At 69.7% G+C, this 54477-nt stretch carries 59 protein-coding genes and 1 riboswitch (1 of these 60 cut by a window edge); of the genes, 27 read left to right on the plus strand and 32 right to left on the minus strand.

The window, feature by feature from the left end:
- Positions 1–3: 3 nt before the first annotated feature.
- Complete coding sequence (locus ACVTJA_RS03625; RefSeq protein WP_465833796.1) at positions 4–828, minus strand: hypothetical protein; 825 nt, start codon at positions 826–828, stop codon at positions 4–6.
- A gap of 354 nt (positions 829–1182) precedes the next feature.
- Between ACVTJA_RS03625 and ACVTJA_RS03630 the strand changes: the two genes are divergently transcribed.
- Entirely contained in the window at positions 1183–2109 is a 927-nt protein-coding gene (locus tag ACVTJA_RS03630) for an NAD(P)/FAD-dependent oxidoreductase (protein WP_465833798.1), read from the plus strand.
- A 40-nt stretch (positions 2110–2149) separates the two neighbouring features.
- Positions 2150–3028, plus strand: coding sequence for a helix-turn-helix domain-containing protein (locus ACVTJA_RS03635; protein WP_465833800.1), 879 nt, complete (start codon positions 2150–2152; stop codon positions 3026–3028).
- Between the two features lie 114 nt (positions 3029–3142).
- On the opposite strand, the gene ACVTJA_RS03640 is transcribed toward ACVTJA_RS03635, so the two are convergent.
- From ACVTJA_RS03640 to ACVTJA_RS03685, 10 genes are all read right to left on the minus strand, one after another.
- Positions 3143–4342, minus strand: coding sequence for a hypothetical protein (locus tag ACVTJA_RS03640; protein ID WP_465833801.1), 1200 nt, complete (start codon positions 4340–4342; stop codon positions 3143–3145).
- Entirely contained in the window at positions 4333–4941 is a 609-nt protein-coding gene (locus ACVTJA_RS03645; RefSeq protein ID WP_465833803.1) for a CDP-alcohol phosphatidyltransferase family protein, read from the minus strand. Before ACVTJA_RS03645 ends, ACVTJA_RS03640 begins: the two co-directional genes overlap by 10 nt.
- The gene (locus ACVTJA_RS03650) at positions 4938–5936 is read right to left on the minus strand and encodes a fatty acid desaturase family protein (protein WP_465833805.1); all 999 of its coding nucleotides are present in this window, start codon (positions 5934–5936) and stop codon (positions 4938–4940) included. Before ACVTJA_RS03650 ends, ACVTJA_RS03645 begins: the two co-directional genes overlap by 4 nt.
- Positions 5924–6853, minus strand: a complete 930-nt coding sequence (locus ACVTJA_RS03655; RefSeq protein WP_465833807.1) for a phosphatidate cytidylyltransferase — start codon at positions 6851–6853, stop codon at positions 5924–5926. The genes ACVTJA_RS03650 and ACVTJA_RS03655 overlap by 13 nt, the downstream gene beginning before the upstream one ends.
- A gap of 208 nt (positions 6854–7061) precedes the next feature.
- Positions 7062–7643, minus strand: a complete 582-nt coding sequence (locus ACVTJA_RS03660) for a protein-tyrosine phosphatase family protein (protein ID WP_465833809.1) — start codon at positions 7641–7643, stop codon at positions 7062–7064.
- On the minus strand, positions 7640–8635 hold the full coding sequence (locus ACVTJA_RS03665) for a hypothetical protein (RefSeq protein WP_465833811.1): 996 nt from the start codon (positions 8633–8635) through the stop codon (positions 7640–7642). The genes ACVTJA_RS03660 and ACVTJA_RS03665 overlap by 4 nt, the downstream gene beginning before the upstream one ends.
- On the minus strand, positions 8625–9869 hold the full coding sequence (locus tag ACVTJA_RS03670; protein WP_465833813.1) for a GtrA family protein: 1245 nt from the start codon (positions 9867–9869) through the stop codon (positions 8625–8627). The genes ACVTJA_RS03665 and ACVTJA_RS03670 overlap by 11 nt, the downstream gene beginning before the upstream one ends.
- A complete protein-coding gene (locus tag ACVTJA_RS03675) occupies positions 9862–10794 on the minus strand; it encodes a phosphatase PAP2 family protein (RefSeq protein WP_465833814.1) in 933 nt (310 codons plus the stop codon). Before ACVTJA_RS03675 ends, ACVTJA_RS03670 begins: the two co-directional genes overlap by 8 nt.
- The gene (locus ACVTJA_RS03680) at positions 10772–12106 is read right to left on the minus strand and encodes an inositol-3-phosphate synthase (protein ID WP_465833816.1); all 1335 of its coding nucleotides are present in this window, start codon (positions 12104–12106) and stop codon (positions 10772–10774) included. The genes ACVTJA_RS03675 and ACVTJA_RS03680 overlap by 23 nt, the downstream gene beginning before the upstream one ends.
- 523 nt (positions 12107–12629) lie before the next feature.
- Positions 12630–13154 carry a pyridoxamine 5'-phosphate oxidase family protein gene (locus tag ACVTJA_RS03685; RefSeq protein WP_465833818.1) on the minus strand — a complete coding sequence of 175 codons (525 nt, stop codon included), beginning with the start codon at positions 13152–13154 and terminating at the stop codon, positions 12630–12632.
- Positions 13155–13316: 162 nt separating this feature from the next.
- Between ACVTJA_RS03685 and ACVTJA_RS03690 the strand changes: the two genes are divergently transcribed.
- Entirely contained in the window at positions 13317–13811 is a 495-nt protein-coding gene (locus ACVTJA_RS03690) for a hypothetical protein (RefSeq protein WP_465833819.1), read from the plus strand.
- A 4-nt stretch (positions 13812–13815) separates the two neighbouring features.
- Here ACVTJA_RS03690 and ACVTJA_RS03695 read toward each other — a convergent pair whose 3' ends face one another.
- Positions 13816–14856 carry an aldo/keto reductase gene (locus ACVTJA_RS03695; protein ID WP_465833821.1) on the minus strand — a complete coding sequence of 347 codons (1041 nt, stop codon included), beginning with the start codon at positions 14854–14856 and terminating at the stop codon, positions 13816–13818.
- Positions 14857–15096: 240 nt separating this feature from the next.
- Here ACVTJA_RS03695 and ACVTJA_RS03700 point away from each other — a divergent pair, with 240 nt between their 5' ends.
- From ACVTJA_RS03700 to ACVTJA_RS03745, 10 genes are all read left to right on the plus strand, one after another.
- Positions 15097–16578: a hypothetical protein gene (locus tag ACVTJA_RS03700; protein ID WP_465833823.1), complete on the plus strand. Its 1482-nt coding sequence runs from the start codon at positions 15097–15099 to the stop codon at positions 16576–16578.
- A gap of 189 nt (positions 16579–16767) precedes the next feature.
- Complete coding sequence (locus ACVTJA_RS03705) at positions 16768–17775, plus strand: zinc-dependent alcohol dehydrogenase family protein (protein WP_465833824.1); 1008 nt, start codon at positions 16768–16770, stop codon at positions 17773–17775.
- Between the two features lie 99 nt (positions 17776–17874).
- A complete protein-coding gene (locus tag ACVTJA_RS03710) occupies positions 17875–18501 on the plus strand; it encodes a DUF1360 domain-containing protein (protein ID WP_465833826.1) in 627 nt (208 codons plus the stop codon).
- 204 nt (positions 18502–18705) lie between these two features.
- A complete protein-coding gene (locus ACVTJA_RS03715; protein WP_465833828.1) occupies positions 18706–19041 on the plus strand; it encodes an HPF/RaiA family ribosome-associated protein in 336 nt (111 codons plus the stop codon).
- Between the two features lie 191 nt (positions 19042–19232).
- On the plus strand, positions 19233–19670 hold the full coding sequence (locus ACVTJA_RS03720; RefSeq protein ID WP_465833829.1) for a response regulator: 438 nt from the start codon (positions 19233–19235) through the stop codon (positions 19668–19670).
- Positions 19671–19926: 256 nt separating this feature from the next.
- Positions 19927–21318 carry a sensor histidine kinase gene (locus ACVTJA_RS03725; RefSeq protein WP_465840763.1) on the plus strand — a complete coding sequence of 464 codons (1392 nt, stop codon included), beginning with the start codon at positions 19927–19929 and terminating at the stop codon, positions 21316–21318.
- Entirely contained in the window at positions 21315–22079 is a 765-nt protein-coding gene (locus tag ACVTJA_RS03730) for a response regulator (RefSeq protein ID WP_465833831.1), read from the plus strand. Before ACVTJA_RS03725 ends, ACVTJA_RS03730 begins: the two co-directional genes overlap by 4 nt.
- Before the next feature lie 6 nt (positions 22080–22085).
- Positions 22086–22829 (plus strand): ATP-binding protein, encoded by a 744-nt coding sequence (locus ACVTJA_RS03735; protein WP_465833833.1) that lies wholly within the window; start codon positions 22086–22088, stop codon positions 22827–22829.
- Positions 22829–23209 carry a response regulator gene (locus ACVTJA_RS03740; protein WP_206722448.1) on the plus strand — a complete coding sequence of 127 codons (381 nt, stop codon included), beginning with the start codon at positions 22829–22831 and terminating at the stop codon, positions 23207–23209. Before ACVTJA_RS03735 ends, ACVTJA_RS03740 begins: the two co-directional genes overlap by 1 nt.
- Before the next feature lie 18 nt (positions 23210–23227).
- Positions 23228–24607, plus strand: a complete 1380-nt coding sequence (locus tag ACVTJA_RS03745; RefSeq protein ID WP_465833835.1) for an aminopeptidase P family protein — start codon at positions 23228–23230, stop codon at positions 24605–24607.
- A 2-nt stretch (positions 24608–24609) separates the two neighbouring features.
- On the opposite strand, the gene ACVTJA_RS03750 is transcribed toward ACVTJA_RS03745, so the two are convergent.
- The 3 genes from ACVTJA_RS03750 to ACVTJA_RS03760 form a co-directional block, all read right to left on the minus strand.
- Complete coding sequence (locus ACVTJA_RS03750; protein WP_465833837.1) at positions 24610–24957, minus strand: helix-turn-helix transcriptional regulator; 348 nt, start codon at positions 24955–24957, stop codon at positions 24610–24612.
- Positions 24958–24992: 35 nt separating this feature from the next.
- Positions 24993–25478, minus strand: coding sequence for a carboxypeptidase regulatory-like domain-containing protein (locus ACVTJA_RS03755; RefSeq protein ID WP_465833839.1), 486 nt, complete (start codon positions 25476–25478; stop codon positions 24993–24995).
- A 382-nt stretch (positions 25479–25860) separates the two neighbouring features.
- Positions 25861–26259: a nuclear transport factor 2 family protein gene (locus ACVTJA_RS03760; protein WP_465833841.1), complete on the minus strand. Its 399-nt coding sequence runs from the start codon at positions 26257–26259 to the stop codon at positions 25861–25863.
- A 222-nt stretch (positions 26260–26481) separates the two neighbouring features.
- Here ACVTJA_RS03760 and ACVTJA_RS03765 point away from each other — a divergent pair, with 222 nt between their 5' ends.
- From ACVTJA_RS03765 to ACVTJA_RS03775, 3 genes are all read left to right on the plus strand, one after another.
- A complete protein-coding gene (locus ACVTJA_RS03765) occupies positions 26482–27567 on the plus strand; it encodes an aldo/keto reductase (protein WP_465833842.1) in 1086 nt (361 codons plus the stop codon).
- Positions 27568–27913: 346 nt separating this feature from the next.
- A complete protein-coding gene (locus ACVTJA_RS03770; RefSeq protein ID WP_465833844.1) occupies positions 27914–29617 on the plus strand; it encodes an AgmX/PglI C-terminal domain-containing protein in 1704 nt (567 codons plus the stop codon).
- 68 nt (positions 29618–29685) lie between these two features.
- Positions 29686–30003 carry a hypothetical protein gene (locus ACVTJA_RS03775; RefSeq protein WP_465833846.1) on the plus strand — a complete coding sequence of 106 codons (318 nt, stop codon included), beginning with the start codon at positions 29686–29688 and terminating at the stop codon, positions 30001–30003.
- On the opposite strand, the gene pdxA is transcribed toward ACVTJA_RS03775, so the two are convergent.
- The 5 genes from pdxA to ACVTJA_RS03800 form a co-directional block, all read right to left on the minus strand.
- Positions 29927–30949: a 4-hydroxythreonine-4-phosphate dehydrogenase PdxA gene (pdxA, locus tag ACVTJA_RS03780; RefSeq protein ID WP_465840764.1), complete on the minus strand. Its 1023-nt coding sequence runs from the start codon at positions 30947–30949 to the stop codon at positions 29927–29929. The two genes, ACVTJA_RS03775 and pdxA, sit on opposite strands and share 77 nt — an antisense overlap.
- A gap of 12 nt (positions 30950–30961) precedes the next feature.
- Entirely contained in the window at positions 30962–31930 is a 969-nt protein-coding gene (locus tag ACVTJA_RS03785) for a peptidylprolyl isomerase (RefSeq protein WP_465840766.1), read from the minus strand.
- A 61-nt stretch (positions 31931–31991) separates the two neighbouring features.
- Positions 31992–32972: a peptidylprolyl isomerase gene (locus ACVTJA_RS03790; protein ID WP_465833847.1), complete on the minus strand. Its 981-nt coding sequence runs from the start codon at positions 32970–32972 to the stop codon at positions 31992–31994.
- 74 nt (positions 32973–33046) lie between these two features.
- Positions 33047–34045, minus strand: coding sequence for a peptidylprolyl isomerase (locus tag ACVTJA_RS03795; RefSeq protein ID WP_465833848.1), 999 nt, complete (start codon positions 34043–34045; stop codon positions 33047–33049).
- Positions 34046–34116: 71 nt separating this feature from the next.
- On the minus strand, positions 34117–35136 hold the full coding sequence (locus tag ACVTJA_RS03800; protein ID WP_465840767.1) for an alpha/beta fold hydrolase: 1020 nt from the start codon (positions 35134–35136) through the stop codon (positions 34117–34119).
- Between the two features lie 234 nt (positions 35137–35370).
- On the opposite strand from ACVTJA_RS03800, the gene ACVTJA_RS03805 reads away from it, so the two are divergent.
- The 3 genes from ACVTJA_RS03805 (at position 35371) to ACVTJA_RS03815 (ending at position 36512) form a co-directional block, all read left to right on the plus strand.
- Positions 35371–35613 (plus strand): CBS domain-containing protein, encoded by a 243-nt coding sequence (locus tag ACVTJA_RS03805; RefSeq protein WP_465833849.1) that lies wholly within the window; start codon positions 35371–35373, stop codon positions 35611–35613.
- 70 nt (positions 35614–35683) lie between these two features.
- The gene (locus ACVTJA_RS03810; RefSeq protein WP_465840769.1) at positions 35684–35968 is read left to right on the plus strand and encodes a GIY-YIG nuclease family protein; all 285 of its coding nucleotides are present in this window, start codon (positions 35684–35686) and stop codon (positions 35966–35968) included.
- A 175-nt stretch (positions 35969–36143) separates the two neighbouring features.
- The gene (locus tag ACVTJA_RS03815; protein WP_465833851.1) at positions 36144–36512 is read left to right on the plus strand and encodes a hypothetical protein; all 369 of its coding nucleotides are present in this window, start codon (positions 36144–36146) and stop codon (positions 36510–36512) included.
- Positions 36513–36515: 3 nt separating this feature from the next.
- Here ACVTJA_RS03815 and ACVTJA_RS03820 read toward each other — a convergent pair whose 3' ends face one another.
- Entirely contained in the window at positions 36516–36830 is a 315-nt protein-coding gene (locus ACVTJA_RS03820; RefSeq protein ID WP_465833853.1) for a hypothetical protein, read from the minus strand.
- A gap of 86 nt (positions 36831–36916) precedes the next feature.
- Here ACVTJA_RS03820 and ACVTJA_RS03825 point away from each other — a divergent pair, with 86 nt between their 5' ends.
- Entirely contained in the window at positions 36917–37198 is a 282-nt protein-coding gene (locus ACVTJA_RS03825; protein WP_465833854.1) for a hypothetical protein, read from the plus strand.
- 11 nt (positions 37199–37209) lie between these two features.
- Positions 37210–37629, plus strand: a complete 420-nt coding sequence (locus ACVTJA_RS03830; protein ID WP_465833856.1) for a hypothetical protein — start codon at positions 37210–37212, stop codon at positions 37627–37629.
- 18 nt (positions 37630–37647) lie between these two features.
- Here ACVTJA_RS03830 and ACVTJA_RS03835 read toward each other — a convergent pair whose 3' ends face one another.
- The 4 genes from ACVTJA_RS03835 to ACVTJA_RS03850 all read right to left on the minus strand — a co-directional run bounded on the left by ACVTJA_RS03835 (position 37648) and on the right by ACVTJA_RS03850 (position 40870).
- Positions 37648–38340: a radical SAM protein gene (locus tag ACVTJA_RS03835; RefSeq protein WP_465833858.1), complete on the minus strand. Its 693-nt coding sequence runs from the start codon at positions 38338–38340 to the stop codon at positions 37648–37650.
- Positions 38341–38503: 163 nt separating this feature from the next.
- On the minus strand, positions 38504–39340 hold the full coding sequence (gene nudC / locus ACVTJA_RS03840) for an NAD(+) diphosphatase (RefSeq protein ID WP_465833859.1): 837 nt from the start codon (positions 39338–39340) through the stop codon (positions 38504–38506).
- 49 nt (positions 39341–39389) lie between these two features.
- Complete coding sequence (locus ACVTJA_RS03845; RefSeq protein ID WP_465833861.1) at positions 39390–40370, minus strand: polysaccharide deacetylase family protein; 981 nt, start codon at positions 40368–40370, stop codon at positions 39390–39392.
- Positions 40371–40402: 32 nt separating this feature from the next.
- A complete protein-coding gene (locus tag ACVTJA_RS03850; RefSeq protein ID WP_465833863.1) occupies positions 40403–40870 on the minus strand; it encodes a DoxX family membrane protein in 468 nt (155 codons plus the stop codon).
- A gap of 115 nt (positions 40871–40985) precedes the next feature.
- Here ACVTJA_RS03850 and ACVTJA_RS03855 point away from each other — a divergent pair, with 115 nt between their 5' ends.
- Positions 40986–41915 carry a LysR family transcriptional regulator gene (locus ACVTJA_RS03855; RefSeq protein WP_465833864.1) on the plus strand — a complete coding sequence of 310 codons (930 nt, stop codon included), beginning with the start codon at positions 40986–40988 and terminating at the stop codon, positions 41913–41915.
- A gap of 35 nt (positions 41916–41950) precedes the next feature.
- Positions 41951–42147: riboswitch (cobalamin riboswitch) on the plus strand.
- 662 nt (positions 42148–42809) lie between these two features.
- The gene (locus ACVTJA_RS03860) at positions 42810–44732 is read left to right on the plus strand and encodes a TonB-dependent receptor (RefSeq protein ID WP_465833865.1); all 1923 of its coding nucleotides are present in this window, start codon (positions 42810–42812) and stop codon (positions 44730–44732) included.
- A gap of 56 nt (positions 44733–44788) precedes the next feature.
- Here the strand turns inward: ACVTJA_RS03860 and ACVTJA_RS03865 are convergent, their stop codons facing one another.
- The 7 genes from ACVTJA_RS03865 to ACVTJA_RS03895 form a co-directional block, all read right to left on the minus strand.
- Positions 44789–46114 carry a hypothetical protein gene (locus ACVTJA_RS03865; RefSeq protein ID WP_465833867.1) on the minus strand — a complete coding sequence of 442 codons (1326 nt, stop codon included), beginning with the start codon at positions 46112–46114 and terminating at the stop codon, positions 44789–44791.
- A gap of 16 nt (positions 46115–46130) precedes the next feature.
- Positions 46131–46418, minus strand: coding sequence for a putative quinol monooxygenase (locus ACVTJA_RS03870; protein WP_465833868.1), 288 nt, complete (start codon positions 46416–46418; stop codon positions 46131–46133).
- A gap of 83 nt (positions 46419–46501) precedes the next feature.
- The gene (locus ACVTJA_RS03875; RefSeq protein ID WP_465833869.1) at positions 46502–47509 is read right to left on the minus strand and encodes an aldo/keto reductase; all 1008 of its coding nucleotides are present in this window, start codon (positions 47507–47509) and stop codon (positions 46502–46504) included.
- Positions 47506–48738 carry an MFS transporter gene (locus ACVTJA_RS03880; protein WP_465833870.1) on the minus strand — a complete coding sequence of 411 codons (1233 nt, stop codon included), beginning with the start codon at positions 48736–48738 and terminating at the stop codon, positions 47506–47508. Before ACVTJA_RS03880 ends, ACVTJA_RS03875 begins: the two co-directional genes overlap by 4 nt.
- A 7-nt stretch (positions 48739–48745) precedes the next feature.
- Positions 48746–49564, minus strand: a complete 819-nt coding sequence (locus ACVTJA_RS03885) for a hypothetical protein (RefSeq protein ID WP_465833871.1) — start codon at positions 49562–49564, stop codon at positions 48746–48748.
- A gap of 8 nt (positions 49565–49572) precedes the next feature.
- The gene (locus ACVTJA_RS03890) at positions 49573–50247 is read right to left on the minus strand and encodes an HAD family hydrolase (RefSeq protein WP_465833873.1); all 675 of its coding nucleotides are present in this window, start codon (positions 50245–50247) and stop codon (positions 49573–49575) included.
- Between the two features lie 17 nt (positions 50248–50264).
- Positions 50265–51011 (minus strand): AfsA-related hotdog domain-containing protein, encoded by a 747-nt coding sequence (locus ACVTJA_RS03895; RefSeq protein ID WP_465833874.1) that lies wholly within the window; start codon positions 51009–51011, stop codon positions 50265–50267.
- A gap of 498 nt (positions 51012–51509) precedes the next feature.
- Here ACVTJA_RS03895 and ACVTJA_RS03900 point away from each other — a divergent pair, with 498 nt between their 5' ends.
- The 4 genes in view from ACVTJA_RS03900 to ACVTJA_RS03915 are tightly spaced (at most 55 nt apart) and all read left to right on the plus strand, a layout consistent with a single transcriptional unit that may run on beyond the window.
- Entirely contained in the window at positions 51510–52775 is a 1266-nt protein-coding gene (locus tag ACVTJA_RS03900; protein ID WP_465833876.1) for an ANL family adenylate-forming protein, read from the plus strand.
- A 23-nt stretch (positions 52776–52798) separates the two neighbouring features.
- The gene (locus tag ACVTJA_RS03905; protein WP_465833877.1) at positions 52799–53551 is read left to right on the plus strand and encodes an SDR family NAD(P)-dependent oxidoreductase; all 753 of its coding nucleotides are present in this window, start codon (positions 52799–52801) and stop codon (positions 53549–53551) included.
- Positions 53545–53907, plus strand: coding sequence for an acyl carrier protein (locus ACVTJA_RS03910; RefSeq protein WP_465833879.1), 363 nt, complete (start codon positions 53545–53547; stop codon positions 53905–53907). Before ACVTJA_RS03905 ends, ACVTJA_RS03910 begins: the two co-directional genes overlap by 7 nt.
- A 55-nt stretch (positions 53908–53962) precedes the next feature.
- Positions 53963–54477 carry the 5' end (the start) of a type I polyketide synthase gene (locus ACVTJA_RS03915; RefSeq protein ID WP_465833880.1) on the plus strand. The gene runs 4906 nt beyond the window's last position, so the window shows 515 of its 5421 coding nt (coding positions 1–515); its start codon is at positions 53963–53965; its stop codon lies off the right edge, out of view.

Below are 54477 nucleotides of genomic sequence, written 5' to 3' on the forward strand. Positions count from 1 at the left end.
CGCTCAGCAGAGGAGCGAGTAGTCCGCCGGGCGGACGAGCAGCCGCCACCGGCCACCCTCCTGGAACAACAACCCGGTGACGACCTGGGCCTTCAGCCCCACCCGGACGAGATACAGCTCCTGCCCACCGGCCTGGAGGGTGGCGACCCATTCGGTGCTGGGCTTGCCGTAGTCGTCGACGCTGGTGATGAGGAGCTGCTGCTTCGCGTACAGGAGCGAGGCGGACGGGCAGACGAGACGGGTGAAGGGGGGCTGTCGCTCCTGGCGGCACTGCGCGAGCTCGATGGGAGGTGCGTAGAAGTCCGCGCCGAACTCGCGCTCCTCCAGCACGGCGGCCCCTTGCGTGCGAGGCGTCCACCGGAAGGCCTGTGGAGGCGGATTGTCGGCACTGGCGGGCTGCCGTTCGCCGACGGGCGTCTGGTACTCCTTCGAGGCCCACTGCCCCGCGGTGGGCGCGGGCTCGGGCGAGATGGCGGCCGGAGCGAGCAGCTTCCCCTCGATGCGGCCCGGCAGGGCGGCGAGCCCCTCACCGACGTCCCCGGTGCCGGGCTCCTGCTTGTAGACGCCCACGGCGTGGCACACAGACACCTCACAGAGGTTGACGCAGACGGGCTCGACCTTCTGGAGCCGGGCCGTGGCGAGCCCCTTCTTCCCGACGAGCGTCATCACGCCGAGCCGCGACTTCACGTCCTTCGGCGCCTTCTCGCCGAAGACGACGCGGAACGTGCGGCCGTGCTGGTCCTCCAGGGAATAGGGGGCGGTCCATTGCTCGGAAGCAGAGGCCCCGAGCGAGGCGAGCATGAGTCCGAGCATCAGGGCGTTGCGCATGGCTTCCTCCTGCCGTCTGTCCCCGGATGTTGCAAGGGCTGTTCCCATGCGAGGGAAGGCGCCCCGTGGCTGGAAGGCCACGCGGCCCGTCCGGCCGTGAATGGAGGCCTCGCGCGCAGGGGCGGTCGTGGCCGTGGAGCCGCGTGGCCTGCCCGTGGCCCGCTCGCGCGCCGTGCCGGCCCTTACCCCGCGGCTTCAGGCCGCAATGGGGGCCGGACCCGCGAATGCGCCGATTCCGCCCGAAGCCACGCCCTCCCGCGAGGAACTCCCCGCGCGTAGCAATTGCTCCATGGCGTTTCGGGACGCGGGCCGGACAGGCCAGCGCCCGAAGGGACTTTGGAGGACGGACGCGACATGGACGCAACGAAGGTAGTGGACGTGGTGATTGTGGGTGGCGGCCCGGCGGGCCTGAGCGCGGCGCTGATACTGGGCCGCGCGCGCAAGAAGGTGCTCCTGTGCGACGCGGGTCCGCCCCGCAACGCGGCGGCCGAGCACATCCAGGGCTTCGTCACCCACGACGGCACTCCGCCGAAGGAGTTCCGCCGCATCGGCCGCGAGCAGCTCAAGCCCTACGACGTCGAAGTACGCGACGGAGTGCGCATCACCGGCATCGAGCGCATCGGCCCTCGCTTCCGCGTGCTCATGGACGACGGCAGGGCGGTGGATACGCGGCGCGTGGTGCTCGCCACGGGCATGGTGGACGTGCTGCCGGACGTGCCCGGCTACAAGGAGCTGTGGGGCAAGGCCATCTTCCAGTGTCCCTACTGCCACGGCTGGGAAATCCGTGACGGCGCGTGGGGTGTGCTCGCCACGTCGGAGATGATGCTCGACTTCACCCTGTTCGTGACGGGGTGGACGCGCGACGTGGTGGTCTTCACCGAGGGCGCCTTTCCGGTGTCCGCGGAGAAGCGGGCGCAGCTGGAGCGGGCGGGTGTCCGTCTCGAGGAGCGACGCATCCGCCGTTATGTACCCACGGCGTATGGAGACGCGCTGGAGGCGGTGGAGCTGGAGGACGGCACGCGGGTGCCGCGCGAGTTCATCTTCACCCGGCCGCCGCAGCGGCAGGTGGAGCTCGTGCAGCGGCTGGGGCTCGCGCTGGATGAGATGGGCTTCGTCAAGGTGAACGAGAGCCAGGAGACGTCCGTCCCCGGCATCCACGCGGGTGGTGACCTCACGACGATGATGCAGGGCGCATTGGTGGCCGCATCCCAGGGCGCGATGGCGGCCTACAGGATGACGCACGCCATGAACATGGAAGCCGCGGGCGTCGCTCATGGGTGAAGTGGTTGAGCTGCGCGCGGCGGCTGGCTACGAATGCCGTATGCCCTCCGAGCCGCACCCGACGAAACATGCCCACCCGCCGTCGCGGCGGGAGTTCGAGGAGAAGCGGCTCCCCGTCCTGGTGGAGCGGCTGCAGGTCCGCTCCCCCGTCTCCCGAGGGCCCTCGGCCGTCCACGCGTACGCCGTCGTCATCCTGGTGACGCGAGGCCAGTCCCAGGTGAAGCACGCGGGCCAGTGGATGCTGCGCGCTGGCGACGTGCATCTCATTCCTCCGGGGGACCCGCATCGCATGGGCGTGTCGGACGCGGAGGGCTGGGGACTCGGCTTCCACCCGGAGGTATTGGGAGGGCCGGAAGGGGAGGGGGCCTCGCTGCTCGCGCCCTGGCTGCGGGTGCGCCAGGGCTGTCATCCCGTGCTGCAACCCACGCAGGCACAGCGGCGCCGGTTGCTCCGGTGGATGCGACTGCTGCACGACGAGGTGTCGAGAGCGGAGCGAGGCAGCGACGCGGCAGTGCTGTCATTGCTGCGACTGGTGCTCATCGAGTTGGAGCGTATGTCTTTGCCCGCGGCCGTGCCCGAAGCACCGTCGGTGGGCCTGAGCCGCAAGGTGCTCACGTACATCGAGACCCACTGTGTCGAGCCGCTGTCGCTGGCGAAGGTGGCGAAGGCGGTGGAGCGCTCGCCGGCGCACGTGGCGGGAGTGGTGCGGCAGGAGACGGGCCGCACCGTGGGCGAGTGGATTCTCGAGTGCCGCATGGCCGAGGCCCGACGCCGCCTGCGCGTCACCGACGAGCGCGTGGACATCATCGCCGAGCGCGTGGGCTACGCGGACGTGACGCACTTCATCCGCCAGTTCCGTCGCGTGCACGGTGTGACTCCGGCCGCGTGGAGGCGCCGGGTGATGGCCACAGCGCCCTGATGCACCGCAGCTCGGCGGTGGAGGTCATTTCACACGAACAGCCCCAGCGCATGCAGGTTCGTGGGGGCCAGCGCGGCACGGTGAAGGACGAATCACCGATTCATCGATGCGCTTTCAGGGCTGGACCGCTCGCGGCGCAGTCGTCCCCTGGCGGGCAGGCCGTGCCCCGCTCAACCACAGCGCCACGGCGCTCATGGCGAGGAGCCCTCCGCCGAGCCGGGCCCCGTAACTGCCCGGCCACACGCTGCCCAGCCCCACCAGCGCGGCCATCATGCCGAAGCCGACCAGCGCGCTGCTGTTGCCCAGGTTGTTGAAGGCCGCGAGCCACTCGGGCTCTCCGGCCGCGGCGCGCGTGGTGACATGCTCACGGAAGGCCAGCATGAACAGGGCGAAGGCAACGCCCAGCACCACGCCAGCGCTGAACAGCACCGGCGTGGCCCCGGCAGCCTCCGTCCCCACGAGCGCGCCCGCGAGCGCCATCACCACCGGCGCCACCCGCATCCAGCGAAGCGCGAGCCCCTCGCGAGTGAACAGGCCGACGACCACCGTGCTCACGATGGCGCTCGCGTACACCGTGGCTATCAACGCGCTGCCCATCACGGTGGCATCGGTCCGGCCGTGATGGTCCCGGAGCACGTACACCGCGCTGCTCGCGAGCAGGAAGTACGCGCCATAGATGGCGAGCGCGCTCCCCCACACCGCGCGCCCGCTTCGTGAGAGCGGTCGAGGCGCGTCGGCGGGCCGAGGCTCCCCTCCCACTCTCCCCACCGCCCGGCAGGCGACGAGCGCGAGGGCTCCGAGGACCGCCAGCGCACCTCCGTTCCACCAGGCCGCCCGCTCCGGGGTCGCGCCCGCGCTGGCGGCGCCCAGCCACAACGGCCCGAGCAACATCCCACCGAAGCGCAGGGCACTGCCGAGCTGGTCGTTCCTCGTCCGCGCGGCCCCCGCGAGCGCCGTGGCGCGGCGGTCCAGTTCCTGGGTTACGTAGTTCGCCACGGCCCGCACGCCCACGTGCGCGGCGGTGTACAGCCACACCCCTCGCGCGCCGAGCACCACCGCGCTCAGCGCCAGCATGACCAGCACCAGCAGGCTCCCGACGCGCGCGCCGCTTCCGAGGAAGCCGAAGCGTCTGGAGAGGCGTACCCCCGCGATGGAGGCGACAGTCCCCGCCAGGAGGCAGCCCGCGAGCCACCGCTCCTTCGCCTCGGGCGCGTGAGCCGCGAAGAAGGCCTGGGCGTGTACGTTCACCAGGCCGGAGAGGAGGAACGCGGTGAGCAGCAGCGCCCCGTTGCGGCGCAGCAGCGTCACCACCATCGCACCGCGGAGGCCACGGTCGCCACGGGCACCAGCACCCAGAGCAGCCGGGTGTGCCAGCCGCTCTTCGGAATCGTGAAGCCGTGAATCATCCCGAGCGCCGCCACCGCGAGATAGCCGCCCACCAGCGCGCTGCGCGGCCACTCCGGAAGCCCCGCCACACACGCCGCCACCAGGTAGAAGACCGCCGCTCCGTGGGCCGTGGGCAGACCCTGGAAGCACTCGCGCCCGTCCACCACCAGCGTGCCCGTCTCCATGAAGCGCGCCAGCCGCCACACCCCCGTGAGCGAGTAGGCCACGAGGGCCACCGTCCACACTCCACCGACTCCCATCGCGTGGGCGAGCATCGGCGGGACGAGGCAGAACGACACGGCGTCGGCGAGCGAGTCGAGGAAGCCTCCGAAGGCGCTGACCTGCTTCAGCCTCCGCGCGACCTGGCCATCGAACACGTCGCAGGGAAGGGCCAGGGCGCCACAGATGAACGCGGCTCCGAGCCGGCCCGTCATCGCGAGGTGACACGCCAGCGTGCCGAGCACCACCGACAGGCTGGTGACGAGGCTGGCCGCGTTGAGCTGCTCGAACACGGGGAAGCTCTTCATTCGGGGACGACCTCCGGCGCGGGCGCGTCCACGTGGAAGCGGATGGCCTTGGCAATGGCCGTGGAGAACGGCTCCTGGAAATACGGCAGCCCGCGCCGCTCACAGAAGGCGCGGACGATGGGCGCGGCCCGCCGGAGTTGGTGGCGCGGCAGGTCGGGGAACAGGTGGTGCTCGAGCTGGTTCTCCAGCCCGCCGAAGACGAAGCGCGCCCAGGCGCCGCCCGTGTAGTTGCGGCAGGTGCGAATCTGCAGCTCCGCGAAGGTGAGCGTGCTCGCCTCGGCCTCGGTGAAGGACTCGAGGTCGTAGTGGTTCCCGGCGAAGGCGGTGTTCAGGTACAGCATGCCGATGCAGGTGTGGGCCAGGAAGAGCGGCACCGCCCACGGGCCGAAGAGCAGCGCGAAGCCAGCGATTTGCGACGTGAAGCCGGACACCACCAGGCACAGCTCGGGCAGGAAGCGCTCCCGGTGGTAGCGGTGGCAGTAGAAGCCGTCCCGCAGGCCGAGCAGCAGCAACGACTTGGGCAGGTACCTCCCGCGGAAGCGCGAGAGCAGCAGCAGGTTGGCCGCGGCGCTCCAGAAGCGGGTGAAGCGGCGCTCCGTGTCCCACCGCTCCGACTGGTCTCCGTCGACGCCGCGCACGTTGGGCGCCGCGTGGTGCCGGTCGTGGCCATGGCGCCAGCCCGAGACGAACTCGCCCATGATGCCCGCCGTCAGGGCCGCGAAGACGCGGTTGGCACGGCGCGAGCGGAACGTGCCTCCGTGCGCCGCGTCGTGCATCAGCCAGCCCAGCCGGTAGAACAGCAGGCTCCCGAGCACGAACAGCGGCACCGCGGCCCACGCGGCCACGTGGGTGCTGGTCCAGAACAGCGCCGCCGCGCAGACCAGATGGAGGGGAAGACTCACCACCGAGCGCCACGGCGCGTAGGCGTAGCAGCCCGCGGCGCGCACCTCGCGCTTGAGCTCGGCATAGTCCGTGGAGGCTCTCAGCCGAACCATGCGTGCACCGCCGTGAAGAAGAGAGGCGCCGTGAGGATGAGGCTGTCGCACCGGTCCAGCAGCCCGCCCTGCCCCGGCAGCGCCGTGCCCAGGTCCTTGATGCCGACCTCTCGCTTGAGCCCGGACACCGTCAAATCTCCCAGCAGCCCGAGCCCCGAGAGCGCCGCACCCAGCAGCGCGCCCTGCGCGTGCGTGAAGGGCGTCACCGAGGGAGCCGCCAGTCCCGCCACGAGCGCGGAGATGGCCATTCCGCCGAACAGCCCCTCCCAGGTCTTCTTCGGTGACAGCGTCGGCGCGAGCTTGTGACGCCCGAGCGCCTTCCCACTCACGTACTGCCCCGCGTCGCTCGTCATCACCGAGAGGAGGAGCAGCAGCACGAAGCCCGCCGCCCCCGAGGGGCCGGGCAGCGGCCCGTGGAAGAAGAGCCAGGGCACGTGCCCGAGCGAGAACACCGTCCACACCACCCCGAGCTGCACCCGGGCCGCGCGCGCGATGGGCCGCTCGCCGCCGAGGCGCAGCGACGCGAGCGGCAGGATTCCGAACGTCCAGAACAGCCACAGTCCCGACACGAGGCGAGCATCACCCGTGGCGATGGCTCCGAAGTGCAGCGGCACCGTCACGTACGCGAGGGCGTCGAGGCGTGAGTCCCGCTCCGGGCCCTGCGTGCGCAGGTACTCGCGCAGGGTCCACCCACTGGTCAGCGCGAAGACGCCCAGCGTCGCCCACGCCCCCAGCGCCACGCACAGCCCGCCCGCGAGCGCCGGAGGCCACCAGGAGTTGATGGCCTGCCGGATGGGCTTCGCCTCGGGACGCCTCAGCCGGGGATGCGCGAACGAGACGGCGCTGCAGACGAGGATGAAGCCGTAGATCCGGCCGAGCACCAGGAAGAGCGCTGTCGGCGCGAGGGAAAGGAGCATGGGAGCGCGCAATGTCGACAAGTCGATGGTCGAAATTACGCCCATGCTGGTATTTTACAATATTGACGCCAGGGAAATACTGTGGGTGCGCGCCGCGCCGCGAAGCACCGAGGGGCGCCTGCCCAGATGGCGAATGCCCGGCTGACGCTGAACGCGGCGCCGCTGGCTCACGAGACCTGGGACTACTGAGCGGCCCTGCGGCGGAAAGCTACGCCGCCCGCCCAGGCTTCCTCGCGGCCCACGCAGTGACGAAGTCCGCGAGCCCGCCGAGTTGTCTGTCATTCAGCGTGGCCTGCCACCGCGCCTTGCGCAGCTCTCGGTACGCCACGGGCGCATCCCAGCCGCGCGCCACCATGACGGCCAGGCCCATCAGCGGCCCACGGCCCACGCCGTGCTCGCAGTGCGTGAACAGGTGCCCGCCCTGCTCCAGCCGGGGCAGTGCCCACTCCACCCCGCGCATCAACTGCTCCACCGATGGCGGATAGCGGTCCGTCACCGGCAGGTGCAGCAACTCAATCCCCAGCGCCGCCAGCGCCTGCGCGTCGTCACAGCGCTCCGCGCGCAAATCAATCACCGCGGTGATGCCCAGCGCCTTCAGCTCCGCGTAGCGCGAGCGAGGCACGCCACCACCCACGTGCAGCCAGTCATTCACGCGCGACAGGTTCAGTCCCTGCCCGGGCAGCTTCGTCGTCCACTCCACGCACCGCGCCACCGAGCGCAGCACCTGCTTGCGAACCCAGCCCTTCACGCCCGGCACATGGTGAACGTCGCGCAACAGCGACACGCTCACTGGTCACCCTCGAGCGTCACTTCCATCAGCCCCGCCACCGGCGGCTTCCCCGCGCGCTCCAGCACCGCGCGGTGCAGGTACGTCACCGGCGAGCCCACCACCGGCTTCACCAGCCCGGCCAGCATGCCCAAGTCCTCCACCGGCGCGTTGCGCTGCAACAGCTGCGTGGAGCGCAGCACCATCGCCGCGCCGCCGTCGCTGAACACCTCCACCTTCCACACGCTCCGCTCCTTCGCGCCATCCCGGCTGAGCGTGAAGTACTCCAGAGGGCGCGGCGTGCCGCCCTCTTCCCACTCGTACACGGGGCCGAACTCACCGTCCTGCCCCTCGCGCGCCAGCAGCACCAGTCGCTCACCCCCGCGCAGCGCGCGGAAGCGCACCCAGCGCTTGGCCAGCTTCGCCGGGGCAATGGTGGAGCGCGTGTGGTCCGCGTAGCCGCCACCCGAGTACGTCGCCTCCACGCCCTTGGGACGCTGCACCGTCGCTCGCAGCGGGCTGAACGCCAGCGTCACCTCGTGGCGGTAGCGCGCGCTGCCCACCTCCACGTCCGAGCCCTCGGGGGAGCGCGGCTGCACCGGCGCCTGGTACTCCAGCACCACGCGTCCACCATCCAGCGGCGCGTCCACCCGCGTGAAGCCACCCGCCGAGCGCGCCGTGCACGCCCCCACCTGCAGCGTGCCGCTGGTGGCGTCGTAGCTCCACTCCTTCTCGCCGACCTTCTTCTGCGGCGTCCAGGCCTTCTGGCCGGGCTGCAGCACCGAGGCCCGGCAGATGCCATGCCGCGAGCCCGGGCCCAGGTTCGTTATCGACAGCTGCACCAGCACGAAGGTGCCATCCTCCAGGTCGCCGATGAAGGTGAAGCTCTCCCCGTAGTTGTCGAGGGGGGAGGGCGTCGGCTCCAGCGCCGCGCCCGCCTCGGCCACCGAGGGCCGCGCGAGCACGCCGAGGAGCACTGCCACCATCAGGACCTGGAGAAAGGCTTTACGCAGCATGCGGGCGCTGCTCCATGAGGGCATCCGTCGACGCGTTGTCGTTGAAGACATAATCGCGCTGCAGGGGCAGGTTCCACGCGAAGTAGACCACGCCACGAACAAGCCACCAACCCAACGCGTAAGGCAGTTGCGGATGCAACGTGAACAGCGCTACGCCGCCCGCGTTGAGCAGCGCGCTCGTCCCGCTCACAATCGCGTAGCGCGCCATCTGCCGCGCCACCGCGCCGGTGCTCCTGAAGGTGAACACGCGGTTGAGCGAGTAGTTCACCACCGCGCCCAGCACGGAGCCCACCACCGTGGCCCAGGCGGGCAGCAGGCCCACCCACTCCACCAGCACCAGCACCAGCGCGAAGTCCGCCGCCGTGGCCAGCGCGCCCGCCAGCGCGTTGAGGCCCAGAATCGCCTTCTCCGAGCGCGCCTCCTGCCGCTTCGGCGCCAGCGCCTTCACCAGGTTCCGGAAGCGGGTGATGGCCGTGTAGTTGCTCATGATGGACACGAACACCAGGCCCACCACCGCCAGCCAGTGCATGGGGTGCTTCTCTTCCGGCCAGAAGATGGCCTCCAGAATCGGCGACAGCGCCGTGCCCACGCCCAGGAAGAGCACACGCTCCAGCCGCTGCATCGCGCCGTCACGGACGCTGACGCCCAGGCCCTCGCCCTTGGCGCGCACGTACGGCACCAGCGACGAGCCCAGGAGCGCCAGCAGCGCGGGCAGCAGCACCCACGTGTCCCGGTAGTACCAGGCCAGGCCCATCAGCATCGCCGAGTCGACGTACCGGTCCAGCACCGAGTCCAGCGCCGCGCCGGCCGGGTTGGCCTCCTTGCGCGTGCGGGCGATGCGGCCATCCATGACGTCCAGGATGCCGGCGAAGAGGAACAGCCAGCCGCCCAGCGCGAAGCGGCCCGCCGCCAGCGCCACGCCGGCGGAGATGCCCAGCAGGCCCGACAGCATGGACAGCGCGTTGGCCGGCAGCCCCGAGCGCAACAGCAGCGCCCACAGGGGCTGGATGACCCAGAAGAAGTAGTGCCGGAGGAAGAAGCCCACCAGCACCGTGGAGCCACGCTTCAGCGTCTCCTCGTCGCGAGGGATGCCCTTGAAGGCGCAGCGCACACAGAAGAGCAGCAGCCCTCCGAGGAAGTAGGCACAGGCCAGAATGGCGGGGGCCAGCGCCGTCCAGATGCGTGCCGACGGAGACAGGTTTCCGGTCAGCCAGGCCATCAGGTTCTCAAGCACGGGTGTCTCCTCTGGAAGTCGTCAAAGGCACGGGCACCGGCACCGGGGCCGTGCGGCGTGCGAATACCGCTTCCACCACCAGGAAGGTCGCGAGCGCCACCGTCAGGCCCGCGAGCACGTCCAGGATGTAGTGGTGCGTCAGGTAGATGGCGGAGAAGGCGACGAGCGCGGAGAACAGCACCGCCGGCACGCGCCATGTCCAGCCCTTGTGCCACAGGAACAGCGCCATCATGAACGGGTAGGCCGCATGCAGTGACGGCATGGCCCCGAACACGTTGGTGTTTCGCGAATAGAAGCTGGAGAAGTAGTGGATGCCCAGCAGTGCATCGAAGCGCGCCGTGCCCGCCGGGCTGGGCAGGGCGTGCAGGTCCGCGGGGCCGGGGCCGTACTTCAGGACGTACCAGGGCGGCGCCGCCGGATAGACGAGGTAGATGACCACGCCGATGGCGTTCACCAGCAGGAAGGCCCAGCACACCTTCTGGAAGCGCGCGTCGTCCTTCTTCACGAAGAAGAAGATGGCCACGGCGAAGACTTCGTACAGGTAGGCCGCGTACGCGAAGCCACACAGAAGGTCCAATACAGGACTGAAGCGCGTGGACCACCACTCGGGCCAGTGGGTGCCTCCGGGAGCGGGGAAGAGCTGACGCTCCAACTCCCACAAATCTCCCGTGTGGATGGTGCCACGGACGAACAGCCAGAGCCCCTGGCTGTCCAGCAGCATACCGGTCAGCCATAGCGGGAACCCGCCTGCCAGGAAGCGCCGCGTCCGGGGGCCTGCCCAGGCCACACCCATCAGCAGCACGTCGGCGGCGACGTGGTCCCACCGGATCCGGCCGGTGGCTGCCACCAGCACCACGTGGCCCGTCGCCATGAAGGTGACGAGCCACGTGAGTGGCGTGGCTCTACTTGGCGAGCGGGAGGTCATCCCCGTAGTAGTCGAGTCCGAGGTGGGTGATGGGCTCTTCGCCAGCGACGACGCGCAGCGTGTTCTTCAGCTTGGTGAGCTGGATGAACAGGTCGTGCTCCACCGGGAGGCCCGGCTGCGCCATGGGGCTCTTGAAGTAGAAGGACATCCACTCCTGGATGCCGCGCCACTCCAGCCGCTTCGCCAGGTCCAGGAACAGCGCGATGTCCAGGACGAGCGGCGCCGCGAGGATGGAGTCGCGGCAGAGGAAGTTGACCTTGATCTGCATCGGGTAGCCGAGCCACCCGGTGATGTCGATGTTGTCCCAACCCTCCTTCGCGTCGCCGCGGGGCGGGTAGTAGTGGATGGACACCTTGTGCGAGTACTTCTTGTAGAGGTCCGGGTAGACCTCCGGCTGGAGGATGGTGTCCAGCACGCTCGACTTGGTGACTTCCTTGGCCTTGAAGGCCGCGGGGTCATCGAGCACCTCGCCGTCGCGGTTGCCGAGGATGTTGGTGGAGAACCAGCCATCGAGGCCCAGCATGCGCGCCTTGAGGGCGGGGGCGATGACCGTCTTCATCATCGTCTGGCCGCTCTTGAGGTCACGGCCGGCGACGGGGATGCCCTCCTGCTTCGCGAGCTCCTGCAGTGCGGGCGTGTCCACGCTGGCGTTGGGCGTGGCGTTGGCGAAGGGCACGCCCTCCTTCAGCGCCGCGTAGGTGTAGAGCGCGGTGGGGTTGATGTCCGGGCTGTTCTCGTCGAGCGCCTTCTCGAAGGCGGCCAGCGACTTGAAGGCCTCGGGCAGCGGGCGGAAGGTCTCCACGCTGCTGCACACCACCATGACGGCGCGCTTGGCGTTGAGCTCCTTCTTGAAGTCGCGGATGTCCTGGCGCAGCGCCTCGATGCTCTCGCGGTGCGTCTTGGTGGACTTGGTGTGGTTCGCCTCGATGCGGCGGACGAACTCGGCGTCGTGCACGCCCTTCTTCGGCTTGATGGACTGGAGGAAGGGCTTCACCTGCTCCAGGTGCTTGTCGTTGAGCACGCCGGAGCGCACCGCCACCTGGTACGCGTCCTCGCTGATGATGTCCCACGCGCCGAACGCGATGTCGTTCAGCTCGGCCAGCGGCACCAGCTCGTTGAGCTTCACGGTGCGGCCGTCGGTCCGCTTGCCGAGGCGCGCGGTGCCCATCTGCGTCAGCGAGCCGATGGGGAGGCCCTTGCCCTGACGCGCCAGTTCGACACCGGCCATCAGCGTCGTGGAGACCGCCCCCAGGCCCGGCACCAGAACCGCCAGCTTGCCCTCGGGCTTCGTGACCTTCCTCTTGTTTTCCATCTTGAAGTTCCTTCGAAGGGCGGAAACCGGACCGCCCCGCTAGACGTATTCGAGTCCGCCGTATGCGATGCCTTCGGCACGATACCTATGGGGCATGCGGAAAATCTCGAAAGCGGATGGTTGATACTCTAAAGCGTTGTTGACCGCAACGTCATGTGGTCGGCGCGCTCGTTACCACGCCGAGCGCCCTGTGAATGGATCAGCCCGGGGCTGCCTACAAGGCAGGCCGAACGGGGCTGTCAGAGAAACACCACGACGTTTTCCGGATGACACCCACTCGACCATACCCGGGCAAGCGGGTCAGGGTCGGAGATGACCCGGGCTGTGTGCGGCGCACTGAGGGGTGCGGACGGCGGTGGGTGTGGGAATGACCTACAGGGGTGCGGACAGCGCCGGCGCGGGCGGGCCCGGCGGGCCCTGCTATGGCGCCCGCGCTTGCCGGGCGCAACCGGAATTCTTGGAAGAAGAGACGACCCCGGGGCAGGGGGCCGTCCCTTCCTTATATAGAGGATGTATCCGGCGCTCAGTGCGGGAGCGGGGCGTCACCCAGGTCGAGCTTCTGGTTGTCGCCGGGCTTGTACGTCTCGCCCGTGAGGGCGGCCTTCACCATGCCGGCGAGCTGCACCATGCGGCTGCTGGGCGTGTCCCAGTACTCGGCGCGCTCCACGCGCACGCAGAGGAGGGCGAGCTCTGGATCATCGAGTCCGTTGGGGAACCAGGCCTTGAGGGTGGGGTTCCACAGCTCGCGGGCCTTCTCCTTGTCGCGCACGAGGCGGCAGCGGCCGCTGACGGAGACGTAGCGCTCGCGGGAGGGGTCCGCGTACGAGAGATTCACATGGTGGTCGTGCTCCACCTCGTCCACCTTGTGAGAGTGCTCGCGGGTGAAGAACCACAGCTCGCCGTCGAAGTCCCTGTCATGGGTCCACATGGGGCGGCTGCGCAGCGAGCCGTCCTCCTCCACGGTGGTCATCATCGCGACCTTGATGCCCTTGATGAGGTCTCCGAAGTGTTGGACGACCTCGTGCGTGTCCTTCTTCTTGCTCGCCATGGCGGTGCTCCTCCCTGGGCGCTCAAGGTAGGTCGCGCGGAGGGCGGCGAGCATGGAGGGGCCGGTTGCTCGGCGCCAGGGCAGGCAGGCGGTGTGGTAGTGGGCTTGCCGGGCCCGGCGGGTTGGGCCGGCGCGCACGCGCGAAACGCGAGGGTTTGACGGATGCTGAAGACGGCGTGGAACGAGTGGAGCCTCAAGGCGCTGCAATTGGAGACGGCGCTGCTGGCGCTGGAGGAAATCGAGCTGCCGGAGGAGATGCACGCGCTCCAGGACGCGGCGGAGGAGAAGGTGCTGGAGCTGGCGCGCGCGTGGAAGGCGAAGCAGCCGGCGAAGGAGCCGCGCAAGTGGGAGCGGCAGACGCTGCAGTCCGGCACGCCGCGCGACGCGGAGCTGAAGGAGCTGGTCGCGGGCTTCCGCGAGGACAGCAAGGAGTGGACGCTGCTTCGCGCCACCAGTGACAAGCAGGAGGTGGTGGAGACGGTGGTGTCCGAGGGCCGCGCGTGCATGGCCGCGGGCGGCGAGTACTACCTGGGGCAGTGGGACGCGAAGGACTCCGTGTTGGAGGTGGGCCGCGACGACGACGCGGGCGAGCCGGGCACGGGGCTGGTGCTGGAGCCCACGGGCGAGCTCCAGTACACGCCGGACCCGGAGCTGTAGCGCCTCAGCCCTCGAGGACGCGGGCCATGCGGGCGCGCTGCTTCTCGTCGGGGAGGCGGCCGAAGCCGGCGCGCAGGTTGTCGGCGACGTGCTCCGGGCTGCTCGTGGCGGGAAGCGGGCAGTGCACGGCGGGGTGGCCGAGGATGAACTTGAGGAAGAACTGCGCCCAGGTGGTGCAGTCGAACTCCGAGGCCCACTCCGGCACGGGCTTGCCGCGCACGCGCCGGAAGAGGTCGCCGGAGGCGAAGGGCTGCATGACGAGGACCGCCACGCCGTGCTCGGCCGCGGCGGGCAGGAGGCGCGCCTCCGCGTCGCGCTGCGCGAGCGAGTAGGGGAGCTGCACGAAGTCCAGCTTCTCCTCGCGGATGAAGCGCTCCAGGTCGTCGAAGGCGCTGCGCGAGTAGTGGGTGACGCCGACGTAGCGGATGCGGCCCTGCGCCTTCCACTCGCGCAGCATGGGCAGCTGCGTGCGCCAGTCCACGAGGTTGTGGACCTGCATCAGGTCCATGCGGCCCTTGCCCATGCGCTGGATGGAGTTGCGCAGTCCCGCGAGTCCCTCGGCCTTGCCGGTGGTCCACACCTTGGAGGCGAGGAAGGGCGTCTTCAGCTCGCCGAGCGTCTCGAGCAACTCACCCGTGACGGCCTCCGCGCGGCCGTACATGGGCGAGGAGTCGATGAGGCGCGCGCCCGAGGCGAGAAAGCGGCGGAGGACTTCCGCGAGCGGCTCGCGCTCGGCGGGGGTGTTGCCTGCGTCGAACGTCTGCCAGGTGCCGAGTCCGATGACGGGCAGCGCTTCGCCCGTGCTGGGGATGGGGCGGGTGAGCATGGCTTCTCCTCGGGTGGTGGATTTCACGGGTGCGGGAGTGCTGGGCTTCGCGGGTGCGGGAGCGCCGGATTGCGCGGAGGCGCCAGGCTTCGCTGGCGGTGGTGGCTGAGCGGTCTGCGCGGTGGCGATGGACGGGAGCAGCAGGCCACCGAGGCTCGCGGCGAGCAGCTCGCGGCGGGTCGTCGTGGACGAGCGGGGTTGAGCCGGTTCGGAGCGCATGGAGCGAATCTACTGTCGGGCCTCGCGGCGCGGCGCGGCCCGCGAGCGGGGGGATGGACAGGCGACAGTTCCCTCCTCGGTGGCGGTGCTGGAAACGGCCCGGTGACAGCTTTTCGCGGTGCCGGTGTTCCCTTCCGTGAGCGGGGCGGCAACGTCCCCCGATGAATCTCTTTGTGTGGCCCCGGAGCCCGCGCGGTGCGGGCCGGGCCGCTCTCGGAACAGTCCAGGAAGGTCCAGGCGATGAAGCGCAAGGTCTCGGTGTGTGCGGGCGTCATGGCGGCGGTGGTGGCGTTCTCCGCCAGCGCCGAGGAGTCCACGGCAGGCGTGCAGGCAACCGAGTCGGCTCCGGCGCGCCCCGACGCGGGCGGCGACGGGGTGGCGGCTCCCGCCGTCGAAGGTCCCGGCGCGGAGAAGGCCATGACGGTGCCTCCGCTCGTGGACGCCGCGGCGGGCGGCGCGGTGAGCACGGCCCAGGCGGTCCCCGTGGCGGACACGCCGGTGGTGGAGAAGGCGAAGGCCGAGCCCTCCGCGAGCGCCGAGGCCCCCGAGGTCCACATCCCGTTCAGCCTCACGCTGGTGCCGGGCCTCAGCACCTCGGGCTTCCACACGAGCAACGTGGTCAACACCGTGGCCATCGGCCTCGTCGCCACGCACGCGAAGCGGGTGGACGCCCTGGCCATGTCGTTGGGCGCCAACTGGGTGGAGGCCGGGATGACGGGCGCCGCGCTCACGGTGGGCGCCAACGTGTCGCGCGGCCCGGTGTCGGGCGGGCAGTTCGCGGTGGGCGGCAACCTGTCCGGGGGCGACTTCCTCGGCGTGCAGTCCAGCGTGGGCGCCAACGTGGTGCGCGGGGCGATGGAGGGCGCGCAGCTCACGGTGGGCGTCAACACGGTGGCGGGCACCGTGAATGGCGCGCAGCTCGGCGTCGGTGCCAACATCGCGACCGGGGCCGTGCGCGGCGCGCAGCTCGCGGTGGGCCTCAACGTGGCGAGCAGCCCGATGCGCGGGCTCCAGATGACGGCGGGCGCCAACGTGGCCACCGAGATGACGGGCGTGCAGATGTCCTCGGGGCTCAGCTACGCGGGCCACATCTCGGGCGGGCAGGTGTCCATCCTCAACGTGGGCGGCGCGGTGGATGGCGCGCAGGTGGGCATCGTCAACGTGGCGGGCAAGGTGGACGGTGCGCAGGTGGGCATCCTCAACGTGGCGGGCCACAACGAGGGCGAGTCCGTGGGCCTCTTGAGCATCGTGGGCAACGGCCAGGCGAACCTGGCGCTGTGGAGCAGCGACGTGTCGCTCACCAACGTGGGCGTGAAGCTGGGCAGCAAGCACCTCTACACGTTGCTCACCGCGGGCTTCACGCCGCCCCGGGGCGGAGAGCGGCGCCGCTACACGCTCGGCGCGGGCTTCGGTGGGCACATCCCGGTGATGGAGCGGTTCTTCGTGGACGTGGACCTGGTGGGCAGCAGCCTGCACTCGCGGCGGTGGTTCAGTGAGGATGAGAGCGAGCACGTGCTCGGGCAGCTCCGGGTGATGGGCGGCTGGCAGATGGCGCGGCACTTCGCGGTGTTCGCTGGCGTCAGCGCCAACACGCTCGTCACGTGGGACGGCAGCGACCGCTGGAACGACGTGGGCATCGGTCCCCAGTGGCGCGAGGAGTCCGACGGTGGCCGCACCGTCGTGCGCACCTGGCCCGGTGTGCTGGCCGGCGTGCAGCTCTGACGGGAGCGGATCCGCTTCCGCGCGGGCCTCGAGGGACGCAATGCCCGGGACGTGCTTCGGCGCGTCTCGGGCGTTGCCATGTTCTCCCCCGGCGGTGCGTCCCAGCGCTCGCCTGCCTGATGCCCGGTGCATGCTTCAGCACGCCTCGGGCGTCGCCATGTTTCCCATGGAAGCGCGAGGGAGCGGCCCATGGAAGGAACCATGCGGGCGATGGTGCTGCGGGCACCCGGCGAGCCGTTGCGAGAGGAACGGCTCCCCATTCCGTGCCCGGGCCCTGAGGAGCTACTGCTGCGAGTCAACGCCTGCGCCGTGTGCCGCACGGACCTGCACGTGGTGGATGGCGAGCTGACGCGCCCGAAGCTGCCACTGATACCAGGCCATGAAATCGTGGCCACGGTGGTCGGCGCGGGTGAGGACGTCACGGCCTTCCCGCTGGGAACGCGCGTCGGCGTCCCCTGGCTCGGCTGGAGCTGCGGCGAGTGCCGCTTCTGCCTCTCCGCCCGGGAGAACCTCTGCGAGCGGGCGCGCTTCACGGGCTACGACCTCGACGGCGGCTACGCCGAATTCACCCTGGCGCACCAGCGCTTCTGCTTCCCGCTCCCCGCCGGCTACAGCGACGTCCACGCCGCGCCGCTGATGTGCGCGGGGCTCATCGGCTTCCGGAGCCTGCGCCTCTCGGGCGACTCCGAGCGGCTGGGCCTCTACGGCTTCGGCGCCGCCGCGCACGTGGTCCTGCAAGTGGCTCTGTACCGGCGCCGGCGCGTCTTCGCCTTCACCCGCCCCGGAGACACGGCGGGCCAGCGGTTCGCGAAGGAGCTCGGCGCGGAGTGGGCCGGAGGCTCGGATGAACTGCCACCGGAGCCGCTCGACGCGGCCATCCTCTTCGCTCCCGTGGGCGCGCTCGTCCCCGCCGCGCTGCGCGCCGTGGACCGGGGCGGCATCGTCGTCTGTGGCGGCATCCACATGAGTGACATCCCTTCCTTCCCGTACGCGCTCCTCTGGCAGGAGCGCGTGGTGCGCTCCGTGGCCAACCTCACGCGCGCGGATGCGCTGGACTTCCTCGCGCTCGCGCCGGGCGTGCCGGTGCGCACCGAGGTGCAGGTCTTCTCCCTCTCCGCCGCGAACGAAGCCCTCGACGCGCTCCGGCACGGACGCGTGCGCGGCGCCGCCGTGCTGGACGTGGACGCGCGAAGCTGAGCCCGCGCATTCGAGGGCCTGCCCGTCCGCCTGCCCGTCCCTTGGGACACTCCCGCGCGATGCGCAGTCTTCACGGGCCACACGGAGGCGAACCGTTCCATGAAGGCTCCGCAGGAGACCGGCCTCTTCGCCGGCTATGACGATGCGCATCACCCCCTGGGCTCGTACGCGGTGCTCGTCGGCGCGTACGGCGTGTCCGTGGCGTCCTTCCTCGGCTGGACGGCGCGGAGCAGGCGCCGCCTCCCGGAGCGGTTCAACCTCGGAGACCTCGCGCTGTTCGGCGTGGCGACGCACTCGCTGACGCGGCTCGCGGCGAAGGACCAGGTGACGAGCTTCCTGCGAGCGCCCTTCGTCCGCTTCCAGGAGTACTCCCCGGCGGGCGAAGTCGAAGAGGTGTCCCGGGGCGCGGGGATGCAGAAGGCGCTGGGGCAGTTGTTGGGCTGTCCCTTCTGCCTGGGCCCGTGGGTGGCCGCGGGCCTGCTGGCCATGCGCGCCGTGGCGCCGAGACAGGCCCGGTGGCTGGGCTCCGTGCTCGCGCTCTCCGCGGCGTCCTCGTTCCTGCACCGCACCTATGAGTGGCTGGGGCAGGGACTCGCACGCACGCGCGAAGAAGTCCGCGCGCTGAAGGAACGCACGGACCGTGAGGAGGGCGTGCAGTTCCCCACCGCGAGCACTCCGGCGGAAGCCCTGGAGCCGGGCCGCGCGCCCATCCCCGCTCCGAGTTGAGCGCGCGCACCCGACGTGCACGTACACCGCGCCGCACGGGGCAATGCGCCCCGCAGAGGCTGCGGCGCGGGGACATTTCGCCGCAAACGCTGCGGGGGCGAGGTGCGACTCCGACGGGATTCCGCGCGGTTGGCGCTGGCCGGGTTGATGCAATGGAAGAGGGTGCAACCCGATGCCCGATAGGGGCACAACCCGAGGCGGACGATGAAGCGAGCGCTGCAGATTACGTATCGCGGGATGGCGACGAGCGACGGTCTCAACGAGCACATCCGCGACCATGCAGACAAGCTGGAGCAGTTCTTCGACGGCATCGTGGGCTGCCACGTGGTGGTGGAGGAGCCGCACCGCCACAAGCAGCACGGCAAGCACTTCCACGTCCGCGTCGACGTGAGCGTGCCCGGCAGGAGCATCGTCGCCGCGAGGGACCCGGAGCAGCGCACGGAACACGAAGACGCCTACCAGGCCGTCACGGACGCCTTCGACGCCGCGCGCCGCCAGCTCCAGCACTACGCCGCCACGCTGCACGCACACCACGGCTAGCCACGGCGGCGCCCCGCTTCTCCTGCCACGGAAAAACTCAGCCATGGCCTGATGCGGGAGCGCCGTTTCGTGTAGGTCCAGGTACCCAATTCCTGGCGTCCTCGCGCCGGATGCCAGGGATTGGCGAAGAATCCGCAGGCACCCCCTGACGCGGTGCGGGCGGCGGGCGCTATCGTGCGTGCTCTCACGCGATGAATGCCCAGCGCCTCCAGGTGCTGCTGGTGGATGACGAGGAGACCGTCCTCGCCACCACCGCGGCCGTGCTTTCCGATGACTTCGACGTCCACGTCGCGCGCGACGCGGGCTCGGCGTTGAGGCTGCTGGCGCTCGGGCGTTTCGACGTCCTCTGCACCGACTTCCACATGCCGGGCCGCAACGGCATGGACCTGCTGCGCGAGGCGACGCGGCTGCGCCCGCACCTCGCCGGCGTGCTCGTCACCGGCTATCGCGAGTACCTGGACCGCAAGGACCAGGAGCAGGCTCGAGGCCTCTTCTACCTCGTGCTCAAGCCGTACCGGCCCACGGACCTCATCGCGATGATTCGGCGCGCGGCGGAAGCGGCGCGCCTCAAGCGGGAGATGAGCCTCATCACCTCCGGCCTCGCCGAGCGGAAGCGAGGGGTGCGATGAGGCCGTCCGCGCGAGCCACCCGCTCCACCCCCGACCGGAAGGCGGGCGGGCAGGCACCCCGCGTGGCCAGTGCCACCACCCTCCAGGTGTTGCTCTATCATCCACCCGGGCCGCGTCGTCGCGGCGGCGGCCCCACCCGGGCGTGGGGGCATTTCACAGACACCCGTGGGCCGGCGGCCGTGGGGGCAGCATCCCCCGTCCCAGGTCGCACGCCGTTGGAGGGCCCGTCCGCAGTCCGGGCGGGAGGCATTCGATGATGCATGTGCAGGAGGTAGACAACGGCCCGAGGATGGCGCTCAAGGAGCGGGCGGCACTGCTCCTGCGCGAGTACCTGGACCGCGTGTATGGCCGGACGGACCGGCTCCTCGCGTGGCTGACGCTCGTGCAGTGGGCGCTGGCCCTCGCGATGGCGCTGGTCTGGTCGCCCCGCTCCGTCCTTACCCTGGCCCTCCCCGCGGGCGCGGTGCTCAGCGCCGTGCCCCTCGCGCTGGCCCGCGTGTATCCCGGCGCCACCGCCACCCGGCACGTCATCGCCGTGGGGCAGGCGTTCTGGTCCGCGCTGCTCATCCACCTGTCGGGTGGGCGCATCGAGACGCACTTCCACGTCTTCGCCTCGCTGGCCCTGCTCTCCCTCTACCGCGACCCGCGCGTGCTGCTGTCGGCGACGGCCGCGCTGCTGGTGGACCTCGCGGTGGGCGGCGTGCTGTGGCCCGAGTCCGTCTACGGCACGTCCCAGCCGGAGGCGTGGCGCTTCCTGGAGCATGCCCTCTGGATTGGCGCCTTCGACGTGGTGCTCATCTTCGCGTGCCGCGGCATGTGGCGCGAGCAGCGCGAGGTGGCGGTGCGCCGCGCGGAGCTGGAGCTGGCCCGCGAGCGCGAGGGCGCGAAGGCGCGCGAGCTGGACCGGGCCCTGCGCGAGCTGGGCGGCTTCCAGGAGCACCTCATCCGCGTGGAGAAGCTGGCGGCCGTGGGTCAACTCGCCGCCAGCGTGGGTCATGAGCTACGCAACCCGCTCGGCGCCGTGCGCAACGCCCACGCCTACCTTTCGCGCAAGCTGACCAAGGACCCGGCCGGTGCCGTCGAGGACCCGCGCGTCACCCAGTTCCTGGGCGTCATGGAGCGCGAGCTCAACGCCTGCGCGAAAATCATCTCTGACCTGCTGGATTTCGCGCGCGAGCGCCCGCCCGCGCTCCAGCCCTGCCCGCTGCGGCCGTTGGTGGACGAAGCACTCAGCGTGGTGCCCCTGCGCGACGGGGTGCGCATCGTCAACGGCGTCCCCGAGTCCCTGCCCGTGCCCAACCTGGACAAGGAGCAGTTCCGCCAGGTCCTGGTGAACCTGGTGCAGAACGCGGTGGAGGCCATGCCCTCAGGACGTACCGGGGAGGTTTCAGTGATGGCGGAAGGCGGGGAGGCAGGCCCCTGGAGCGTCCGCGTAGTGGACGACGGTTCGGGCATACCCCCGGACGTACTCCCGAAGATATTCGAACCTCTCTTCACCACCAAGACGCGTGGGACGGGCTTGGGACTGGCGATCGTCGCCAACATGGTGCAACGTCACGGGGGCACAATCTCTGTGCGCAGCGAAGCGGGTCGGGGGAGCGAATTCACCATTCAGCTCCCCGCGTCCGCGGCGGCACAGGCCGCGTGATGGAGGAAGTGGCAGTGGGCCCCGCTCGCATCCTGCTGGTCGACGACGAGGAGTCGCTCCGCATCACGCTCGCGGCCAACCTGGAGCTGGAGGGACACACCGTCCTCGAGGCCTCCTCCGGTGAGGACGCCCTGCGCGTGCTCAACGAGCAGCCCGTGGACGTGGTCCTCACCGACATCCGCATGCCCGGCCTGCACGGCGTGGAGTTGCTGCGCCGCATCAAGCAGGAGCGCCCGGATTTGCCGGTGGTGCTGATGACGGCCTTCACCGCCGAGGAGCTGGTGGACGACGCGCTCGCCGAGGGCGCCTTCACCGTGCTGCCCAAGCCCTTCGACGTGGCGCACGCGCTGGACACGGTGCTGCGCGCGGTGCGGGCGCCGCAGGTCCTGGTGGTGGACGACACCGAGCAGGTGGCTCGCGCCATGGTGCGCGCGCTGAGCACGGTGGGGCTGCGCGCGCGGGCCGTCTACAGCGGCGAGGAGGCGCTCGCGTCGTTGCGCTCGGGCGCCTACGACGTGTGCGTGCTGGACCTGGTCATGCCGGAGATGAGCGGGCCGGAGCTGGTGAAGAAGGTGCGTGAAGCGGACCTGTCCGTGGCCGTCATCGCCGTGTCCGGGCACTTCGTGCCGGAGATGCTGCGCGTGGTGGCCGCCCAGGGCGCGGTGGTGTGCATGACGAAGCCAGTGCCCCTGCGTGAGCTGGTGCAGGCCATCGCCCGCGTGCGAGGCCGGCCGCAGGGCCCCTTCGGCGCGAGGAACTGAACGGTTATGTCCGGGCGTGGAGACCTGCAGGCACGGGAGCGGGCGGCGGTGGCGGACGTGGTGGCTTCCACGCTGCGGCATGACCTGCGCAACAAGCTCGCCAGCATCCGCAACGCGTCTTTCTACCTGATGCGGCAGATGAAGAAGACGGAGGTCTGGAGCGCGGACCCCCGCGTGGAGACCTTCTTCCAGCTCATCGAGAAGGAGCTCGCGTCCGCGGAGGAGCTCCTGTCCAAGCGCAGCCCGCCGGCGGCCACGGGCCCCAAGCCGCGCTGCCGCCCGAGCGAAGCGGTGGAGCGCGCGCTGTCCGAGGCGGACCTGCCCGAGGGCGTGCAGCTGAAGAGGGAGCTGGCGGCGAAGGGCGAGGTGGAGCTGGACCGCGAGGATTTCGCGGTGCTGGTGGGTTGCCTCGTGGACAACGCGGTGGAGGCCATGCCGCGCGGGGGCTCGCTCACCGTGCGCACGCGCGACTTGGAGGATGATGGGGTGTCCCTGAGGGTGGAGGACACGGGGGAGGGGCTGGCGCCGGAGGCGTACTCGCGGGCCTTCGAGCCGTTCTACACGACGAAGCCCGGCCATGCGGGTCTGGGTTTGAGCATCATCCACCGGGTTGCGCAGCGGCATGGGTGGAAGGTGGATTTGGGTGCGGGTCCGACCGGGGGCACCTTTGTGGAAGTCGTCTTCACGGGTCCGGACGTAGGGCCCCGCTCGAGGCCCGTGGGCCGCGAGGTGATTCAGGGGAGCAAGTGATGGAGACGAGCTGGACCTTCGGTCGCTGCCTGCTGCTGGTGGAGGATGACCCTTCCAACCGGATGACGCTCGCGGCGCTGCTGGAGGACGCGGGCTTCGCCGTGGTCACCGCCAGCACCTACGCGGAGGCCGCCAGCCTGCTCAACCGGCCGCGCGCGTATGACGCGGTGCTGCTGGACCAGAGCCTCGGGGACGGCTTCGGCACCGGGCTGATTCCGCTGGTGCGCCACCACATGCCGAAGACGAAGGTGGTCTTCGTCACCGGGCACGACGGCAAAATCGACATGCCGGTGGACGCGGTGTTCCGCAAGGGCGGCCACTTCGACGACCTGCTGGCCTTCCTCTTCAAGCTGTTGCCTCAGCGTCCGCTGGGCGCGTAGTCCCGGAGTCCTTCCCGCATGCTTCCTGTGTCTTCTGAACGCGCCGCCCTCGTGCGGCGGCGCGAGCTGCTGGCCCATGCCCTGGGCAATACCCCCGCGCTGGTGGCGTCGAGCCGCCCGCGTCCGCGCAACTACGCCGCGGACCAGTTTCCCTTCCGCGCGGCCAGCCACTTCCTCTACCTCTTCGGGCTCGCGGCGCCGGACGGGCTGGGCTTCTACGACGGCCAGTCGTGGGCGTTGTACCTGCCCGAGCCCGGCGCGGACGACGCGCTGTGGGACGGCGCGGTGCCGGGCTTCGCGGAGGTGGCGGAGCTCACGGGTTGCCCGGTGCGCTCGCGGGCGGAGCTGCCGGCGGTGCTGAAGGGAAGGACGGTGGCGACGCTGCCCACGCCGGACGCGGAGACGTGCCAGGACGTGGAGGCGCTGCTGGGCCGGCCGGTGCGGTACGGGAAGCTGCAGCCGGTGGACGAGCCGCTCGCGGAGGCGATGGTGGCGCTGCGCCTTCGCCATGATGATGCAGCGGTAGCGCAGTTGCGGAGGGCGGCGGAGGTGACGACGCCGTCCCACCTGGCGGGGATGCGCGCGACGCGGCCGGGCGTGCTGGAGGCGGTGGTGCGCGCGGCGATGGAGGCGGAGTTCGTCTCGCGTGACGTGCGTCCGGCGTACCAGCCCATCGTCACGGTGCACGGCGAGGTGCTGCACAACCTGAAGTACCACCACGAGCTGCGCGAGGGAGACCTGCTGCTGGCGGACGTGGGCGGCGAGAGCCCGGGCGGCTTCGCGTGCGACGTGACGCGCACGTGGCCGGTGACGGGGCGCTTCAGCACGACGCAGCGCGAGCTGTACGAGGTGGTGCTGCGCGCGCAGAAGGCGAGCATCGCGAAGGTGCGGCCGGGCGTGGGCTACCGCGAAGTGCACCTCGCCGCGCACCGGGAGATGGCGCGCGGGCTGGTGGAGCTGGGCATCCTCCGTGGAGACGTGGAGGAGTTGGTGACGGACGGGCTCACCGCGCTGCTGTTCCCCCATGGCATCGGCCACCTGCTGGGGCTGGACGTGCACGACATGGAGGACCTGGGAGACCGGGCCGGGTACGCGCCGGGGCGCACGCGCTCGAAGGAGTTCGGGCACCGGTACCTGCGGCTGGACCGCGACCTGGAGCCCGGCATGGCGGTGACGATTGAGCCGGGCTTCTACCGCGTGCCCGCCATCCTGGAGGACGCGCGCCTCACGGAGAAGGCCGGAGACCGGCTGAATCGCCAGGTGCTGGCGCGCTACTCGGACGTGCGCGGCATCCGCATCGAGGACGACGTGCTCGTCACGAAGGACGGCTGCGAGGTGCTCACGGCCGCCATCCCGAAGGAAGCCGCCGACGTCGAGGCGGTGATGGCCCGGCGGTAGCGTCAGCGCTTGCCGCGTCCCCGAGCGGGAGGTGCCGGTGGCGGCGCCTCCTCCTCCACCAGCGAGAGGAGGGAGGAGACGTTGTGATGCCGCTCGATGGGATGTCGCAGCGGCAGCTCCCTCGCGACGGTGTAGTGGTTGCGGCGGCCCTCGCGCTCGCGCTGGAGGTAGCCCGCCTCTTCGAGGTCGCTGACGATGCGCTGGACGGCGCGCTCGGTGATGCCCACGCGCGTGGCCACGTCGCGCAGGCGGATCTCGGGGTCCGCGGCGATGCACAGCAGCACGTGCGCGTGATTCGTCAGGAACGTCCAGGAGGGAGAGGCCGTCCGCTCACTGTCCGAGGTCGCCATGGCGCCGCGAAAGCTAGCCCAGCCTCCCGGCCACGTCAGCTCCAGCTTTCATCCTCCAGCTCGGGGAAGCTCACCTGGCACTTGCCCGGATTCACGCCGTCCACGCGCGCGTAGCCGTTCTTGTTGAGCGTGCCCTCGCGCGTGGAGCCATCCGGCAGCGTCACCACGTACCGCGCATGCGGCACGGGCTGACCCTGCGGGTCCTTCAGCTGGACGGCCAGCCACGTCGGCTCCGGTATCGGAGGCTCCGCGGGCCGCAGAATCGGCACCTCCGCCCAGGGAGGCGGCACGAGCACGGGCCGCTCCACCTCCAGCGCCACCAGCTCCCCGTGGAGGAAGGCCTCGCTGATGCGTTGTTTCAGCCGCTGCTCGTACCGGCTGCGCTCCAGTCCGGACAGCCCGAGCGGCGAGCCGCCACCGAGCGTCTCGTACATCGAATACAGCGTGCGCGCGGCGGATGTGGTCAGCAGATGTTCCAGAGACGAGGTGATGAAGACATCCGGCACACGGTTGTGTTTCATCTCTTGAGACTCGGAATGAATGGCTGGAACCACGAGCCAATCCGAGCCCCGCGCCGGCAACATCCACCGGCGCGTTCCGTGGAAATGCGGCATGTGAACCCCCCCGGGCGCGCAAAATGGACACGCGGGGGAGTTGCGGCTCTGGCGGTGCTGGCGGGGTTGTCCAGCAGGAATCGGCTCTCAGGACGGATGTACAACCTGGGACGTCGGGCTCGACCAGGGAGACCAGACGCCTCCCTTCAGGTGTGAGGCGAGCGACGTGGGCCCCGCCCGGCGGGGCCGTGCACGGTGAGACGTCTCACTTGAACTGGAGTGTCTGCGCGGTGCGGCACGGGTGCCTGCGCCGCGAGGGTGCCTTGACACCCGCGCGAGGCGGCAAGGCTCAGGGAGCCTCGGGCGCGGCCGGCACGCTGTGGGCCAGGACCATCCACCACTTCCCGTCGTGCCACCGGCACACGTCGGTGAAGTTCTGGAGGTCCGTCACCTCGGTACCGTCGGGCAGTCGCACGCGGGCCCGTTGTGTGCCCGTGAGCACACCGGTGTCTCCGAAGGCGTGGGCGTGCAGGGAGACCATCTCGACACCGAGGATGTCTCCGGGAATGGCGGCGACGCTGGAGATGAAGCCCTCGCGGTCCGTCTCCACGTCCCCCGTGCCGCGGAAGACGAAGTCGGCAGGTAACAACTCGCGCAGCCGGGCGGCATTGCGCTCGCGAATGGCCTGGGTGACGGAGCGCTCCAACTCCAGCAGCTCACGGTGGGCACGAGAGGGCTCGGGGTTCATGGCGGATGGGCTCCGAAGGGGAGGGTGGCTGCATGCGCAGGCTGCCAGCAGCGAGACGAACAGGAGCAGACGGGGCATGCGCGGGTTTCAGCACGTTTCCTCGTGCGCGCGCCAGAAAGGCGTCACGTGCGCGGCAATCGTTCCGCGGCCCGGTGGCGGTGCACGAGGGGGCGGGTTAGTGCACGGCCCCGCGTCATCCCCTCACTCCTCACGGGAGCACTCATGCCGCTGAATCACTACGTCACCCTGGGCCGCTCCGGCCTGCGCGTCAGTCCCTTCTGCCTCGGTGCCATGACGTTCGGCGAGGACCTCGGCTGGGGCAGCAGCGTCGAGGTGTCCAACGCCATCATGGACCGCTTCCTCGAGCGGGGCGGCAACTTCATCGACACGGCCAACGTGTACACGCGTGGGCACTCGGAGAAAATCATTGGCGACCACCTGGGCCGGCACCCCAGCAAGCGCGAGCGTGTGGTCCTCGCCACCAAGTTCCTGGGCAACCTGTACCCGAGCGACCCGAACGGCGGCGGCGCGGGCCGCAAGTCGCTGGTGTCCCAATGCGAGGAGTCGCTGCGCCGTCTCCAGACGGACTACATCGACTTGTACTGGATGCACTGCTGGGACATGCACACGCCGATTGAGGAGACGCTGCGAGCGATGGATGACCTGGTGCGCTCGGGGAAGGTCCGCTATGTGGGCGTCTCGGACACGCCGGCATGGAAGGTGGCGCAGGCGCAGGTGACGGCGCACTTCCGTGGGTGGGAGCCGCTGGTCGCGCTGCAGATTGAGTACTCGCTGCTGGAGCGCACGGTGGAGGGCGAGCTGCTGCCCATGGCGCGCGAGCTGGGGCTTGGGGTGACACCGTGGTCTCCGCTGAAGAGTGGAGTGCTCAGTGGGAAGTACACGCGGGAGAACGCGGGGAAGCAGAAGGCGGACCGCGGCGCGTGGGCGGAGAGCGCGCTGAACGAGAAGACGTACGGCATCATCGACGTGCTCCAGCGCGTGGCGAAGGAGTTGGACACCACGGTGGCGCGCGTGGCGCTGGCGTGGGTGCAGAGCCGGCCGGGCGTGACGTCCACCATCATCGGCGCGCGGACGCTGGAGCAATTCGACAACAACCTGGGCGCGCTGGACGTGAAGCTCAAGCCGGAGCACGTGAAGGCGCTCGATGAGGCGTCCACGCCGACGCTGAACTTCCCAGCGGGCTTCCTCCAGGGCGCGCCCATGTTCATGCACGGCGGCCTCTCGGTGAATGGCGTCAGCGCACCCGAGTGGCCCATGGCACCGAAGTCCGACAAGGAGCGCTGGTAGCCTGGCGCCGCGCCGTTCGCGGAATGGACGTTCCATTCCGCGCCGCGCCGGCCCGTGTGCGGAGCGCCTGCGCCACAATCGCAACCGCATTGCCGTTCCACGACGCGCGGAAATCTTCGGCATCGCGGGTGTGAAAAACCGCTGACGCCCGAAGCGTGATGTCGGCGTGCATGCGTGGTTCGGCCCCGACGTGTGCGGGCTCGGTGATGCACCGGACAGGCGCGGTCCGTCCGCGGGGCAGAGCGTTGTGGGCAGGACAGTCGCGGGTGGCGCGCTCGGGACCCATCCCTACGTTGCTGGCCCTGGCGCGAGTAGGGCCGGGATGTCGCGCGGGTCGGGAGGGTGTGTGGGCGAGCTTCTGTCTGGAGCCGAGGGGCAGTTTCGGGGGCAGGGGATGGGGACGCCGGGCACGGGGCCGGCGGGAGTGCATGGGCCGGTGCCGGGCGCACCGCTGAGCGTGGAGGAAGCGCTCGACGGTGACCTCGACGCGTACCTGGACCGCGAGCTGTTCGTGCGTCCGAGTCAGGACTCCGCGCCGAGAGCGCAGGAACCGAAATCCTCCGAGACGGCCGCCGAGGGCATGCGCGAGCTGCTCGACCTGGCGGAGGAGGAGGCGCAGTGGTTGGAGACGCTGCCTCCGCCCGCCCTCAACGTGACTCCACCATCGGAGCCCGAGGAGCCGCCGGTGGAGATTCCCGAGTGGATGCGCGCGTCGCCGGGCGCGAAGGTGACGACGCCCTTCGCGGCGATGCTCACTCCGGTGGAGCCGATACCCGTGTACGCGCCCGAGGGAACGGACGCGGCCGGCCAACCGGCGACGCCGTGGAGCGAGCCTGCGTCCGCGCAGCAGGTCCGTGCTCCTTCGTATCCAGGCATCCTGCTGCCAGGGATTGCACCTCCGCCTCCGGATGCGGCGATTCCCGCGTGGACGCCGCACCACGCGGTGCCGCAGCAGTGGGCCATGCCGCTGCCCGCGCCCGTCGAGCCGAAGCGCATCGCCGGCATGAAACCCGGTTCACTTTTCGGTGCCGCGGCGGTGGGCGCGCTCACGGCGGGCCTGCTCGTGGTCGCGGGCCTGCACTTCCGTGAGCACGCGTCGGAGACACATGTTGTGACCCAGCCCGTGGTGCGGGCGGCTCCTGTCAGTGCTCCGGCTCCAGTCGTGCAACCCGCGATGGAAGCTCCAGCGGCCAGCGCCAGCACGGCGCGGGCAAGCGTAGCCCCCGCGCAGAACACCGCGGCCCCGGTGACGCTGACGTCAGCCCCGGTGACCTCCGAAGCCATCGGCGCACAGCAGGCCGCGTCCTCCGTCTCCACCACCGTACTCTCCACGGCGCAGGCCGACATGCAGGGCGCCGCGAACAACCTGCGCGCCTCGCCGTCCGCATCCGAGCCACTCAACGGTTCCGCCGTGGGAGGCACCACGCTCACCAGCGGCCAGACGGGCACCATCGCGCTCCAGATGCCCTCCGCGCGCAAACAGGCCACGAAGACCGTGGTGGCCAGACGCCCCGCCGCCGACACGGAGGCCGACACCGAGGCCGGGCCTGGCGAGCTCAACTTCCACGAGTCCGAAGCCAGCGCCGACGAAGAGTCCACACCCGCCGACGAGGCGCAGGCCGCCGAGGCCGAGGAGCAGCAGTCCGAGCTCGACGAGGACTTCGCCCGTGAGCTCGGCTTCACCGACGACGCGGAGTCGAAGCCCGAGACGCCCAAGCAGCCCGAGCGCACCGTCTACATCCCGCCTGCTCCGGACGCGAAGGAGTCCCTCACGCCGGACGACGTGAAGGCCGTGGTGGTCGCCAACCAGCCGGCCATCACCGCTTGCCTTCGCCAGCATGCCCAGGGCACGCCGGTGGAGAAGGGCGGCCGCTTCATGGTGCGCTGGTCCATCCTCCCGAGCGGCGACACGTCCAGCGTGTCCATGGACACGGACACGCTGAAGGCCACCCCGCTTGCGCACTGCATCGAGGACGTGGTGCGCCGCTGGAAGTTCCCGGTCCACCAGGTCCGCATGGAGGAGCCCATCCTCTTCCCGTTCGTCTTCTAGCCAGGCGAGCGAGGACGGACGAGAACGAACGAGCAGCGGGGCCGGGGCGCCTCTATTCTTCCCCGGCCATGTCCCGCGGAGCCGAGGAAGAGGAGCCCACCGAGCTCCACGTCTGCCACCGCTGCCTGATGCGCCTGGACGCGAGCGCCGGGGGCGTGGACCTGCCGCGCCGGCTCAAGCAGACGCTCGCCGAGCGCGGCCTCGCCGGAAGCACGGAGGTGATTCCGGCCGGCTGCTTCGGCTACTGCCCCCAGGGCCGCGTCAGCGTGCTCGTGAGCCCCAGCAGCGGCAAGGGCGCGCACGTGCAGCTCATCGCCCCCGAGAAGGACGGCGAGGACCTCGTCGAGCACCTCGCGCGCCTGCCGTGGCGAGCTGCGCCGCCTTGAGCAGGGCTTCCACCATGGGCACGCAGCTCGCCTGACCCTTGCCCGCAATCCCATACGCGGTGCCATGGTCCGGCGACGTGCGAGGCACCGGCAGCCCCAGCGTCACGTTCACCGTGCGCTCGAAGTCCAGCGCCTTCGCCGGGATGAGCCCCTGGTCGTGATACATGGCCAGCACCGCGTCGTACTTCCCGGCAATCTCATCCGGCCGAGCGAACAGGCCATCCGCGGGAATCGGCCCGTCCGCATCCACCTTCGCCGAGCGCGCCCGGCGGATGGCGGGGCCAATCACCTCCACCTCCTCGCGTCCCAGCAGCCCGCCTTCGCCCGCGTGGGGATTGAGCCCCAGCACCGCGATGCGAGGGCGCCGGCCCACCACGGGCTCCAGGCTGCGCGACAGCAGCTTGAGCTGCGCGGTGAGCTTCTCCACGGTGAGCAGCTTCGGTAGCGCCGACACGGGCACGTGGTTGGTGGCCAGCGCAATCCGCACGCGAGGCCCGTCCATCATCATGAGCACGTCCACGCCAAAGGCGTCGGCCAGCACCTCGGTGTGTCCCATGAAGGGAATGCCCGCGCGCGAAATCTGCTCCTTCGACACCGGCGCCGTGCACAGCGCGTCCACGTGTCCCGCGCGCATGGCCTCGATGGCTGCCATGACGTACGCGTACTGGGCGCGGCCGCCCTCGGTGGAGGGCCGCCCCGGCACGCGCAGCTGCTCGTGCAGCCGCGTCACCTCCACCACGGTGGGCCCATCCACGCGGCCCAGCTCTTCAGGGGCCACGCGCGCGTAGCGGCGGAAGACGGGGAAGCGCTCCAGGGTGGGCCCGTCCCCGAAGACGACGGGGACGAGCGCCTTGCGCAGCGGGGGGAGCGCCAGGGCCGCGGCCGTGACTTCCGGCCCGATGCCCGACACATCACCCAGGGAGATGCCGACGAGAGGAAGACTCACCACGCGTGCAGTCTACATCTTCACTTCGACGCTGGCCTTCGAGCGCAGCTCGGCCACGTACTGCTCCAGGAATTTCTCCGTCTTCTCCTGGTACAGCTTGGCCTCCAGCTTCGGGCGCATCTCCTCGTACGAGGTGGCCGCCACCGCGCGCTTCTCCTCCACCTTCAGCACGTGCCAGCCGAAGTTGGTGCGCACCGGCTCGCTGACCTCGCCCTCCTTGAGGGTGAAGGCCACCTTCTCGAAGGCCGGCACCATGACGCCGCGCTTGAACCAGCCGAGGTCGCCACCGTCCGCCGCGCTGGGGCCCTCGCTGCGAGCCCGCGCCAGGGCGGAGAAGTCCATGCCCGGACGCCGCGCCTCGACGGCAATGGCCTCCGCCCTCTTGCGCGCGGCCTCCACCTGCTCCGGCGTGGCCTTGGGGTCCACCTGCACAAGGATGTGGCGCGCGTGCACCTCCGAGTCCTCGCTCTCCATGCGCGCGTACTGCGTATAGGCGGCCTTCAGGTCCTCCTCGGTGACCTTCACCTTGGGGCCCACCTTGATGCGCAGCAGGCGGTCCCGGAGGATGCGCTTGCGCAGCATGTCCCGGTAGGCGGCCATGGTGAGGCCTTCACCCGCGAGGAGCTGCTCGAACTGCGCCGGCTCGGTGATGTTGTTCTGCTGGCGCACGTCGTTGACAAGCTCGTCCACCTCGGCCTCGGTGGCGGTGATGCCGAGCTGGGCAATCTCCGACTCCATCAGCTTCTCGCCGATGAGCGTGTCCAGCGCCGTCTTCATGAGCTGCGCCCGCTGCTCGGCGCGCTTCTTGGGGTCCGGGTTGTTGATGCGCGACAGCTCCGGGGCCACGCGCTGCTGCACCTCGGACAGCGCGATGATGTCGCGGTTCACCACCGCGGCCACCCTGTCCACCATCTCCGCGCGCGCCGCCGTGCCGCCGCCGAACAGCGCCGCCGCCGCCATGAGTGCCACCAGCTTCTTCATCTCACGCATCCTTCCGAACTCCACCGGGCCCGTCCAACTCCCGTCCCGGCCTTGCATTCCGTCACTTCGCCGCCGCTTGCGGCGCTGGCTTCCCGCGGATGGCCTGCAGGGTGGCCTCGTTCACCTGAATCTGCGCCTTCTCCTGCAGCTCCTTCTCGAAGGCCTCCTGGGCCTCCGTCCGCTTCTTCTCCAGCAGCCTGGCTTCCACCAGCTGCCGCACCTCGCCGAACTCCCGCTTGCGCGCCGGCTTGCGCTCCAGCACGCGGAACAGGTGGTAGCCGTACTCGGTGGACACCACATCCGAAACCTGCCCCACGGGGAGCTTGAATACCACCTCGTCGAAGGCCGGGGGCATCTGTCCGCGGGGGAAGAAGCCGAGGTCTCCCCCCACCTTGCCGTCCGCGCTGAGGGAATACCGGCGCGCCAGGTCCGCGAACTTCTTGCCCGCCTTGAGCTGCGCCTGGAGCTTGCGCGCCTCGTCCAGCCCCTTCACCACCATCTGCGCCGCGTGCACCTGCTCCGGCTCGTTGAAGTCCGTCTCGTTGACCGCGTAGTACGCGCGCAGCTCCTCCTCCGTCACCGCCACGCGCGAGTAGACGTGGTTGGCGAACAGCTTCTCAATCGTCAGCCGGCTCGCCTCGCGCGCACGCAGCTCCGCCATGGACAGCTGCCCCTGCGCGAGCACCTCGTTGAAGTTGCCCGCCGGGTAGTCACCGGACAGCCGCAGCACGCCCCGGTCCACCTCGTCGTCGGCGACGGTGATGTTGTTCTTCCGCGCCGCCTGGAGCAGCAGCATCCGGTGGATGCACGTGTCCAGCAGCGTCCGCTTGAAGGGCTCCACCTCCTCGGGCGTGCGCTGCGGCGCCTCCGTGGAGGCCAGCTCGCGCCACAGTTCCTGCTCGAAGTCCGCGCGGCTGAGCACCTCGTCATTCACGGAGGCGACGACGTTGGCGTCGGGCCCCTCCTTCGGCGGCTTGTGGCAGGCCACGCCCAGCAGCAGGGCGAGTGGGACGAAGAGCGCACGGGTGGGATGGAAGCGCATGCTCAGGTGCCTCGGGAAAGAATAGGGGCGACTCCCATGGGTGGGGCCGGGAGTGCGAAAGGGCAAGCGGGCGCTCATGGGGCGGGCACCGTGCCGGGCAGGGGGCCGGAGGGCTTCTTCATGGGCGCCGCCACGTCCAGCGGCACCTTCGCGAGCGCGTCCGTGTCCACGGACAAGGACAGCCCCTTCTCCACGCGCGCCAGGTACTCGGCCCATGCGCGGGAGCGCTTCTCGCCCTCCAGTCGCACGCGCAATTCCTCGCGCACGTCGTCCAGGGTGAGGTTCAGCGCGGGGCGCCGGGCGCGCAGCTTCAACAGGTGCAGGCCCGCGTCCGTCTGCACCACGCCGCTCAACGCGCCTTCGGCGGTGAGGGCCCGCGCCGCCGCCGCGACTTCCGGCCCGTACGCCTGGGCCAGCGCGTCGTCGGCGAGGAACCTCAAGTCACCATCCAGCGGCGCCGTGCGGGGCTCCTCGCTGTTCTCCCGCGCGAGCGTCCCGAAGCCGGCGAAGTCTCCTTCCGGCAGCGCCTTCGCGCGCGCCAGCAGCGCCTCCGCCCGCTTGCGCGCGTCCGCCACGCGGGCCGCTTCCGAGCGCGGCGCGGCGAGGAAGACGTGGGACAGGCGCACGGCCTCGGGGCGGACGAAGTCGTCGCGGCGCGCGGCGTAGGCCGCCTCCAGCTCCGCGTCCGTCACCTGCACGGAGGCCTCCTCGAGCTGCGCGCGCATCAGCCGATTCACCAGCGCGCGCTTGGTGGCCTCCACCACCTCCGGGTCGTCCTGCAGCCCGCGGGCGAGCGCGTCGCGCACCAGCAGCTCGAAGCGGGCCACGGACTCCACGTACTCGCGCCGGGCCTGGGTGTCCCGGTAGCGCTCGCGCAGCGCGGGGCTCATCTCCTCGAAGCGACGGGAGAGCTCCTCCGCCGTCACCGCGTCGCCGCTCCAGCGGGCCACCGCCTGTCCGCCCGCCCGCCTTGTGTGGTGCAGGTCGAAGTCCGCGTGCCCCTCCTGGGGCGTCCGGCCGCACGCGGCGGGCACCAGCAGGGCGAGTGTCAGGAGGCGAACGGGGACGGACATGCGCAAGGGGCTTCCCGGTAGCACGCCGGACAGGGCGCGACAACCCGGGGCCCCTCGCCCTGTAGTCCGCCTCACGAGCGGGTCGCGTGCGCGGAGAGGAACGCCTCCACCAGGGGGAAGATTTCGTCCGGCGCCCGGCGGCCCAGCACCAGGTCCGCGTGCCCGTAGTCCGCCCCGAAGCCGTGTCCCCTCCCGGCGACGAGGAACTTCACCGGCCCGCCCAGGTGCTCCTTCGCCCGCGCCACCGCCATGGGCGGGGCGAGCAAATCCTTGCTCCCGGCCAGCAGCAGGAAGGGGATGCGCACCCGGTGCAGGGACTCGCGGTAGTCGAAGCCCCCGTCGTACGACGTGAAGCGATTGGTGGAAATCCAGCGTGCGAACTGGCGCCCCACGCCGCCGGACACGTTGGCGGGCACGTTGGCCAGCGCCTTGCGCACCACGTCCGGCTCCATGTTCTCCGCCAGCATCATGTACCGGCTGAGCGGCCCCGGCGGCGCGCCGAAGAGGGCGATGCTCGTCACCCGGCCCGTGGGGATGGACTTCAGCCTCAACAGCGGCTCCACCTTGGAGATGAAGGTGCGCAGCCCCGGCTGCACCGCGAAGGTGAACGGGCTGCCGAGCACGGCCGCCGCGCGCACCGGCGCCTCCGGGTTCTTCGCCAGGTGCGCGTAGAGCGTCAGGCCGCCCTTCGAGTGTCCCACCCAGAGCACTTCCTTCGCCCCCGTGGACAGGACGGTTCGCACCGCGGTGCGGACATCGTGTTCCGCCTGGTCATCGAAGTTGAAGTCGTGGCAGTCGCCCGCCAGCCCCCGGCCGCGCAATTCCAGCACCCACGTCTCGAAGCCCGCGCGGGCGAGGTAGCGGGCCATGCTGTACTGCTCGTCGAAGTCCAGGTGGAAGCGGTTGGCGCCCAGCCCGTGGCAGAGGATGACGGGCTCCGCGAAGCGGCGCTCGCCTCTCGGGTGGTAGCGCCCCATGGCAATCGCGGCGCCGTCGTCCGTGGGCACCCGGTACAGCTCGTCTGGCCGGAAGCTCAGCGTCAGCAGCCCCTCCTTGCCGCGGGCCATCGTCCGCGAGAAGAGGTCCGCCATCCGTCCCAGCCGCGCTCCCTGTCTGCGTGTCACCCAACCAGTCTAAGCGCGTCCGTGGCGCCATGCTGTGTTGAATGACCACCTCTCCTACTCCCGGCAGGGCTGTTGCAGGGAGATGTGCGCGTAAAGGCGGGAGGACGTTGTATGAGGCAAAACCGGGCTTTCAAGGAAAGGTTGTCCTCCTTCATCGCCACCGTTTTTCCCACAGACACCCTCCTGCGTGCCCTTCGAGAAATGGAGCGGCACCAGGTGCGGATGTTGGGAGTGGTGGGTGAGGGGGGAGGGTTGCTGGGACTGGTGAGTGAGGCACACATTCTCGAGGCGTGGGGGAGGGACCCCCTCGCGCCGGTGTCGCATGTCATGGCGCGGGTGAAGCCTCCGCCTCGCGAGCGGCCCCCATTCAGGTTGTTGAGGTTTCAGTTGCACCTGCCACGGCTTGGCAAGAAGCGCCGGGCCCTGGTGCCGGGGAAGGAGTGAGGCATCCGGCCGGCGGTGGCGGTACAGTGCGCCCGCCGTGTCGGACGAAACACCCCTCTGGTCTGTCTACATGCTGCGCTGCCGCGACGGCTCGCTGTACACCGGTGCCACCAACGACTTGGAGCGCCGGGTCGCCACCCATGGCCGGGGACGAGGGGCCGCGTATACGCGCGCCCGCCTCCCCGTCACCCTGGTGTGGAGCGAAACCGTCGGAGACCGAGGCGCGGCCCTGCGCCGCGAGGCCGCCATCAAACGCCTGTCTCGGGGCGACAAGCTGCTTCTCGTGGCCGCTGCCTCTTCTTCGCGCCGCAAGGCGCCCGCTCGCCGCCACAAGACTCCCGTGCGCCGCGAGTAAGGCGCTTCCTGACGTCGCCTCTCGGACTGGCGAGCAGGGGTGACTACCGGTGGTGGACCTTTCGGCCCGCCGTGTGACCTCCATCATGGAATCCCGGACTTTTCGGGAAGGGTGGCCGATACACCCCCGTCCGCCGAAGCGTTAGGGTAGGGCCATCCTTCTCAGGGGGAAGTTCATGTCTCGGTTGTCTTCGGGAGTCATCATGGCGCTGGCGTTGGGGGGCCTCGGCCTCGGGTGCCGCGCCAACAATTCGCCGGAGGTCAGGGTGGGGCCGCGCCCGAATCCCCTCATCGTCGCGCCGGGTGGCAACGTGGTGATGGAGCTGGAGGTGATGGACCCGGACGGGGACGAGATGACCTTCGACTGGGAGCAGATTCCGGCCGAGCCCGCCGGCCACTTCAGCGACCCGCACTCGCGCAACCCCACCTGGACGGCGCCCGACGTGCCGGCGTCGGCGACGTTCAACATCGCCGTCACGGTGACGGACAACGAGGGTGGCGGCGTGCTCGGCACGTCGCCCGCGGTGCTGGTGCGGGTGCAGTAGCCGTCAGGCGGTGGCTGGGGGCGTGGCGGCGGGCGGCGTCCGCCCCGCCTGCTCCCGGGCGCGGCGGCCGGCCCGGCGCACGAAGAGCACGCCGAGGATGAGCATGACGAAGGCGCCGATGCCCGCCCCGGCGGCCTGGTAGGTGAGCAGCGAGGACGTGGTGCCGCGAATCACCTGCGGCAGGTTGCACACCGTCTGCGTGGCGAAGGGCGTCTCGTTGTACCAGCCGAGGAAGGCGGGGCCCATCCACGAGGCGACGACGATGCCCAGCAGGGCTCCCACGAGCACGAAGTTGAGCAGTGTCTTGGCGGTGTTCATGGCAGGCACCTCGGCGGGTTGACGTCGGGCCTGCTTAATATGCGCACGGTGCGGCCGCCAGAAGTGGAACATGCTAAGGGGAGGGCGTGCCGCTGCTTCCGCTCGCCATCCTCTTCGGACTCGTCGCGCTGGTCTGCGCCGTCATCCTGCTGAATCACGCGTTCCGCCGCAGCGTGGGCACGGGGGTGATGGTGCTGCTCATCCCCTGCTACGTGGTGTTCTACGCGTTCAGCCAGTTCGAGCACCCGCGCAAGGGGCTCATCGTCGCCGGCTTCATGGCCAGCACGGTGCTCGCCGCGGTATTCCTCGGCCTGGGCGCGCACGGGCTGAACGAGCTGTCCTCCCACGTCCCGCCTCCGGGCTTCTGAAGGCGCCTCACGTGACGGTGTCCGCGCCCGGCGGGGCCCGTTGCGCCAGCCACCCGGACGTGGCCGCGGTGGCCACCTGCGCGCGCTGCGGAAGCTTCCTGTGCGGTGCCTGCACGGAAGTCGTCGGCGAGTCCCCCTACTGCGAGCCCTGCGTGACGTGGCTCAAGCGCAACGCGCGGCCGTCGCGCGTGGTGCAGGTGGCGCTGGGGCTCAACGTGCTGGGGCTGGCGTGCATGCCCGTTTCGGTGCTGCCCCTGCCCACGCTGGTGGCGGGGATGTGCGGCTTCGTGCTGGGCCTGCGCGAGTCATTGCGCATCAGCTGGGGCATCGGCCCCGAGCGGGGCCGCACCCAGGCGCGGGTGGCGCTGTGGCTGGGCCTGCTGAACCTGGTGCTGTGCGGCCTGTGGCTGGTGCGGGTGGGCTTCGCGTGAGGCGGTGCCCCGGGGGCCTCACACGCCGCGCGCGTTCGGGTCCCAGAGGTACTTGTGCATCTGGAGCTGGAAGCGCACGGAGAGCCTGTCCTCGATGACCCACTCCGCGAGCTGGCGCGGGTGGAGCTTGTCGTAGACGGTGGAGAAGAGGATGCCGTAGGGCTTCTGCAAGAGGCGGTGCTCGGCGATGAGCGCCTTCGACCACTCGTAGTCCTCGCGCGAGCCGATGACGAACTTGAGCTCGTCGTTGGCGTTCATCGACGTGAAGTTGCGGTAGTCGTTGCGCGAGTGCTCGCCCGAGGACGGCGTCTTCATGTCCACGATTTTGTGGACGGCCGGAGGCACGAGCCGCACGTCGATGGCGCCGCTCGTCTCCAGCAGCACCTTGAGGCCCGCGTCGAGCAGCCCCTGCATCAGCGGGTAGACGCCGGGCTGGAGCAGGGGCTCGCCGCCGGTGACTTCCACGTTGGGGGTGTTGAGGGCCTTCACCTCGGCGACGATGTCCGCGTTCTGCATGCGCTTGCCGCCGTGGAAGGCGAACTCGCTGTCGCAGTAGGTGCAGCGCAGGTGGCAGCCGGTGAGGCGGACGAAGGCGCAGAGCAGGCCGGCGTGGGAGGACTCGCCCTGGACGGAGAGGTATATCTCCTTCACCACCACGGAGTCGGCGGAGGGGACGAGGCGGGGCTCGATGTGCGGGCGCGCTGCGGGCATGGCTTCTTCGGTCCGTCTTCTTCTAGGGGGCGGGCGCTTCAACCCCACTCGGCCCATGCCGTCAAGCATGGAACCCTGAAGACGCACGGTAACGCCGGCGCTGACGCGCGGCATTCATTCCCAGGGCGGGGGAGCGGGCGGGCCCTCTGGAGGCGGCTTGCCGTCAGGAGGAGGCGGGGGCGCCCTTCATGCGCTCGACGAAGGAGTCGATGAGCTGGCGGGCGATGCTGATGCGCGGGGGGATGCGGGGGAGGTTGTCGGCGGTGAACCAGTGGGCCTCGGCGATTTCCTTCGGGTCCACGGTGATGTCGCCTCCGGCGTACTCGGCGGTGAAGCCCACCATCAGCGAGCGGCCATAGGGCCACGGCTGCGAGCCGAAGTACCGGATGTTCTTCACGTCGATGCCGACCTCTTCCTTCACCTCGCGGGCGACGCACTCCTCCAGCGTCTCGCCCGGGTCCACGAAGCCGGCGAGCGTGCTGAACATGGGCTCGGGGAAGGTGGCGTTGCGGCCGAGGAGCATCGTGTCGCCGCGCGTGACGAGGACGATGATGGCGGGGGCGATGCGTGGGTAGAAGGGCGTGTGGTCCACGGGGCAGCGGCGGGCGCGCTCACCGGGGACGAGCTGGGTGGGGGTGCCGCAGCGGCCGCAGAAGCGGTGGGTGAGTTCCCACTCGATGATGGAGATGGCGCGGCCCACCACGGCGAAGCGGGCGTCGTCCAGGCGCCGGTAGAGCGAGCGGCCGGGCACCTTCTTGAAGCCCTCGGGTGGGGTGAAGCTCTCGGGGAGGGTGGCGGCGTAGCAGTCCTGACCGTCGAGCGCGCCGAGGAAGTGGCCGTCGGCGGCGAGCTCGGGGAAGGCGGCGCCGGTGGGAATGGAGACGGCGCCCTCGTGCTCCTGGACGAGTACGTCCATGCCTCGGGCGAGGAAGAGGAGGGCGCCGTCGCGGGGACGGGAGGGCGGCTCATGGCCGGGGACGAAGTTCGGGACGGTGCTCACGGAGAGGCACCTTAACGGGCAGAAGGCCCGTGTGCAGTCGTCCCGTATGTCACGGCCAGGCGGCGGTGGCCAGGGTGCCCTCGCGCGGGGTGAGGGGGCTCTCCAGGGCGATGCGAGCCAGCTCGTCCTTGCGGGCGAACCAGACCCCGGGCTGACGCTTCGCGTAGGCGATGAACTCCTCCAGCACGCGGGCACGCGCCGGGCGGCCGCCGATGCGGTCATGCATGCTGATGGACATCATGCGGCGGCGCGTGGCGGACTCGGCGAGGAGGGCGTCGAACTCGAGCTTCAGTTCGCTGGCGAACTGGTCCGCGCTGAAGTGGCGCTCCTCGAAGAGGACGATGTCGTTGAGCCCGAGCGTGTAGGGGACGACGGCGAAGGGCTTGCCGTTGACGGGGACGAGGAAGGGCTCGTCCCGGCTCACATCGTCGATGTGGTAGAGGAAGCCGAGCTCCTGGAGCAGCGGCAGCGTATTGGGCGTGCCGCGCATCCAGAAGGCGTTGAAGCCCACGGGGCGGGTGCCGGTGGCGCGGAGGATGCTCTGGACGTTGGCCTCGTAGGAGGCGCGCTCCTCCTCGCGAGTCATGGAGAACTGCGGCGTCCACGTCTGGCCATGGGCCGCGGCCTCGTGTCCCCGCTGGACGATTTCGCGAGCGAGCCCGGGGTTGAGGTCCACGGCGGCGCCGACCATGTGCGACGTCACTTTCACGCCCTGCCGGTCGAACACGTCGAGCAGCCGGGGCAGGCCCTCCTTGTAGCCATACGCGTACCACGTGGCGGTGGGCAGGTCGGGGTAGCGCGAGTCGATGGTGGGGAAGGGACCGCTCGCGCCGCGCTCGGGCTGGGCGCCGGCTTCGAACTGCATGGAGATGGAGATGGCGAGCCGAGCGCCGTTCGGCCACGTCTCCGCCTTGCGAGCCTTCGGAGTGGAGCGGGGAGCGGAAGGTGCGGGCGAGGCGGCGGCGGTGGCGGCAACGGCCGCGCCGGCCACGGCGGTCTGGGCGACGAACTCACGGCGGGACAGGGACATGATGGGACACTCCGATTCGGAAGATGGGGACTTCAGGCCCGAGCAGGGGCTTCGACGGAGCGCACCGCGTGGCGTGAGCGCAGCAGGCCATCGACGGTGAAGCGGGCATCGGCCGCGCGAGAGAGGAGGACGTAGTAGGCCAGCGCGTAGCTGAGGTGCAGGCCCACGGCGCTCCACTCCTGGCGCAGACACTCGCCGAAGGTGAGGGACGCGAGGACGGCACCGCCGAGGGCGAGCGCGACGCGGAGGCGCAGGCCCAGGAGGATGCACAGGCCCACCGCGAGCTCGACGAAGGGCAGGCCCATGGCGAAGGCTCGCACGCTCCATTCGGGTAGCGGGGTGTTGGCGAAGGCCGGAACGAGCGCATCGGCGAAGCTGCCGGGCGCGCCCACGCGCACGAGGCCATGCACGGTGATGTTGGTGCCGAACACCAGCCGGAGCACGCCGTGCGCGAGCTGGGCATCCGTCAGGTGGGCCACGTCATGATTCTGGGGACTCATGCTTCTCCTCCTCGCGACGGCGGGTGCCGTCGTCACACGCTCTTGAATGCGTCACGAGGTGCGGCTTGAACAGGCGTCAGGGATGCACGACATTCGTGCTGGAGGAGCACGAATCATGGCGAGCCGGGACCGCTTCGAGTCGCTGAGGACGTTCGTGGAGGTGGCTCGGGCGGGGAGCATCGCCGGAGCGGCGCGGGTGTTGCGGAAGGTGCCCTCGGCGGTGAGCCGCGAGCTGGCGGCGCTGGAGGAGCGTCTGGGCACGGAGCTGGTGCAGCGCACCACGCGGCGCCTGCAGCTCACCGCGGCGGGCGAGCGCTACCTGGGGCACGCGCGAGGCATCCTCGAAGCGCTCGACGAGGCGGAGCGGGACCTCGCGGAGCAGGGAGTCCCGCGAGGGACGCTGAGGGTATCGGCGCCGGTGCTCTTCGGGCAGCACGTGCTGGTGCCCATGGTGAACGAGTTCCTCCGCGAGAATCCGGCGGTGAGCCTGGAGCTGGTGCTGGAGGACGCGATGGTGGATTTGGTGGAGGGTGGCGTGGACGTGGCACTACGAATCGCGCCTCGCCTGGAGCCCAGCGCGCTGGTGATGCGGAAGCTGGGCGTGCAGCCCTACGTGCTGTGCGCGAGCCCGGCGTATCTGCGAGAGCAGGGGATGCCGAGGAGGCCGAGGGAGCTGACGGGCCACGAGGTGCTGCTGCCCCAGCGAGGCCCGGCGGCGCGGCCGTTGGAGTTGAGGCACGGTGGGCGCACGCAGGAGGTACGTCCGCCGAAGAGCCGCTTCCGATGCAACAGCCTGCCGGCGCTGCACGAGGCGGCGCTCGCGGGAATGGGCATCGCGGCACTGCCCGAGTACCTCGTGGCGAAGGAGCTGGAGTCCGGGAAGCTGGTGCGGGTGCTGGCACCGTTCCGCCCCGCGCCGCGCTTCATCTCCGCGGTGTATCTGCGCCGCACCGCGATGCCCGCGCACGTGCGTGCGTTCCTCGACTTCATCGCCGCGAAGGCGGCGAAGTGGTTCCCGGCGACGGAGGAGGAAGCTCCTGTTTGACACCTCCCCAGCCCGCACCTACGGTGCGCGCGCCATCGGTGCTCCGTGTCCCAGGCCGGGCGCGGGGCTGAAAAGGGAACCCGGTGTGAATCCGGGGCTGCCCCGCAGCGGTCAGTGAGAACGAACCTCGCCACCCAAGCACTGGCTTCCTCATGGAGGCTGGGAAGCGGCGAGCAGTAGGAAGACGCGACGCCCGCCGTCGCGCCCGCTCACGAGCCCGAAGACCTGCCGAGGCCCGACTCCGGGAGACATCCGGAGCGGCCACCTGGAGCCTCCGAGGGGAGGTGGACAGGGACGTGGGACTTCGTCCGCCTGCCCGCCATCGCCGCTCCTCGTGGCCCGTGTGCTCCTGCGCGCCGAGTGCCCCCGCTCCCCGTGTCCCGTCCTCCGCTCGGCAGGCTCCCAACACGAGGGAGTCGCACCGTGGCACCGCAGCAGACGACACGAGAGACGAATCCGAACCGCAGAAGGCGCGGCACCGTCCCCCTGGCGCTTCTTGGCGTGGGAGTCTTCGCCGCCTGGCCCGCCATCGCGCAGGAGGAGCGGGAAGCACCGCCTCCCGAGGCCCCCCTTGCTGAATCGGCAGTGCGGGACGCGCCGCCTGTCGAGACGTCACAGTCAGAGGCAGGAATACAGACCCAGCCGTCCGCCGCTGAGTCGCTACAGCCAGAGGCAGTAACACAGGCCCAACCGTCCGCCGCTGAGTCGCAACAGCCAGAAGCCGAGACGCAAGCTCCGTCGTCCGCGGAGACGTCACAACCCGCGGTCGAGGCACAGGACCCGTCGCCCTCCGAGGACGCCTCACCCAAGTTCGAAACGAAGGTCACCGCCCGCCGTGCCTACGCGGCCGCTTCATCCTCCACCACACGCGAGCGCGACCTGCGCCTTCAGGTCGTGCGCCGTCCGGCCGACGTGCTCCAGGTCGTCCCTGGCCTCTTCACCGTGCAGCACGCGGGAGGCGGCAAGGCGAACCAGTACTACCTGCGCGGCTTCGACGCGGACCACGGCACCGACCTCGCGCTCTTCGTGGACGGAGTGCCCGTCAACCTCGTGAGCCACGGACACGGGCAGGGCTACGCGGACCTCAACTGGCTCATCCCCGAGCTGGTCGAGCGCGTCGAAGTCCACAAGGGCACCTGGTTCGCCCCGTACGGAGACTTCGCCACGGCCGGAGCGGTGAACCTCGTCACCCGCCGCAACTTCGAATCGCACCAGGTGACGCTCGGCGCCGGAGCCTTCGACACGCTGAGAGGCCTCCTCGTCCTCGCTCCCGAAGCCGAAGGCTGGAGCCCCTTCGTGGCCGCACAGGTGTACGCGACCAACGGCCCCTTCAAGAACCCCGAGGGCCTCGAGCGCTACAACCTCTTCGCACGCGTGACGCGCAGCCTCTCCGAGCGCACCAGCCTGTCCCTCGCCCTCACCTCGTACGCGAGCGGCTGGAACGCGAGCGGGCAGATTCCTGAGCGCGCCGTGCGAGACGGCCGCCTGAGCGCCTTCGACGCGGTGGACCCCGCCGAGGGAGGTTCGAGCGATCGCCACTCGCTTCAGGCCATCTTCACCACGCGCAGCGAGCGGGGCGACGCGCTCGACGTGATGGTCTACCTCGCGCGCTACCGCATGCGCCTCTTCTCCGACTTCACCTTCTTCAGCCGCGACCCGGAGCTGGGAGACATGCTGGAGCAGGCGGACACGCGCACGCAGCTCGGCCTCGACGCGCGCTACCGGCTGGAGCGGCACTGGGGCTCGCTCCCCGTGGAGCTCCAGTTCGGAGCCCAGCTCCGCAACGACCAGGTCTCCAATGGCGCCTGGTACTCGGCGAGCCGCGAGCGGCTGAAGCCCGTCATCGAGGCGGATGTGCAGGAGGCCAGCACCGGCCTGTGGGTCCAGGCGGACGCGCAGCTCCGGCCCTGGCTGCGCACCGTCGCCGGCCTGCGAGTGGACCACTTCGGCTTCGACGTGAGGGACCGGCTGGAAGAGCTGTCCACGCTCGACACGCGGACCTCCGGAGTGCGCAACGCCACCCGAGTCAGTCCCAAGGCCGCGGTGGTGCTCAGCCCACTGCCCTCCACCGAGCTGTACCTGAACTACGGCCACGGCTTCCATTCCAACGACGCACGCGGAGTCGTGCGAGGCACCGAGGCCGTGACGCCGCTCACCCGGGCGCGGGGCGGGGAAGTGGGCGCACGCGTCCGGCCGCTGGAGGCCTTCGAAGTCGCCGCCTCCCTCTTCCAGCTCAACCTCGACAGCGAGCTGGTCTGGGTCGGGGACGACGGCACCACCGAGCCACGAGGCCCCACCCGCAGGCGAGGCGTGGAACTGGAAGCCCGAGCCCGGTTGCTCCCCTGGCTCCACGCGGACGCGGACGTGACGCTCACCCGAGCCACCTACGTGCAGAACGCCGGCAACGCGGACGCGGTGGCGCTCGCGCCCACGCTGATGCTCGCGGGAGGCGTCTCCGCGGTACACCCCAGCGGCGTCTTCGGGAGGCTCGGCGCGGTGCACATCGGCGACAGGCCCGCCACCGAGGATGGCGAACTGGTCGCCGTGGGCTTCACCCGCGTCGACGCGAGCCTTGGCTACCGCCGCCGCTGGTACGAGGTGAGCGTCAGCGTGCAGAACCTGCTCGACACGTCATGGCGCGAGGCACAGTTCGCCAACGTCTCACGGCTGCGCGATGAGACAGGCCCCGCGAGCTGCCCGGGCGGCACGCGCGCCTCGCAGAGCGAAGCGGGCGCCTTCGAGGGCTGCGAGGACCTCCACTTCACGCCAGGAGCCCCGCTCAACGCGCAGGCCACCGTGACGCTCTACTTCCAATGACAGACATCCACCCACGGCGGGGCAGAAATCGCCGCCGTGGGTGAAGCACTCCGCGCTCACTGGGGCGAGTACTGGAACCCGGCGGACACCGAGTTCGACACGCCACTCGTGCCCAGCCACTGCCGGGCCACGTCGAGCCCGATGCGCAGGTTGTAGCCGTTCAGGAAGTACGACGCGGACAGGTCCACGCCCTTCACGTCCGAGAGCTGCGGCGAGAAGCTGCTCGCGAACGCCTGCTCCCAGCGCACGCCGAACTGCGTCTTCCCCGGGCCCAGCTTCAGCCGGGGAAGGTACGCGGCGGTGATGGCGTATGCCCGCCGGTACGGCCGGTGCTCGTCGTACTGGTAGTACGCCGCGTCGAACGTACCGGTGCCGGCGGTTCCGAAGGTCTTCTCGGCGAAGACATCCGCCGTCACCGCCGAGAGGTTGTCCACCTGCGTCGGCGCGGCGGTCCCCGGCGCGGGGGCCGGCGTGCCCGGGGCCGGAGCGGGCGTCCACGTCCGTCCCTTGTGCTGGTACTGCATGGCCACGCCGAACGCGAGCACGTCCTTCTCACCCAGGTACGAGCTCTGCACGAAGTAGCCGGGCTCACGGTCCAGCAGGCTGACACTCACGCGGCCGGTGAAGCGCGGAGCCACCTCGCTGCGCTCGAGCTGGTGCGCCATGAGGTGATACTTGAACAGGCCCTTGGCCATGGAGCCCCAGACGGAGAGGCCCGTGTCGCGTCCGAAGGGACCGTTCTCACCGCCGACGCGGCGGGCGCCACCGTAGATGCCCGGATAGTCCCAGATGAGGTTGCGGAACGGGCCGCTCAGGTTGAAGCGGTCGAAGGGCACCACGAACCGGCCCGCCCAGATTTGCAGCGAGTCGGCCACCTTGAACATGCCCGCCGCGTCGAGCAGCTTCGCCTGCGCCGAGTCGAAGTTCTCCGCGTAGCCCACCGCGCTGAACACATACGAGAACCACGGCGAGAGCTGCCCGCCCACGCCCGGCACGGCCAGGATGGAGTCGAGGCGGTAGTCGTCGAGCAGCGTGTGACGCGGCCCGCCCTTGGCCAGCGTATTCACACGGACCTGGAGGCGGAACGTCAGCGGAGGCGCCGCGGGGGGCGACGCCGGCAGCACGGACGTCGGCGCGGGCGCCGCGGCAGCCGGCTGAGCGGCGGAAGGCTGTGCCGCGGCGGCCGAGGTGGGAGCGGCCTCCTGGGCTGCCGCGGGCTGCTCCGCGGTGGACTGACCGGCGGCGACGGAGGCGGGAGCAGCCTCCTGCGCGGCAGCGGCTTGCGCTGCCGGCTCAGGAGTGGCCGTGGCCCCGAGAGGTGCCAGCAACAGCGCGAGCGTGGTGGGAACGGCTAGGACGGGCATGGCTCGGGGACGGTTCATGGGCGCGGGCTTCCGCTCAGAAGCTCTTGAGCTTCATGACCTGGGTCCGTTCCATGAACCCGGTGGCGAAGTACGCCTTCGTGTAGTCCTTCTCGATGTGGACACGCAGCGCCTCCCTGTTCTCGAAAATCTCCCAGAGCACGAACCGGCCCGGGTTCTCGAGGTCCTCGAAAATCTTGAACAGGATGCAGCCGGGCTCCTCCACCGTCTTCGCCACGACCTCCCGCAGGGCCACCTTGAGCTCGGCTTCCTTGCCGGGCCGCGCGGTGATGAAGGCCGTCATTTCCAGTCGTTCGTCCGCCATGTCACGTCTCCAAAAAGGCAACGGCCGATGCACAGCACCGGCCGGGAAGGGTTACGGCCGATGTCATACACCGGCCGCGAGGGTCAGCGGCCGATTCCCTGCATCGCCGCTTCGGGGTAGCGCGTGCCCACGACCTGCGACGCGTCGATGGTGCGAGTGATTCGCTCGACTTCCTCGGCGCTGAGCTGGATGGAGCCCGCCCCGAAGTTCTCGATGAGGTACTTCTCGCGGCGCGTGCCGGGGATGATGTGGATGTGCTCCCCGCGCGCCAGCACCCAGGCCAGGGCGAGCTGCGACGGCGTGCACTTCCGCTCGGCGGCAATCTCCTGCAGCTTCGCCACCAGCGCCAGGTTGCGGTTGAAGTTGTCCCCGGCGAAGCGCGGGAGGAACTGCCGCACGTCCCCGTTCTTCTTCACGTCGTTGGGCTTCAGCTCCGCGGTGAGCAGGCCCCGGCTCAGCGGGCTGTACGCCACGAAGGCCACGCCCAATTCCTTGCACGTGGGCAGCAGCTCCGCCTCCGGGTCCCTCGACAGCAGCGAGTACTCCGTCTCGATGGCCGCAATCGGGTGCGTCTTGTGGGCCCGGCGCAGCGTCTCCACGCTGACCTCGGACAGGCCCAGGGCGCGCACCTTGCCGGCCTTCACCAGCTCGGCCATGGCGCCCACCGTCTCCTCGATGGGCACGTTCGGGTCGCGGCGGTGCACGTAGTACAGGTCGAGGTAGTCCAAGCCCAGCCGCGCGAGGCTCTTGTCACAGGCCTCGCGCACGTACTCGGGGCGGTTGTTCACCGTGCGGGACAGGCCACCGGGCCCGTCGCGGACGATGCCGAACTTGGACGCCAGGAACACCTTCTCCCGGGGCACCGTCTTCAGGAAGCGGCCGAGCAGCTGCTCGTTGTGGCCATTCCCATACATGTCCGCCGTGTCGAAGTGCACGTAGCCGAGCTCGAACGCCTTCGACAGGATGCGGAGGTTCTCCGCCTCGTCGGAGTCGCCGTAGAACTCGCTCATGCCCATGCAGCCCAGGCCCACCCGGGGCACGGTGCTCTGGCCCAGCTTGCCCGTCCACACGGTGTTTCCCGCCTTCGTCATGACTTTCCTCCCGCGAGTCCGTCGCCACGCACGGCGCCGGCCGCCAAGCTCTCCGCCTTTGCCTTCTGCCCCGCGCCGAGCGAGCCCAGCACGAGCGTGCCGAGCGTCGCCGCGCCCGCCGCGGCCATGACACCCTTCCAGCCCCAGCGCTGCCACACCGGGCCCAGCGTGTAGCTGCCGAAGCTGCCGCCGGACAGGCAGCTCAGGAGATACAGCGACGACGCCGCGCCCATCTGCTGCGGCGTAATCGCCGTGGTGACGTCGTAGAACACCGCCGGCTGGCACGCGTACACGCCGGTGTACATCAGCAGCACGCCGAACGTCACCGCGGGGATGTTCTGGAACACGAGCATGATGCCGAACGACACCAGCACCATCACCACGCCCGCGCGAATCACCCGGCTGGCGCCGTACTGCTGCGCCAGCGCGCCCGCCTTGGGCGCAATCACCGCGCCGCCGATGCCCGCCAGGCTCAGCCACCCGAGCTGCGCCACCGTCAGCCCGAACGGCGGGGCCACCAGGTAGAACGTCAGCATCGTCAGCGTGCCCAGGTACGCGAAGAACAGCAGGAAGCCCGCGAGGTAGCGCAGGACGATGCGCGGCATCGTCAGCAGCTTCAGCGTCCGCGTGTACTGGCCCGCCAGCGAGGGCTTGTCCCCGGGAATGGACGGCAGCGCCCGTGCGCGCACCAGCGCCACGGCTACCAGCAGCGCCGGCGCCGCGTAGCTCACCATGGCGGTCCGCCAGCCGAAGTGGCCGGTGAGGATGCCCAGCACCGTGCGGCCCACGATGAGGCCCGTCACGGTGGCGCTGAGGCACAGCCCCAGGTACGCGCCCGCCTTCCCCGGAGGAGCGATGCGCGTCATGTACGGGAACATGGGGCTGACCAGGCCCGCGGCGAACGCGCCCATGAGACACATGCCTGCGTTGAAGAGCGTGAAGTTGGGCGCCAGCCCGCACAGCGCCACGCTGCCCGCGAGCCCCAGCGCGCTGAACGTCGCCATGCGCGTGAGGCTCACCCGGTCCGTCAGTGGCCCGAGGAGGAAGAAGGCCACCGCGTACGCCAGGCTGCAGTAGCTGAACGAGACGCGGACGTCGGTGATGGGCAGCCCGAAGTCAGCCCCGATGAACTGGAAGATGGGCTGCACCATCACGATGGAGCCCAGCGCGAGCAGAATCGCCGCGCAGGGCGTGAGGACCGCCCACTTCGTGCTCTTTTCCGTGGTCATGGGGAGGCTAGCCTCGGGTCTCCAGCCCCTCGAACGGCGCGGGGCCGGACTTGAGCTGCGCGTGCACGTCGCCGCCCAGGCCGTGGTGGCCGATGGCGCCGCCGCAGCTCATCTGCGAGCTCATCCACAGCACGATGACGTCGATGAGCCGGTTGGAGTCCTTCCCCGGAGGGAACGGGTCGGGGATGCGCGCCCAGTACGTCGCCTTCCCGTTCGCGTCCGCGATGAACACGTTGGGGATGCCCAGCGGGCCCGGACGCTGCGTGTCCTTGGGACGGATTTCGTGCCGGCGCAGCCCCATCACCGTGTAGAGGCTGTGCGGAATCATCCCCTCGAACTCGAAGTAGAAGTCCGCGTAGTCATCCGCCACGTCCACCGTCATGGTGCCCTTGGCCTTGCACCACTGGCCAAGCGTAATCGGCTGGGTGATTTTGCGGCCGTCGATGGGGCGGTAGTCCGGGATGTACCCCTCGTGCAGCGGCAGCGACGGGCGCACGATGGAGTGCGCGTGCGGAAGCTGATCCGGCGCGAACACCATCGGGTAGTTGTTGCACGCCAGCGGCAGCGACACCGTGTAGAGGACCTCGTTGCTGGTGGCGAGCTCGTCCGTGGACAGGTAGCGGACCACCTTGTACGGGGCCAGCTTGCCGAACTCGGGGACGTGGCTCTGCGCGGACACGACGGCCGCGGTCCACTTCATCGTCAGGTCTTCCTGAATCACATTGCCGATGACGATGAAGTTCCCATCCTTGTCCATGATTTCGCTGGGCGGATAGGGAGGGCCCTGCGTGGTCAGCTTCAGCGACGAGACGTGCTTGGTGCCCATGGTGTCCCTCAGTGCCCCGCCAGCACGCGCCAGTTGCGCTCCCGGGCCACCTTCAGCATGGCCGGCGCTTCACCGACCACCACGGGGTTGCCGACCTTCTCCATGAAGCAGAGGTCGGACACGTGGTCGCCGTACGCATAGCAGGACTTCAGCTCGATGCCCTTCCCGTCGATGTAGCGCTGGATGGCGGTCCACTTGCCGTCGCCAATCACCTGCTGCAGGAGCACGCCGGTGTAGACGCCGTCCTTCACCTCCAGCTCCGAGCAGATGAGCCGGTCCGCGCCCACCATGTTGACGACGGGGCCGAGGATGTCCGCGAAGGAGCCGGACACCAGCACCAGCTCCGCGCCCTTCTTCTTGTGCTCGACCTGCTCGGTGTACGCGGACGAGATGAAGAGGTTGCCGGCCGCCAGCACGTCCTTCAGCCAGGTCCGGGCCGCCTCCTGGAGCTCCGCCTGGTTGATGCCCGCGAACATCTCGTAGAAGCGCTTGTTCAGCGCCGCGCGGTCCGCGGTGGGCGTGTTCGCGTCGTTGATGGCCTGGAACTCCTTCCGCTTCTCCTCCGCCTCCGGCCGCTTCGCGTAGGGCGTCTTGTAGAGGAAGTAGTCCATGAACGTGATCATGCTCTTGAAGCGGATCAGCGTTTCATCGACATCCGAGAACACGATGTACTTGTTGCTCATTGGGCCGGGGCTCCTGCTCAGGCGTCGTTTTCGTTGAGAGGCGAAAGGCTGGGCGTGTGCTTCACGAGCGCCATGCGGGACAGCAATCCCTCACGCGCGCTCAAGAGCGCCTTGTCGAAGGCGGCGTACTTGATGACACACTCGGTGATGGGCACCCCGACCTGGAAGAACTCCACCTTGATGTCGAGGAACACGGAGCCCGACTGGCGCGTGTCACCGCGCTCCGCGAGCACCTTCATGGTGAGGTCCGTCGGCAGCGGGAAGCCGAAGGTGTGATACGTGATGTTGTACTCGTTGAGCACGAAGTAGTACGGCCGGCCAATCTGCTCCAGCCAGAAGCGCTCCGTGGCCGCCAGCAGCATCTGCCGCGACGCCTCGAAGAACACCACGCCCTGCAGGTGGTGGCCCGTGACGTGGTCGGCCATCTCCGCGCAGTCGTCGTCCAGCACCAGGTACGAGCGGTACAGGTCCGCCTTCTCGTCCCGGAACGGCGTGGTGATGATGGTGTTGCGGTCGAAATGCTTGTGAGTGTACTTGCCCGGGCAGCGGTCGCGGATGCGCGCTTCCTGGATGGTGACGCGGCTCCTCGCGGGGCTCTTCTGGATGCGCTCCTCGAGCACCGCCAGCCGCTCCAGCGACACGCCCTGGCCAACGATGAGCGCGTGCGGCCGCTCCAATTCCTTGTCGAGCAGCTTTTCGAAGCTGGAGACTGTCATCACGCCCGGGTTCTCACCGGCGAAGGTGACGAACTTGTCGCCCACCACGTGAAGGATTTGAGGTGTCTCACGACCCGTTGTCTCGGATGAACGCGTATGCGTGGCGGAGCCCGGGCCGTCAATGGAGACGTCACCCAGCTCCGGACGCAGAGGTCGGTGTGAATCGAGTGTGAGCATGCGCTTTCCCCTCTTTTGAGACGGACAATTCCCCGAGAGCAGTTCTTGCTACGCACTGCGTCCCGGCGCACGCGCACCCGTTTATGTCCTCCATGGGATGTCATCCCGCGGATGACAGTGGGAATCCCTTATGCGGATCAGCCGTCATCGAATGGATGACATGAAAGGGTGCTCATGACGCGTCATGACAGGGTTGCTAGTGAATCGCCGCGAATCGGGAATCACCGGTGAGATGTGTTTCATCTCGCGAAGGTTTCCGCTTGGGGACGTTTCAAAAAGGGGTGAGTCAAAATGGCTGATGTTCAGTGGGTATTGGAGCGCCTGGAGTCTCACGGCACACAGCCTGCGCTGATCTGGGAAGACAGCGAAGTGTCCTACGCCTCGCTGGTGGAGCGGGTGAAAGGCTGGCTCACCGAGCTGAAGAAGCACGGCCTGGACGCGGGCAAGTCGGTGGCGCTGCGCGGGGACTACAACCCCGAGACGTGCGCCCTGCTGGTCGCGCTCATCCTCAATCACAATATCGCGGTGCCGCTCGCTCCGACGGTCAAGACGCTGAAGGAGTTCCTCGAGATCGCCGAGTGCGACGCGCTCTTCGAGTTCGAGGGCACGAAGCTCCTCGGCGTGGAGAAGCTCACCCACCCGACCGAGCACCCGTTCATCAAGCAGCTCAAGAGCCAGGGCGCGCCGGGCCTCATCCTGTTCAGCTCGGGCTCCACGGGGAAGAGCAAGGCGTCGCTGCTCGACTTCGAGCGGATGCTCCGGAAGTTCAAGAAGGTGCGCAACGGGCAGCGCACGCTGAGCTTCCTGCTGCTGGACCACATCGGCGGCATCAACACGCTGCTGCACGCGCTGACGTCGGGCGGCACCGTCGTCCCGCTGCGCGAGCGCACGCCGCAGGCCATCTGCACCGCCGTCCAGAAGCACAAGGTGCAGCTGCTGCCCACCACGCCCACCTTCCTCAACCTCCTGCTGATGTCCGAGGCGTACAAGCAGTACGACCTGTCGTCGCTGGAGATGATTACCTACGGCACCGAGCCGATGCCGGCCGCCACGCTGAAGCACCTCGCCGAGGTCTTCCCCCACATCAAGCTCAAGCAGACGTATGGCCTGTCCGAGCTGGGCATCCTCCAGACGAAGTCGAAGGACAACTCGTCGCTCTGGGTGAAGGTGGGCGGTGAGGGCTACGAGCTCAAGGTCGTCGACGACATCCTCTGGATTCGCGCCGAGTCCGCGATGCTGGGCTACCTGAACGCGCCCTCTCCGTTCAACGACGAGGGCTGGTTCATCACCGGCGACGCGGTGGAGGTGGATGGCGAGTACATGCGCATCCTCGGCCGCAAGTCGGAGATCATCAACGTCGGCGGCGAGAAGGTGTACCCCGCCGAGGTGGAGAGCGTCCTGCTCCAGTGCCCCAACGTCGCTGACGCGACTGTCGTCGGCAAGCCGAGCCCGATTACCGGCCACGTGGTGACGGCCCGCATCCGGCTGAAGGATGCCGAGGACCTGATGGCGCTCACCAAGCGGGTGCGCACGTTCTGCCGCGAGCGGCTGGCGCCCTACAAGATTCCCGTGGCGGTCGAGATTGTCGAAGGCCAGCTCCACGGTGACCGTTTCAAGAAGGCTCGCGCCGGCTGACACACACCGGGAGAAAGCAAATCGTGTCTACAAACACAGAGAGTCGTTCGAAGGTCGTCATCGTCAGCGGCGGCAGCCGCGGCCTGGGCCAGGCGCTCGTCACGGGCTGTCTGGAGCGGGGCTACACGGTGGCGACGTTCAGCCGCTCGGAGAGCCCGTTCATCAAGACGCTCACGCAGCAGGACCCCGAGCACAAGCGCTTCCTGTGGCAGTCCGTGGACGCCACGGACCCCGCCGCGCTCAAGGCGTTCGTCAACGAGGTCTCCTCGCGGTACGGCCGCGTGGACGCGCTCGTCAACAACGCGGGCGTGGGCATCGATGGAATCCTGCCCACGATGCGCACGTCCCAGATTGAGCAGGGCATCGACCTGAACCTGAAGGCGAGCATCTTCCTCATCCAGGCGTGCTCGAAGCAGATGCTGCAGCACCAGTCGGGCTCCATCATCAACATCTCCTCGGTGAACGCGATTCGCGGCCACTCGGGCGTCGCCGTGTACAGCGCGACGAAGGCCGCGCTGGACGGCCTGACGCGCAGCCTGGCGCGCGAGCTGGGGCCCAAGCACATCCGCGTCAACTCGGTGGCCCCGGGCTACTTCGAGAGCGAGATGGTGGCGGACCTCACGCCGGAGGCGAAGCAGCGCATCATCCGCCGCACGCCCCTGGCCCGCCTGGGCACGGCCGACGACATGGCCAACGTCGTGCTGTTCCTGCTGTCGCCGCAGGCTTCCTTCATCACCGGTCAAACCATCGTCGTCGACGGGGGCATCACATGCTGAACCAGGGTCCCAACAAGCAGGAGCTGCAGAAGCTCATCCAGGAGCACATCCGCCAGATTCTGGAGGAGAAGGGCGTTGCCGAGGGCAAGGTGCCCGAGATTGGCAACGAGAACCGGCTCGGTTCGGAGCTGGGCCTGTCCTCCCTGGACCTGGCGCAGCTCGTGGCCACGCTGGAGATGCGCCTGAAGGCGGACCCGTTCCAGGAGCTGGTGCCCATCACCAGCGTCCGCACCGTGTCCGACCTCATCGGCGCCTACGAGAAGTTCTTCTCTGGTGACTCGAGCGACGGCGGCCAGGCCGACGCGCTGCTCGAGAGCAAGCGCCGCGCCGAGGCGCGCCGCAACAACCGTTCCTGAACCACCACACCCCACACCCCAGCGCGTTCCCGCCCGCGCACCGAAGGCTTCGGTCATGAGCACCTCTGACAAACTTCAAGGCGTCGCAATCGTCGGCATGGCGTGCCGCTTCCCTGGTGCCAGGGATTTGGACGCGTTCTGGAAGAACCTGTGTGAGGGGCGCGAGTCCATCACCTTCTTCAGCCGCGAGGAGCTGGCCGAGGCGGGGATTCCCGCGCACATCCTGGACGCGCCGGGCTTCGTGCCCGCCACGCCGTACCTGGAGGACGTGGACCAGTTCGACGCCACGTTCTTCAGCGTCACCGGGCGGGAAGCGAACTTCATGGACCCCCAGCAGCGCCTCTTCCTGGAGGTGGCGTGGGAGGCCTTCGAGAACGCGGGGTATCACCCGGAGACCATCCGTGCGCCGGTGGGCGTGTTCGCCGGCTCGGGCGGTGTCGTCACCAGCTACCTCGCCGCGTACCAGGGGCGCGCGCCGGAGCTGCTCGGGCCCACGGGCAGCCTGCAGCACATCGGCAACGACAAGGACTTCGTCGCCACGCGCGTCTCGTACAAGCTGGACCTGAAGGG

The sequence above is a fragment of the Pyxidicoccus sp. M6 genome (assembly GCF_055568925.1).

What these genes read in the sequence shown, in the direction of transcription:
- ACVTJA_RS03625 (WP_465833796.1), bottom strand. Translation starts at nt 828, where the DNA reads ATGCGCAACGCCCTGATGCTCGGACTCATGCTCGCCTCGCTCGGGGCC.
- ACVTJA_RS03630 (WP_465833798.1), top strand. Translation starts at nt 1,183, where the DNA reads ATGGACGCAACGAAGGTAGTGGACGTGGTGATTGTGGGTGGCGGCCCG.
- ACVTJA_RS03635 (WP_465833800.1), top strand. Translation starts at nt 2,150, where the DNA reads ATGCCCTCCGAGCCGCACCCGACGAAACATGCCCACCCGCCGTCGCGG.
- ACVTJA_RS03640 (WP_465833801.1), bottom strand. Translation starts at nt 4,342, where the DNA reads ATGGTGGTGACGCTGCTGCGCCGCAACGGGGCGCTGCTGCTCACCGCG.
- ACVTJA_RS03645 (WP_465833803.1), bottom strand. Translation starts at nt 4,941, where the DNA reads ATGAAGAGCTTCCCCGTGTTCGAGCAGCTCAACGCGGCCAGCCTCGTC.
- ACVTJA_RS03650 (WP_465833805.1), bottom strand. Translation starts at nt 5,936, where the DNA reads ATGGTTCGGCTGAGAGCCTCCACGGACTATGCCGAGCTCAAGCGCGAG.
- ACVTJA_RS03655 (WP_465833807.1), bottom strand. Translation starts at nt 6,853, where the DNA reads ATGCTCCTTTCCCTCGCGCCGACAGCGCTCTTCCTGGTGCTCGGCCGG.
- ACVTJA_RS03665 (WP_465833811.1), bottom strand. Translation starts at nt 8,635, where the DNA reads ATGCTGCGTAAAGCCTTTCTCCAGGTCCTGATGGTGGCAGTGCTCCTC.
- ACVTJA_RS03675 (WP_465833814.1), bottom strand. Translation starts at nt 10,794, where the DNA reads ATGACCTCCCGCTCGCCAAGTAGAGCCACGCCACTCACGTGGCTCGTC.
- ACVTJA_RS03680 (WP_465833816.1), bottom strand. Translation starts at nt 12,106, where the DNA reads ATGGAAAACAAGAGGAAGGTCACGAAGCCCGAGGGCAAGCTGGCGGTT.
- ACVTJA_RS03685 (WP_465833818.1), bottom strand. Translation starts at nt 13,154, where the DNA reads ATGGCGAGCAAGAAGAAGGACACGCACGAGGTCGTCCAACACTTCGGA.
- ACVTJA_RS03690 (WP_465833819.1), top strand. Translation starts at nt 13,317, where the DNA reads ATGCTGAAGACGGCGTGGAACGAGTGGAGCCTCAAGGCGCTGCAATTG.
- ACVTJA_RS03695 (WP_465833821.1), bottom strand. Translation starts at nt 14,856, where the DNA reads ATGCGCTCCGAACCGGCTCAACCCCGCTCGTCCACGACGACCCGCCGC.
- ACVTJA_RS03700 (WP_465833823.1), top strand. Translation starts at nt 15,097, where the DNA reads ATGAAGCGCAAGGTCTCGGTGTGTGCGGGCGTCATGGCGGCGGTGGTG.
- ACVTJA_RS03705 (WP_465833824.1), top strand. Translation starts at nt 16,768, where the DNA reads ATGGAAGGAACCATGCGGGCGATGGTGCTGCGGGCACCCGGCGAGCCG.
- ACVTJA_RS03710 (WP_465833826.1), top strand. Translation starts at nt 17,875, where the DNA reads ATGAAGGCTCCGCAGGAGACCGGCCTCTTCGCCGGCTATGACGATGCG.
- ACVTJA_RS03715 (WP_465833828.1), top strand. Translation starts at nt 18,706, where the DNA reads ATGAAGCGAGCGCTGCAGATTACGTATCGCGGGATGGCGACGAGCGAC.
- ACVTJA_RS03720 (WP_465833829.1), top strand. Translation starts at nt 19,233, where the DNA reads ATGAATGCCCAGCGCCTCCAGGTGCTGCTGGTGGATGACGAGGAGACC.
- ACVTJA_RS03725 (WP_465840763.1), top strand. Translation starts at nt 19,927, where the DNA reads ATGCATGTGCAGGAGGTAGACAACGGCCCGAGGATGGCGCTCAAGGAG.
- ACVTJA_RS03735 (WP_465833833.1), top strand. Translation starts at nt 22,086, where the DNA reads ATGTCCGGGCGTGGAGACCTGCAGGCACGGGAGCGGGCGGCGGTGGCG.
- ACVTJA_RS03740 (WP_206722448.1), top strand. Translation starts at nt 22,829, where the DNA reads ATGGAGACGAGCTGGACCTTCGGTCGCTGCCTGCTGCTGGTGGAGGAT.
- ACVTJA_RS03745 (WP_465833835.1), top strand. Translation starts at nt 23,228, where the DNA reads ATGCTTCCTGTGTCTTCTGAACGCGCCGCCCTCGTGCGGCGGCGCGAG.
- ACVTJA_RS03750 (WP_465833837.1), bottom strand. Translation starts at nt 24,957, where the DNA reads ATGGCGACCTCGGACAGTGAGCGGACGGCCTCTCCCTCCTGGACGTTC.
- ACVTJA_RS03755 (WP_465833839.1), bottom strand. Translation starts at nt 25,478, where the DNA reads ATGAAACACAACCGTGTGCCGGATGTCTTCATCACCTCGTCTCTGGAA.
- ACVTJA_RS03760 (WP_465833841.1), bottom strand. Translation starts at nt 26,259, where the DNA reads ATGAACCCCGAGCCCTCTCGTGCCCACCGTGAGCTGCTGGAGTTGGAG.
- ACVTJA_RS03765 (WP_465833842.1), top strand. Translation starts at nt 26,482, where the DNA reads ATGCCGCTGAATCACTACGTCACCCTGGGCCGCTCCGGCCTGCGCGTC.
- ACVTJA_RS03775 (WP_465833846.1), top strand. Translation starts at nt 29,686, where the DNA reads ATGTCCCGCGGAGCCGAGGAAGAGGAGCCCACCGAGCTCCACGTCTGC.
- ACVTJA_RS03785 (WP_465840766.1), bottom strand. Translation starts at nt 31,930, where the DNA reads ATGAAGAAGCTGGTGGCACTCATGGCGGCGGCGGCGCTGTTCGGCGGC.
- ACVTJA_RS03790 (WP_465833847.1), bottom strand. Translation starts at nt 32,972, where the DNA reads ATGCGCTTCCATCCCACCCGTGCGCTCTTCGTCCCACTCGCCCTGCTG.
- ACVTJA_RS03795 (WP_465833848.1), bottom strand. Translation starts at nt 34,045, where the DNA reads ATGTCCGTCCCCGTTCGCCTCCTGACACTCGCCCTGCTGGTGCCCGCC.
- ACVTJA_RS03800 (WP_465840767.1), bottom strand. Translation starts at nt 35,136, where the DNA reads ATGGCGGACCTCTTCTCGCGGACGATGGCCCGCGGCAAGGAGGGGCTG.
- ACVTJA_RS03805 (WP_465833849.1), top strand. Translation starts at nt 35,371, where the DNA reads ATGGAGCGGCACCAGGTGCGGATGTTGGGAGTGGTGGGTGAGGGGGGA.
- ACVTJA_RS03810 (WP_465840769.1), top strand. Translation starts at nt 35,684, where the DNA reads ATGCTGCGCTGCCGCGACGGCTCGCTGTACACCGGTGCCACCAACGAC.
- ACVTJA_RS03815 (WP_465833851.1), top strand. Translation starts at nt 36,144, where the DNA reads ATGTCTCGGTTGTCTTCGGGAGTCATCATGGCGCTGGCGTTGGGGGGC.
- ACVTJA_RS03820 (WP_465833853.1), bottom strand. Translation starts at nt 36,830, where the DNA reads ATGAACACCGCCAAGACACTGCTCAACTTCGTGCTCGTGGGAGCCCTG.
- ACVTJA_RS03835 (WP_465833858.1), bottom strand. Translation starts at nt 38,340, where the DNA reads ATGCCCGCAGCGCGCCCGCACATCGAGCCCCGCCTCGTCCCCTCCGCC.
- ACVTJA_RS03845 (WP_465833861.1), bottom strand. Translation starts at nt 40,370, where the DNA reads ATGTCCCTGTCCCGCCGTGAGTTCGTCGCCCAGACCGCCGTGGCCGGC.
- ACVTJA_RS03850 (WP_465833863.1), bottom strand. Translation starts at nt 40,870, where the DNA reads ATGAGTCCCCAGAATCATGACGTGGCCCACCTGACGGATGCCCAGCTC.
- ACVTJA_RS03855 (WP_465833864.1), top strand. Translation starts at nt 40,986, where the DNA reads ATGGCGAGCCGGGACCGCTTCGAGTCGCTGAGGACGTTCGTGGAGGTG.
- ACVTJA_RS03865 (WP_465833867.1), bottom strand. Translation starts at nt 46,114, where the DNA reads ATGAACCGTCCCCGAGCCATGCCCGTCCTAGCCGTTCCCACCACGCTC.
- ACVTJA_RS03870 (WP_465833868.1), bottom strand. Translation starts at nt 46,418, where the DNA reads ATGGCGGACGAACGACTGGAAATGACGGCCTTCATCACCGCGCGGCCC.
- ACVTJA_RS03875 (WP_465833869.1), bottom strand. Translation starts at nt 47,509, where the DNA reads ATGACGAAGGCGGGAAACACCGTGTGGACGGGCAAGCTGGGCCAGAGC.
- ACVTJA_RS03880 (WP_465833870.1), bottom strand. Translation starts at nt 48,738, where the DNA reads ATGACCACGGAAAAGAGCACGAAGTGGGCGGTCCTCACGCCCTGCGCG.
- ACVTJA_RS03885 (WP_465833871.1), bottom strand. Translation starts at nt 49,564, where the DNA reads ATGGGCACCAAGCACGTCTCGTCGCTGAAGCTGACCACGCAGGGCCCT.
- ACVTJA_RS03890 (WP_465833873.1), bottom strand. Translation starts at nt 50,247, where the DNA reads ATGAGCAACAAGTACATCGTGTTCTCGGATGTCGATGAAACGCTGATC.
- ACVTJA_RS03910 (WP_465833879.1), top strand. Translation starts at nt 53,545, where the DNA reads ATGCTGAACCAGGGTCCCAACAAGCAGGAGCTGCAGAAGCTCATCCAG.